Source organism: Calothrix sp. NIES-2100, from assembly GCF_963875285.1.
In the GTDB taxonomy this organism is placed as follows: domain Bacteria; phylum Cyanobacteriota; class Cyanobacteriia; order Cyanobacteriales; family Nostocaceae; genus Aulosira.
This window is the reverse complement of sequence record NZ_CAWNLA010000002.1, coordinates 1-53,730: the sequence shown is the minus strand read 5'-3', so window position 1 is coordinate 53,730 and position 53,730 is coordinate 1. Positions and strand designations below refer to the sequence as shown.

Here is a 53,730-nt window from a genome sequence, read left to right as displayed (position 1 = left end):
TTAACAGACGTAACAGGTTATAACCGCTCCCCGGCATCCTGTTCGCTTTCCTAGGAGACTAATATAACTGGTTATATTTGATTCCGCATCTCTGCAATACCTGTTATATCTGCATAACCAGTTAAATAGTACTTAATGCAGAACCCTTTCACAGCAAGGGTTACAAGATATAGTTATAAAGACCTTATCTAGTTACAAGTTAGTTTCCAGCATACTGTTATCTATAATATATAACCTGTTAGTTTATTTTAATCTGTTAGATTATTCATAAACTGTTATCACCAGCGCATCAAACTTGTTAGATAACTTGTTATGATACTTGTAACACTTTGTAGGCTTCTAACAGATTACAAAATCTTCCGCAATGCGATCGCAGGGCTGGAGAAACAGGCGTTGGAGCGCTGCCAAGGAGTGAGCTTAGAACCAAGAGGGGGCTGGGCTAATTGGCTTGTCCAGACCCCCTTGAAACCAGAAATTCCTGAAGGGGCTTCAATGCTTGACTTTGTTAAAACAAGGCATTTGCGGGGCAAAAGGTAAGCGGATTTGATGGATTTGGCTTGGGGCTTCCATTCATCGTGGGTGGCAGTGGCGATCGCTTCTATCAGTTATGTCTTATCAATTTTTCACGGCATAACCAAATTTGGGTCATTCTTGCGTATGCTAACGGTTATGGTGCGTAGTACTGCTAACGTGGAGGCTTAAGCCGCCAAATTTTCCCCGATGGACTTGTACCAATTCCTTGGTGCGATCGCCTATGCCCAATCCCCCGCCGCCAAATTGAATGCGCTGGTACTTCAAGGGGCGCGATCGCACGCTCGGAGTTTCACCTCTGGCTGACGGAGCGATAGTACAGTAGTAACGGCGATATCCCCAGTGGCGTGGGTGATGTCCCGGCAGTGGCACTGTGGAATTCTCATTCCCGACATCGGGAATCGCAAAACACCAGGGGAGCGACGAACACCCAATAAATTAATCTTCTCTAGCAATGTATTTCTATATATAACTAGATACATTATCTCAGTAGTTATTCAAGTACAGATGATTATTTATTTATAATAAAAACAAATCGTGTGTACTGCCAAAAGCGTTGCTATGCATAGGGTGTACCCAAAAAATTATCAAAAATTTTTCTTTCCAAGTTCTGATAGGAATTTAATCGAAGTAAAGTATTAAATCACACTTTTAATTTACGGAGGGAGATGCATTTGGGCAGTAGAGCTAGCGCGACAGTTTCCCCGCCCAGCGCTACGACAATTCCCCAACTTCACGATGGGGTAATGACAGACTAGTTTCCTCTCTAACCTGTTCATCAATATCCATAACAAGTTACTCTCTCCCAGAGAACAGCTTTCGTGGGAAACTTCAAAGCTTCAAGGGGCATGACTCAACTGCAAATTTTCTCGGAGACGCGAGAGCGATCGCGCCATCGGTTTGATTCCCAATCCCCAATCCCCGGCGAACACCCAAGACATTAATATTTCTCTATCAATGTATTTATATATATAAGTGCTTAGATTATCTCAGTAGTTATAAGAGTACACACGATAATATATTTATAATAAAAACAAATCGTGTGTACTGGCGGAAGCCCTACCATGTATATGGTCTACCAAAAATATTGTCAAAAAACTTTTTTTCAATTCCTGCTGGGGATTAAATCTAATTCAAGTAGTAAATAATACTTGTCATCTCTAGCTAGGAAATACCTGTGGACATGAGTGCGATCGCCTCCACTTCATCCCCTATGCCCAATCCGCCGCCGCCAAATTGAATGCGCTGGTACTTTAGCGCAGCGCGATCGCGCTTTTGAGTTTCACCCCAAGCTTACCGGGGGGTAGCACAGCGACAGCGATGTCCCAGCAGTGGCACTGTCCAATTCTCAATTCCCAACCTTGGGAATCCAATCCCAAAGCACCAGGGGAGCGGCCAACACCCAATAAATTAATCTTCTATAGCAATGTATTTTTATATATAAGTGCTTAGATTATATCAGTAGTTATAAGAGTACACACGATAATATATTTATAATAAAAACAAATCGTGTGTACTGTTGAAAGCCTTACCATATATATCGTCTACCAAAAATATTGTCAAAAAATTTTTTTTCAATTCCTGCTGGGGATTAAATCTAATTCAGGTATTAAATAGTACTTTTTACCCTGACCAGGAAATACCTGTGGACATGAGTGCGATCGCTTCCACATCCTGCTCTTAATTCTTCACCCCACGACCGACCACCAACCGCCGCCAAATTTTCCCCACTGGACTCATGCCCATTCCCAATGGCCTTGTACCAATTCCCCATGCCAATCGCCACCGCTAAAATTTCCCCACTGGCACTTCCGTGCGATTGCGTTCATTGGTTATGTTTTATCAGTTTTGTAGGGCATAACCAGTTTGGGCGCGATGCGATTTCTGCCCGTGTGTAGTCACGCTGACTATATATAGTAATTAATTACCGTGACTACCAAATATGACTATCACCCCCATCCCCATCCCCAATTCTCACCGTGACTACGGGGTGAGGGTTTATGGAGCGATCGCTTTTATTGGTTATGTCTCATCATCTTCTTGCGGCATCACCTTTTGCAAGGCGATTTCAATTTCCGCCAGCGCTTGGTCGATGACTTCTAGTCGCTTGCGGTTGTTCCATTCCCTGTAGGCCTCCTTCACCTCTGGCACTGAACCCAGCCCCGTGTTACTGTCCACCCTGCCTATGTGTTGATGGCAGGTAAAATTACCAGAACCACGATGCCCATACTTTTTTGGATTGCGCTGGAATATCGGCTTGTCTGCCTGCCATTTGGCATAAATATATTCTCCGATAAACCCGTCTGGATAACGCTTTCTCACCACATATTGATGTATCCACACCCCAGGTGGTGACATCGGTTTTTTGACTAACTCTTCTCGTTCTTGCTCAAGCTGTTGCAGCTGTTCAATCAGGTTTTGAATCTTGGTCATGACGGTCATGACAGTTAAATTGGTTATGTTTTATTAGCTTCTCACGGCATAACCATTTTGGCGCGGGTTCTAACGCGATGACTGCGGCAACCTGGCGGAACGCGTCCATCTCCCAATACCCAAAAATCGCCGCCGCCAAGTTTCCCCCGGTGCGATCGCCTCCAAATCTTCCGGCTGGACTTCACCCCACTTTTCCCGCGACTTGGTTATAGGGGAATGGCACGCTTGAAAAGCGGAAACGCTTATCAATTAGGCAGTTTGCAATTGTTTACATAATTCTTGCCGGAGTTTGGTCAATCTAGGATAGGCTTTGGGGCGGCGTTTGGTGACTCGTGGTTCGCAGCGTGCAGAACGGTCGGGGACAACCTTGTGAACAATAATTTTCAGCAAACTACGATAAAGTCGGATGCGTTTTTGAGAGTGAGCAGTTTCTAATTTAGAAATAAAATTCAGTAAATGATGTCGAGTACCTTGAACGCACATTGCGCGTACAAAAAGCATCCTACTACAATTATTGCTAGTAAGGACTCGGAGCAGGTTCTCCCGCACTGTTAGTCCAAATGTCGTTTGGCAGTGAGCGATCTCGGTGACACACCCGATCAAGGTCAGGATACGTGATTGTGTCTACTGCCGCTCGGGTGCCGACTATTAGGCATCGCGTTGCCTTGGCGCTACAATTCTCAAGGAAGTGACCTACCGACACTCCTGCTTGAAAAGTTGCAGCGTCACCAGGACGCAGTACAGTCTTTGTGTCTCCTTCAATCAGCGTGATCTCGCCTTCAAGGACATAGACCATTTCATCCTCAGCACTATGCCAATGCTTGATCGATGAACGAGAGCCTGGTTGCAGGACTTCGATGAAGGCACCGAACTGGGTAAGCCCTCCTGCTTCGCTGATCCAGAGCGTGCGATTTGGCTCGTGCGCGGCGTGGGAAGGGCTTTCTTCTATGACGAGACGATCAGGAGTAATAACAGTCATGCTGACACCTCTAGGAATTCTCTTGAAATATCTATTCCATTATGTGTAGGAGCCAGCAATAAGAAACGCTCCGACCAGCAATAATTGGCATTCTTGCGTATGCTAACGGTTAGCTTGCGTACTACTGCTAAACCTTCGTGCGATCGCAAGAATGCCCAATGACAAATGACCAATGGCTATTGACTGACCGCTGCAAAATTTAAGCGCTGGCGATCGCTACCACCCCACTTCTGTGCAATGGCGATCGCACAACCTATCACATCTTTAATACACCCCATTTCTCAGAAAGTTTTTAAAAACAAGGGGTAGTTTTAGCGTGTGGTTGAATGAGAAATTTCATAGGCGTTTTGTGGCAGTGTCGGGTCAAGGAAAAATCACTGACCAGCGCGGCTGAAATTTCGGATTTGGGGGTGCGATCGCATTGAGTTGGTGATGTGACGTTCTTAGAGTTTCTGCAAGGATTGGTCTCAAACCCTTGCAAATACTTGCTTACAAATTTTTGGACGAGTCTAGTGCTTTTGAGAGAGTCTGCCATAACCGCAAGCCTACATCTCGGATGTAATCTTCGTCATAACCTGAGCTTTTAGCAATCTCTGCATAGGTGTATCCTTGGCAAGACAATCTCAATACTAATTCTTGGATATTGCTTAAATGCTTTGTCTGCAATAGTGTATCTACAACGAGCTTTGCTTGCTCAAACGTCAACTCTGGCGTTTTGTTTGGGATTTGATCGTTACTTAAATACTTTTGCTGTAATACTCGTTGCAAAACTAGCATGGCTTGCTCAAAGGTCAAATTTATTGCTCCTACAGGCTATAAGAAAAATATTATCCTGATTATAATGCCGCATTATTCAAAAGTTAGAGTTTCACTATACTCCTAAACACGCTTCTTGGTGAGCCAGTTTTCCATCAAAACTTGTTTTAACAACTCTAGCAGAGAAGTTATTTCGTCTAAATTAGATTTCAATTTAATAACAGACTCGTCATAAAACTTTTTTCTGTGTAAAGCTTGACGAGCCAATGCTTCATCACCCTTCTGAAGAGAAAGTTGGGCATTCCGTTGCCATTTCTGAGCATCTTCTTGAGCTTCGTTATACTTTGACTCAATGCGTTTTTGACTAGCAATAGCCTCTGCAAGTATCTGGCGAAATTCCTCTAGGCCTACTTGAGAACTTTTAGATTTTTTTCTGAGCTTTTGTATGGTGCGTATTTCTTCTTCGATTTCCAGTTCGATTTCCAGTTTAATAATTTCGCTTTCAAACTTTATTAGCTGTCGCTTTTGGGTTTCTACCTGGACAGTTTGTTCGTCAAGATAAGCTTTCAAATCAAGGACAGCTTTGGCATAATATTCTGGCCGATTTAGTGCTTGACTAACTAACGTTATATTCCCTTCTTGCTGTGCTTTATCGACATCATCCTGCCATTCTTTCGCTTCCTTTTGAGCCTCGTGGTACTGTTTCTCAATGCATTTTTGATTGGCAATAATCTGAGTAACCAACTGTCGGAATTCGATTAATTCTTTCTGCTTATCTAGTAACAATTGCTCTTTTTCGTAAAGCATGGCTTTGATTGTTGCTTCCAGCAATAATATTTAAGTCAGTAAATATGTCAGGTATACCATAGATGCCCAGCAACCCTGATAAAATTAGGAGCCATGACACCAAAAATGGCGAAGTGGGTGATGACACGCAGTAAGAGAGCGCCCTGGTTCTAGAAGAGGAAAAATGCCAATGCCAGAAAAATCAGGACTGTTTACGCCCTTTAGACTAGGTTCGCTTGACCTGACCAACCGTATCATCATGTCTCCCATGACCCGACTGAGGGCTACTACTGACTGTGTACCTACCCCCTTAATGGTCGAATACTACACCCAGAGAGCTTCAGCCGGACTCATTATTACCGAAGGCACGCATCCCTCTCCAATGGGGCGGGGCTACACAACCTGTCCTGGGCTGCACAATGAAGAGCAGGTTGAAGGCTGGCGAAAAGTGACAGATGCAGTTCATGCTGCTGGCGGTCGGATATTTGTGCAACTGATGCACGCAGGACGGGTATCACACTCCTCCCTATTACCTAACAATGCCCTACCGATTGCACCTTCGGCTATCCCAGTGGTGTCCGAAGAAGTTCGCGTTTGGAATGGCAAAGTCCCTTTCGAGACACCCCGAGCTTTAGAGTTGGACGAAATACCCAAAATAGTAGAAGAGTACCGCACAGCAGCAGAACTCTCTATTGAAGCAGGTTTTGATGGTGTGGAACTTCATGCTGCAACTGGATACCTCCCAAACCAGTTTCAAGTCAGTGGCTCCAACCAACGCACGGATGCCTATGGTGGCACATTGGAGAATCGAACTCGCTTCACGCTCGAAGTAGTCAATGCTCTGTGTAGCGTCCGGGGAGCGGAGCGGATTGGGGTCAAGATCGCCCCCGGCTTCACAGTCAACGATACATTCGATGACAATCCTGTCGAAACTTACACCTATGTCGCAAAAGCACTCAGTCCACTGGGTTTGGCATACTTGCACGTCGGGTATGACCGAGGTTACGCCCGAGGAACTGCACCGAACTTCAACCCCATTGATCTCATACGTAGCGTTTACCAAGGAACACTGCTGGCTGTGGGTGGCTTTGATCGACAACGAGGTGATGAAGCAATTACAAGCGAGCGGGCTGATGCCATAGTTTTTGGGCGACTGTTTATCTCTAACCCTGACTTAGTGGAGCGGCTTTGGCTCAATGCCCCGCTGACCGAAGCTGATGTCAGGGGGTTCTATGGTGGTAATGAACTTGGTTACACAGACTATCAAACCCTGTCGCAACTCCATTGAGCAGACGGTCTGCTTATTGTCCTTGTGGTAGATGACATCGATCGCAAATACATGCGAATTCAATCATTATGAACCCAGATTTACCCAAGTTTACCAAAATGCCGTCAGCCAATAATTGAAGTCGGATTTGTCCAAATTATCCTGCTTTTATCACTTTCGGCGGAGAATAATCTGGAACGCTTAGAGCAACTGTGGCAGGCGTGGCGGTGAAGGGGGTAAGGGCGCGCGCCATAATGTCTACCTGAGATGTCGTAGCTAGTTAATAGGTTGCTCTGACAATCTTTGCAAAAGGTTTTGTATTTTGCTAGTTAAAACAATCTCACTCTCGGTAAATTCTTCGCAAATATTATCATCAACTTGATATGTAACTTGTAGACCATGAATAGTCTTCATCTTGGCATTAATCGCATAAATATCAAACTCTGGTGTAAAACATAAGTGACATCTGCCAAGATATCCATGTTCTCGCGATCGTGACAAGACTAATCGATGCAGTGATTGTCCCGCACGAAGACACCGATTATAGCCCTGGTCTTGCATAGAAGTCACCAATTTCACCATCAGTTCAGCTAACTGTTCTCCTAAAAATCCCCTCATTCGGCTGCCATCATAAAATTTTCTAATTGAGTCCCAACTGCTCATGAACTTCTGTTCAACTAGGTTATCAGACTCAAAAAAATTATCAGGTTTATTCATTAAAAATCCTCATCTGCTACAGGTGGGTCAATGGGTGCTATTGATGGGGTACTGGGTGGAGGAGGGGCAAGGGGCGATGAGGGTGATGCTGCTCTTGTCACTTTTCACAATCGGCTACAGGATCGCTGTCTTTGTTTTGCTTCCTTGTTTCGCAAGCTAGACCCTTTGAATTTTTAGCGGCATCATCAAACCATCGATCCGGGGGCTTTTCAGCTAAATAATCCGTAATTATCATACTAAAAACGAACAATAGAGATGGAATCAACAACAAAGCAAGCAGAATATCTTGGACAATCGTTTGTTTTGTGGAAGGTTTATCTTCCTCTGGAGGCTGTTCTGGTTTGCTCACGACTAATACACCACTCTTGACACTATCCTTAGCAATCCCAAAATCAAACCTTCACCTACCAACCTTGTAATATTTTCCCACTGCGCTTACGCGTTCATTCATTGCTGATGTTTCCTGCAAGATTCTGGCGACATCACCTTCTTGGGCGCGATTCGATTTCACTTCCAGTCCCCAGTCAAGTGTACCCACGACAGAAGTTGTGGGATACAAGCCCACAACTGAAGTTTTTTATCTTACTTGCGACAAGCGACTTCCGACTTGCTACTTGTTTTTGTGGGGCGGGATTATAGCGATACAGTTCTCAAAGAGAACATTTTGGATTCCCGCCTGCGGGAATGGCGCGGTTGATTCCCCGCTTTTTCTTGGGGTCATTGTGACACGCCCGATTATGAGGGCGGTTTTAAGAAAATGCAGTAAGAAACGGAATTTATTGACTTGCCCAAAAGCTTTGTTTATAAGGGTTATAGCTTGGAGCGACCGCCTAACTTCCTTGCTTCCTTGCTCGGTCGAGGCAGGGGGAGCTGGGGAAGCTGGGGCGGCTCTTGGAGAAAATTGCGATCGCTACCACTCAACAAGATAAAAGCGAGTTTGTTTTTGCACAGCTTTACGTAATATCAACTCCAAAGCACGCAAGTCCCACAAAAGCCACCATGCACCTTCAGGGCTTTTGTCAACTTTAGGATGGGCTAAAAGATATGAGAAGAGTTTCTCAACAGTATCAAGCTCCGACCGCGCAACGACTCTGCTCAGTCGTAGCTCGAAAATTTTCTTAGCGTACAATTTTCCTTTTCTGGCACGGTGATGCCTTGTATCACCTTCTCAAACATTGCTCTAAAAATATTTTTTATCAACATACACACTTATATCTTTATATAATACTATAAGAGTATTGAGTTGAGTTTTAGTATGGGCAAAGAAGAAGGTGTAAAGCTTTCAGCCCTTGAAGAAGACATCCTAACCCTTATGGGGACTCAGAAAATGTACGGTCTTGAAATGTTGGAGGGGCTGAACGAATATAGACCAATCCCGATTGGATTCGGCAGCTTATACCCCACCTTAAACAGACTTGAAAAAAAAGGATTAATTTCTTGGAAATGGGGTGATGAGCAAGACCAAACAGGTGGGGCAAGGCGCAAGTACTACATAGTCACAGGTATGGGGTCTAATGTACTTAAAGAAGTTCAACAATACCGTAGACTGTTAGCTTTCCGTGCCCAACAAGGTCCACTTGCACCACAAGGGGGTTAATGGATGCGAATATTTGACATCACTAATTACCGGAAGCTGATGTTTTTGCTGGGGCTGGCACTGGGGCTGAAATTCGGGGTAGAAGAGGGGCTGGGGTACGGGCATCTGCTGACACAAGGACAGAGGTTGCTGGTGCTAGTGCTGATACTAGGGCTAGGGTTGGTGCTGGTGCTGGTAATAGGGCTGGGGCTGGGGCTGGGGCTGAAAGAGAAACACTGGCCAATGCCGAGGCGGGGGCTGTGGCTGTGGCGGGGGCTGATACTGGGGGGGGTGCTGGGGATTACAATAGGGCTGGGGCTGGCGCTTGGGCTGATGCTAGGGCTGGTGCTAGGGCTGATGCTGGCGCTGGGGCTGACACTGGGGCTGGGGCTGCTGGAGCGATGGGAGATTTCAAAAGGTTATATGCCCTGGTTACGTAAAGTGCTTCCGCAAGACTGGTGGGGAGAGCTAGAAGCCTTGCGTCATAAATGGCGCAAGCAAGGGCAATCCAAGCTTTGGATTAGAGTTATGACACATATTCACTTACTGGATATGCTCAAGGGTTACGTTCAAATAAAGATAGAGAATGCCAAGTTTTTCAAGATAGTTTTTCGTAGAAAAAACTAACATATAAAACTTATCTGGTGTTTTCCAGACTCTCAGATAAGCACCTCGCTTGAAAACAAAAAGCCCCAGAGATATGTGTAAAAACCTGCAAGATGGTTTGAAAACCCTTATTCTGTATGGTTTTGATAATTTGATACAGTAGGGTCAAAAAAGCCGTGTTCACTAACGAGAAATCAAGCTTTTTGGGGTCATCTTGCAGGAAAAAACACATATCTCGGCTCAATGCCTAATTGATGTACATTGGTTAACCACCCCTTGCCAGTAATTTAGGGGTCGATAGTCAAGTCAAGCCAGGACTAAAGCCAATGGTGCGGCGATCGCAATTGGAAGCCCCGACTACGCAAGAACAGTGCGCGATAATAGCTCCTATAAGCTCTTATAAGCATTGATAAAGCTGGGTTTTGGCAATTAAAGTAAGAAATTAAGTCAATACGTTTCTTACCTCGTAGTTTTTAGTGGCATCTTGGCTCAATACCAAAATCAGCCCTCACCGTATTGGGGGGTTGGATATGAAAACTAAAATTGCACAACAGCTTCGACTTTCCCGATGTCGGGAATGGCGTGGTTGATTCCCCACCCAGATATATACTGTAAAAAATTACTGCATTTTCCAACGGCATTGCATCTGGGGTTAAAGTATATGCAGTAGTTTTTGCAGTAAAAAAAGCAGTAAATTATGACCGTTATTAGCTTTACGAACCTAAAGGGAGGCGTTGGAAAATCCAGCACCGCCGCCCATTTTATCTACTGGCTCTCTGCGGTAAAGAAGAAAAAAGTTTCAGTAGTGGACGCGGACGGACAGGGAAGTACCTCAACATGGCTGGAGTCCTTGGAGTTAAATATCCCCATACAGCGGATCACCGACCCCGACACTTTAGCTGAAGAAATTCCCCGGCTGGAGGAAGATGTAGATTATGTGGTTGTGGACAATGCTGGGAACTTGGGCGAGGCTACCAGATGCACACTACTTACTGCAAAAATCGCAGTAATTCCGGTAACTCCCTCCGGTTTAGATTTAGTGTCCGCCGCCGCCGCAGTAAAAATGGTGCGGCAGATTCAAAAAGCGAGGAACGGTTTACCCAAAGCTGGGATATTCATTAATCGCGGGATAAAAAATACTAAGTTGCTGAAGGAAGCTCAGGAATTGCTAGGACAACTTGAGGGGGTAACTGCATTCAAGCAAATCATTTATCAACGTCAGGCGATCGCCGATGCTTTTCTCCAAAGAACAACTTTGTGGGGAATGAGAGGGACACAGGATGGAGCAGCTGATTATCAAAAGTTATTCAACGAGATTTTGAGGTTAGCGAAATGACCAAAAAAACTCGAAATGCTCTGACTGAATTGGTGTCACAATTTTCCTTCGATGACCTAGCGCCAGAACCAGAAAAAACAAAATCTAAATCTAATTCCAAGCAACAATCTTCACCAAAGGCATCTAAAAAGCAAAGCCAAAAAACTGAAGATAAAGTCAATTTACTGGAGAAAATAAAACAGCAGCAGAAGACAGAAACCACCCGTATCACCTTGGACTTAGACCCTCTAACTTACGAGCAGTTGAACCAGCTAGCCGAATATACGGGTATGACAAAAGCCAAGCTGCTCAGGGCTTTGATTCAGGAGATGGCTAATTTACTGCAAAAATAACAGTAAAAAATGCAGTAATAGTTGCAGTAAAAAAGTTCCTAAATTTATTAACTTGATGGCGGGGTGGGAAGGTTATACGCCAAGATTTAGTAGGTACAATTTTTCTTTTCGGAACGGTGATGTCCCTAATGTCTGACATCAAAATTGATGCAGTGATTTGCGCTCGTAGCGGCAGCATTTTAATAGTTTTTTATTCAACCGAAAAATGTTGGCAGTTCCGAATTATCAGCCACACCGGGGGGATTTTTGGATTAGAACAAATTTATTACACCTACGATGCGGCGCTCAAAGCTGGGCGGGAATGGCTCTTGGATGAAGTAATGGGCGATCGCAACTCCCGGCGCTCTTACTCCCATAGCGATTCCCAAGTCGGGAAAGTAATCGCAAATAGAGCTGTAGTGAAAATCTGAGTTAGCTATTAATTTCATCAAACTTCTGCACCTCATCTCCCCACACATCCCACATTGGGCGCGATTGGCGTGAAAACATCTCCAGTTTCGTCATCCCTGGACATTTGAACTTAAAGGGCATCAAATTCTCACGAACATGAGTGAAGTTCCGACTCCTCAACAAAATTCGGAACTTTTTTGGAATCCAGCTAAACTATACCGTTTAGTTTCTCCTTGGACGCAGCTTCCGTAACACTACCCCAAGTTGGTGGATACCTTGGCGCAAGAAGCTGGTATTCCTAAGAAGATGTCACCGCACCGGATTCGGCATAGTGCGATTACTAAAGCTACTGAGGTGTTTGAGGGAGATTACCAAAAGGTGCAGAAGTTTAGCAGGCACGCGAATTTAATTTGGAGCAGATGTTGCCCATACACATCTATATTAGATTTGCTTTCTGAGTTTTTTTCTTACCAAATTTTTAATCTAATTGCTAAAATTACCTAAAAACCAAACAATGTTCAGTATTAATTTGACAAAACAGGTTTTTCATCTTTTCGCGCCCTTTGCACATCTGCATTCAAATTCGTTTGTTGAGTAAAAATTCTTATGATGGTTGATCAGCATGGTGAGTAAGGGTGTAGATGAAGATGAAGCTTTAAAGACTACGACAGAACAAGCCTCTGAGGGTATAGAGCTACGTAGTGGTGGCTGTGCTGGAATTGACGAGATTGGTTGGAGTCAAAAGTTAGGGAGAAATTTATCAACCGATGAAATCGAAGCAAAAGTAGAGCATTTAAGGCAGCAGCTTCTAGAAAACTCAGATGTTAAAAAAGTTAGGAATACTTTAAAAAAGTGTGATATCACCAAGAATGAGCAATTAATTGCATTGGTGAAGCGCTATAACTTTGATAGTCCTGGGATTACTTTCACTCCTGAGAACTATTACTCGTGGACGAAACTAGCAGATGGAAAATGCACTATCAATGATGTGCGATACCTTGTCCATGAAATCGCAGAAGTTGAGGAATTAAGATGTATTCAACAACAAAATGGTTTTGATTTTATGGCTACCAATTGGGATAACATGACACGCAGAAAGAAACAGGAATGGCGAACAGACTTTAAATATTATTATATGCAAGCCCATAGCAAAGCACTGGAAGCTGAGTATGACTTTCTTGCTAAAAAAGTATCAGATGCTACTAACAGTGAAATTCCATTTTCACGAATTGTAGCAGCAGCGATAGACCCAAGCAGGGATGAGGCTCGTAGATATATGTTAGTAGATGGAATATCTCTGGAAGAACATCCTAATTTTAGTGATTGGCAACTACGGGCAAAAGAAATTGTCAAACTTAATCGAAAACAGCGACTTAGATTAGGATTTACAGTAAATCCCCAACTGAATGATTTGCTAAGAGCAGTTAAACAAATAAAACTTTATTAAATTAATATTTTAAACACTATCTCTGCTACATCATACAGAGAGGAAAACTATGTTAAACGATAATGAATTTCAAGAATTAGTGGAGGATTTGTCAAGTACAGACGTATCCATACGTGTTGCTGCATTAGAAATTTTATGCCAAGAGCCTTTAGAAGATGAACGTGTATTACCGCATTTAGAGGCTTTGTTGAATGACACAACACCATGTGTTGTTATGCTGCCATATCGCTTTGGAGAAATTCGTTGGTTAGCAGCCAAAGCTTTGGTTGCAGAACGTGCAGCACTTGGACACAGTGAACCAGTACGCTTACATGGTGTTATCCAACCGTTTGATACAGAAGAATTTACGTCCTTGGCATTAGCTGCTGGTGTAAAAAGTGGAAGTGGTGTTGATGGAGTACTAAAAGCTTTCGTTATTCTTCGTGAAATGGGGCGATTGCCATTATATGATTTAGAACTTGTACCTAATATAAAAAATAAACAAGATAATAAGATTGATAATTTAATATCTTCTAATGGTACTAAATCTGAAAAAGTAGTTATTCAAACACTGGAATCATCTGCCATTTCTAAGTCTTATACAAATTCTGAATTTAATAGAGACGAAAACACTTACTGCATTGATTTTTCTTCTGATCCTAAAGTTGTTTGGGCAGTAGTTGAAGGCGAACGTTTAACTTATGGGCATCTTTTTAACCCCACCTTTGCTACAGAAACTTCAATAATTGAACCTCTGCCTCATCAGCGCATCGCAGTTTATGAGTATTTATTAAAACAACCACGCCTACGTTTTATGTTAGCTGACGATGCGGGGGCTGGTAAAACAATTATGACGGGGCTGTATATCAGAGAAATGTTGAGCCGTCGGTTAATCAACAGAGTTCTTATTGTCCCGCCAGCAGGTTTGGTAGGTAATTGGGAACGCGAAATGAAAACATTGTTCAGTTTGACATTTCGTGTCGTCAGTGGCAGCGAAGCAAAGTCTAGTAATCCTTTTACTAGTGCTGATAGCGACTTGCTCATTGTTAGTGTTGATACACTAGCTGGAAATTCAATGTTGAAGTGCTTGTCAGAACCAGAAGTTGTTCCTTACGACTTAGTAATTTTTGACGAAGCACATAAGTTGTCTGCGGATCGCGAAGCCGACTTTTATATCCGTAAAAGCAAGCGATACCTGCTTGCCGAAGCTTTGGCTGGCAGTGGTGAGACAGAAGAAGATCACTTGTCACTTCCTTGGCATTGTCATCATCTCTTGTTGCTAACTGCAACTCCCCACATGGGTAAAGAATTTCCTTATTATTGTCTGTGGCGGTTGCTGGAACCAGAAGTTCTTTCCACAATTGAGGCTTTTAATGCTTACCCTGCGGATGCACGGCGAAGACATTTCATCCGTCGCACCAAAGAAGAGATGGTGTATTACGATGAAAGACCAATTTACCCAATGCGAATTTCCGATACTTTAAGCTACGAACTAACGCAGGGAGAAATCAGCGAACAGACACTTTATGACGAAACTACTAACTATATTCAATCGTATTATAACCGTGCCAAAATTTTGAACCGTTCAGCAGCACGATTGGCGATGAGTGTGTTTCAACGGCGCTTGGCTTCTTCCACTTATGCACTAATAAAATCTTTTGAACGACGACGAGACAAACTCAATACATGGATTGCAGATATTGAATCTGGTCGTATTTCAATTGAAGATTTAGGTAGCAAGCAGCGAGAATTAGATAAAAATGCACGGGATGTTTTGGATGAAAAAACTGCTGATGAAGAAGCTATATCAAATGGGAAAGAGGAAAGTGAAGCTGCTCAAGAAGATGTATTAGAAGGGGTAGCAGCAGTATCTATTTCTGAGTTAAAAGCTGAAAAAGTTAAAGTTGAGTATCTCTTAGATTTGGCTATTCAAGTTTATGACATTGGTCAAGAATCAAAATTTGAGAAGCTACGAGAATTTTTAACTTATTCCGAGTACGAGAAACAAAAAATTAAAGGTGAAAAAATCATCATTTTTACAGAACATCGGGATACTCTAACTTTTTTAGTTGACCGACTCGAAGGTATGGGTTTTACAGGGCGGGTGGCGACACTACACGGTGGAATGCCTTATAGCGAACGGGACAAACAGATAGAATTCTTCCGTAAACCAGCCAGTGATGGTGGAGCTACTTATTTGGTAGCAACGGATGCCGCAGGTGAGGGAATTAATTTACAATTTTGCTGGTTGATGATTAATTATGATATTCCTTGGAACCCAGCGCGGCTGGAGCAGCGTATGGGTCGGATTCACCGTTTTGGGCAAAAGCATGACCCTGTAATTATCATTAACTTAGTAGCAGGAAAAACACGGGAAGGTAGAGTACTAAAAACCCTCCTTGATAAGCTGGAGAAAATCCGTAAAGAACTTGGTTCCGATAAAGTATTTGATGTGGTTGGGCGTGTTTTTGAAGGGGTCTCCATTAAACAGTATATGGAAGAAGCCATGACTGAGGAGGAAGCAGTAAAAGTTGTACAACAAATTGAGCAAAGCCTAACCCAAGAAAAAGTAAAAGTACTGCAACAGCAAGAAGAAAAATTGTTTGGCATAATTGGGGATGTTCGAGCAAAACTTCCTCAACTAAATGTCCAACGTCAGCATGAAGAACTACGTCGTCTGCTACCTGGTCATGTTCGGAGATTTGTAGAAAAAGCTGCACCACTTGTAGGAATTAGTATTGAGGGAGATTTAAATGGTTATTTCCACTTTCGAGCAAAGCAACCAGGGTCATTAGACTGGCTATTACCATTTCTTGAAGTTTATTCAGCTGAACAACAGTCTGAGGAAGTAGCTTCTTCAGAAATACGTTTAACTTTTCACAAACCAAAAAATAAAACAGCTGCTATCTTTCTCCACCCAGGCGAACCTATATTCGAGCGATTTCGACAGTATATCTGCGGTAAATTTGCTCAAGATGCATTGAAAGGAGGTATCTTTGTTGATACTAATACAAAGCAACCTTACATATTTCATATATTAATAATTTCTGTGATTAGAGAAGCTGACCTGACACAAAGACAGTTAGCAAGGAAGGAAGTACTGGAGTCTAGGCTTGTTGGATTGAAGTATCTAGCAGATGGCTGTATTGAGGAAGTTGCACCAGAATACCTGACACTGCTCAAAGAAGGTAAAGGGATACCGCCACAAGCTAGTTCTTTAGTAGCAACAGCTAAGGAATCATGCGAACTAGCTAAAGCTTATGCTTTAGATTTTATAGCACAAAAGCAAGTTTTGAACCGACGCGAAGCACTTAAGGAAACATTGCCAGAACGAATTCAATTTTTGAAGCGCGGTTACGACTATCAGGAATCAGAATTACTGCTAAGAAGGCAGAGACTGAGAGAAAAAGCTAATGCAGACGATCCTCGTGCGAAGGGAGAAATAACTAAAATAAAAAACCGCCAACGACAGTTAACTAGTTTGAAAGAACAAGCAATTACTACCCTGCACCGCGAACCCGAATTAATCGTACCAGGAGATGTGACCTGTATAGCTCACGCTTTAGTAATACCATCCGCAGACCCTGAAGATAAAAAGCGCCAGGATAAAGAAATTGAAGCCATTGCTATGCAAAAAGCTAGGGAATACGAAGAATCTCTGGGTGCTACAGTTAGAGACGTTTCCACACCAGAATTAGCGCGATATGCTGATTTAACAGATTATCCAGGTTTTGATTTACTTTCTCAATATCCCGATGGCAAGCAGCTATCCATAGAAGTTAAAGGACGGGCGGGTATTGGAAATGTGGAGTTAACCGAAAATGAGTGGGTAGCGGCTTGTAATTTAAGAGAGCGTTACTGGTTATATGTGGTATTTAATTGTGCCAGCCCCCATCCTCGATTAATACGAATTAAAGACCCGTTTGGCAAATTAATTGTAAAAACTAAAACGAGTGTGTTAATTGATGCACAAGATATTTTCCAAGCTGCGGAGAGTTAATTAGGAGTAAAAATGCCATATACTGTTTGGGGAGCGTTTGATAAATTTCGCAAAGATACAGTTGATTTAGATGCCGATATTACTAAAAAAGCTAGGACTAGTCGGGATTATCTATTTGACCAACTGAATATACTTGCCAGAAATCATAGTGGATTTCCAAGATTAGCTGGTGACTATCTTTCTTTTGGATCATTTGCTAGAAAAGCTAAAATTCAACCCCTTGATGATATAGATACTTTAATTATTTTAAAAGGACAAGGTACAAGAGAAGTTCAATCACCAAGCTCATCTTTTATCCATTGGCTTGAGGTCACTGATAGGCTTTCTCCATTATTTATATTTGCTAATGAATACGGTTATGTAAATTCAACCAAGGTATTAAATCGGATCAAGATTTATCTATCATCTGTCAGCAACTACAAACAGGCAGAAATTAAAAAAACTATGCAAGCAGTGACACTTAATCTTAAATCTTATCCTTGGGTATTTGATATTGTCCCTGCTGTTCCTGTTGTAAATGGGTCTGGTAAAATAGTTTACTATTTAATCCCTGATGGTCTTGGTAATTGGATACGGACTGACCCAAGAATTGACTCCAAGAATATAACTGACGTTAGCGTAAAACATCCTAATAAATTTCTGCCAACCATCCGGTTGTTGAAGTATTGGAATTTTAGAACCCACAAGCCGCGTTTATCTTCTTATTATTTTGAAACATTAGTTATTAAAGTTTTTCAAAATTCTGCACAAATTAACGATTTTCCCCAAGCAATCAAATACTTTTTTGATAATTGTCCGTATTATCTTAGAACATCATGCCCAGATCCTAAAGGCTTAGGCCCTAACTTAGATGCTAGTGTTGACTCAAGTACAAAAGAAAAAGTCGCAAAAGCGATGTCTGAAGCGTCAACATGGGCTGGATATGCTCTAATGTATGAAGCCCAATCAAAACATGATGAGGCTATTTATTGGTGGCAACGTGTTTTTGGCTCACAGTTTCCCTCCTATGGCTAATCAACAAAACAGTTTAAGATATGATCCTCGTACACTTAGCCAGGCTTATTTTGAGTTAGCTAAAAGGTGGTTAATAGCTGCTATTTCCGCTAAATTCTTGGTTTTTATATTCGGTATATTAACTATATTTTTACCGATTATTCCCGGATATGCTCCTTTTATAATCACTATATTTTCTATTACTTCTGATTTATTTGCATGGCGTTCAGACATGATTAAAAGCACATCTGAGGCACTACTTAGAAAACTCGATTACTGGAACTCCTTTGGATGGGCAATGTCAAAAGCAGAAATGTCTGACCTTCTAATGCGAAGCCCAAGCAATCTTTATAAACTAGCTCCTAGTGATATTGTTGGTGAGGAATATTTTGCTAGTAAAGAAGGAGTAGGTGCTAAAAGAGCTATCGAGAATATACAAGAATCAGCATGGTGGAGTAAACATTTATCAGAAAGGATGGGACAATATTGCTTTGCTGCTACTTGTATTCTTATAGCAATTTTATTTGGTGTGTTGGTTTTAAGTGTCCAAACTATTGCTGGTTCTAACACCTTGACTAACATTGGGCGTGTTGTTACGTCATCCCTCATGTTAGTTTTTTCTCTTGGGCTATTCCGTTTTGTTGTAGGTTACTACAGTTTTAGCAGGAAAGCAGGACAAATAGAAGAGAAAATTGAAAATTTAATAAAATTACAAACTATTGATGATACTGAAGCAATTAAAGTAGTGCAAGAATATCATATTGCGCGTGCATCTGCGCCACTAATTCCATCATGGGTTTGGAAACAAATGCGTAATGACCTTAATGAGATGTGGAAAAAGTACCGCCAGTAATCAACTTCCAGTTAATATTTGAAATTTCTACTAACAAAATAAAAAATTATCAATGACTGACAAACCTCGCCTAATTGAAGTAGCATTCCCACTTAAACAAACATCTATCGATTCTGTCCATGAAAAAAATGTCCGACACGGGCATATTTCAACTTTGCACATCTGGCCTGCAAGACGACCTTTAGCAGCTTGTCGTGCAGCTTTGATTGCGACTTTATTACCCGACCCAGGTAATAAAAAAGAACGGAATGAGATACTGGAAAGATTAGCCGGAATAATAGTTGATAAAACTAAGAAGAAAAAGTTATCCGGTGGTAAAATTGAAGAAACATACACTCAAGAAACCGAAGGAGGAGTTCTTCACTGGGGGAGAGAATCTAGCTCTGATTTAGACTGGTTTCGAGAAAAAATTAAAGAGGCTTACGGAGGACGTGCGCCCAAAGTTTTAGACCCCTTTGCAGGTGGTGGTGCGATTCCTTTAGAAGCAATGCGACTGGGTTGTGAAGCAACGGCTATTGATATAAACCCAGTGGCTTGGTTTATTTTGAAATGTACTTTGGAATATCCCCAAAAGTTAGCAGGGAAGAAAATTCGTCTGCCTGATTTTGTGTTGAAAGACAGAGACTTTATGGAGTCTTTCTTTAAGGCGCACGGTTTAAAAGGTGCTTCTTTGAAAAAGCAATTAGAACAACTAGGGCTTGATAAAGATGAAAATTGGATTCCCGGTTTAAATATTGAAGCCGCTACATTAGAAGCTGATTTAGCATGGCACGTTCGTGCTTGGGGTTGGTGGGTACTTCAGCAAGCACGTAGAGATTTAGCTAAATTTTATCCTACTTACGCTGATTTTGAACCCCTCAAAGAGTCAGATAAAAAGTGGAATAAACGCGAAATGAGGCGCGTACCTACATTAGAAGATGGAAATTTAGATTTAAAAACGCTTAACCAAGAATTTAGCGAAGAATATCTCAAAGATTCTTATAAACCACGTTGGATTTCTAAACCAACAGTAGCTTATTTATGGGCACGAACTGTTAAATGTAAAAGTTGCCGAGCAACAATTCCACTATTAAAAACTCGTTGGCTTTGTAAGAAAGATAAAAAGCGAGTTGTGCTGACAATGGAACCCAATGGAGCGAAAACAGGCGTAGTTTTTGGTATAGAAAAATCTGTGCCAATAGTTGGGGGGAATGCGGCACAAAAAAAGGCGTATGATAAGAAAATTGGTGCAGGTACGATGTCGAAATCTGGGGCTAGTTGTCCTTGTTGTCCTTCGATTATGACGATGGGGGATATTCGTTTAGAGGGGAAAGCTGGGCGACTCGGTGCGGTGATGACTGCCGTAATTTTCGATGGAAAAGACGGTAAGGAATATCGTTTACCAACGGTCGAAGAAATACAATTAGCTGCTGAGGCAGAAAATGAATTAGAGAAGGTTTTTGCTGAAATTCCTTTTGGGTTGCCAAACGAAGAAACACCTCTTCCTGCTGGTTCAAAGCAAAACTCCTGTTCCCTGCGAATATATGGACTTTTGCAATGGAAGGACTTATTTTCTAACCGTCAGCTATTGGCACTTGGAACATTTGCTCAACATACCCGTGCTGTCCGAAAAGTTATGAAAGACAAGGGTTATCCTACACAATGGGCAGAGGCTGTGGGAGGATACTTAGCTCTGGCAAACGATAGGCTTGCTGATTATTCTAGTTCTATATGCAGTTGGCATAATAACAAAGAGCAATTGCGAAATACATTTGGAAGATTTGCACTTCCTATCGTTTGGGATTTTACGGAAGTCGTGCCCGGATCAGAATCTTCTGGGGGCTATTTGGGTGCAATTGATTGGATTTCACGTTTTATCAATCATTGCTTAAACTTTACAATTAAAGCTGATTGTCCAAAAGTAATTCAGCGCAGTTCTACACAAGCTATTGCAACTAACGAGTTTGATATTATTCTTACTGATCCGCCCTATTATGATGCAATTTCATATTCAGACATAATAGATTTTTTTTATGTCTGGTTACGACGGACAATAAATGGTTTCTCGTCAGAATTTGATGCAACTTTTCAAGAACCTCTTGCTCCTAAATGGAATCATGAAGAAAATGATGGGGAACTAATTGATAATCCTACTCGTTTTGATGGTGACAAGAAAAAAGCCAAAGCTGCTTATGAAGACGGAATGTTTCGTGTCTTCCAAAACTGCCACAAAGCACTTAAACCAGAAGGAAGATTAGTTATTGTCTTTGCCCACAAAAACCCCGATGCATGGGAAACGCTAGTCTCCGCCATCATCCGTGCTGGTTTTATCGTAGACGCAAGCTGGCCCATTCAAACAGAAATGGGCAATCGTACCCGCGCTTTATCATCAGCCGCCCTCTCCTCCTCGCTTTGGATTGTCTGCAAAAAACGCCCCGCTACAGCCCGGCCCGGCTGGGATAACCGCGTTTTTGAAGAAATGCACCATAATATTACTGAGCAACTCCGTGAATTCTGGGATGCAGGCATTCGCGGCCCAGACTTTGTATGGGCCGCCACAGGGCCCGCAATGGAAGCTTACAGTAAATATCCCGCCGTTAAAAAAGCTAATGAACCTGGACAACTATTAAGTGTCAACGAATTTCTTAGCCAAGTACGTCGCTTAGTTTTAGATTTTGTGGTTGGGCGAGTATTGTCTAAAGTCGGTGGTGCAGAAGATGTAAGTGGGCTTGACGATATTACAACCTACTACCTCCTTCACCGTAACGACTTCAAGATGGGAGATGCCCCAATAGGTGCGTGTATACTTTATGCTGTCTCCTGTGGTCTTTCAGACAAAGCCTTAACTGACAATTTAGATATATTAATGCGAACTGGTGGTAAATCGAAAGCCGCAGATGAGGAAGAAGATGAAGAAGAGTTAGCAGAAGCCAGTGAGGATGCAGACACGGAAATAGAAGAAGGCACAGGTAGTACAGTTAAGCTTAAACCCTGGCAGCAACGCAAACGGAAAACAATGGGTTACGAAGCTGCTGGCGGTCTTCCCATTCCCTTGATTGACCAAGCACACCGCCTGATGCACCTCTGGAAAGCAGGTGATGTGATCAAAGTAGACGAATATTTAGACGCAAAAGGATTGCGCCGTAATGCCTTATTCCACCAACTTCTACAAGCTTTAATTGAACTAGCAGATGTAGGCAGTGACGAACGCGCTTTGATGGAAAGCATCAGCAATCACATTGCTGCTAAAAGTGGTACAGACCAACTTTCTCTTCTTTAAATTAATACATGAATATGATTTATTCACCGTAATTACCGTAGGCTTAATCCTGCATTTACTTTCTGTTTAGACTCTATTTATCAGTTTGAGGATAAAGTTTGGAGTGAGGCAACCGCTATTACTCTATCAATTCTTCATACTTAAAATAATGCTAAATAATAAAAAAATTACTAAGCTGGTACTGAGGGTATTGGAAATTCTTTTGTTCTAGCCTTGTTCTCTCTTTCCACTCCCTACCTCTCCTTAATTCCCGATAAGCCAATACTTAACAGCATTATGAGTACATGGAAGCCGTGGCATCAAATCGTAGAACTGCGTGATGATCTGAAGTCAGGAGAACTTTCCCTGGCGATTTTTGCGGCTGACCTGTATGACGTAATCATGGGCAAAGCCAAGCCAATTTATCAAGATCCAGCAGAATTTTTTGCCCTTACTTACCCAACTTTCGCCCTGCGGGAATTAGCTAAAGATGTGCTTTTACGTCTTGCAGGAACCAGTGAAAAAGCCATCCGTCAGTTAGAACTGACCTATGGTGGCGGTAAAACTCACACTTTAATTACCCTGTTTCATTTAGTCAACGACCCCGCCAACCTCCCTAACCTCCCCGCAGTTGAAGAATTTACGAGCCACATCGGTATTACCCCACCTCAAGCGCGAGTCGCCACCCTCACTTTCGATAAGCTAGATGTGGAAAAGGGTATGGAAGTCCGCAGTCCTGATGGAGAGTTGCGTTGGTTGAAAAATCCTTGGAGTGTCCTGGCTTTTCAACTTGCGGGTGTTAATGGTTTAAAACTACTGAATGCCGAAGGTACAGATGCGGAACGGGAAAGCGCCCCCGCTGAGAACCTGCTGACTGATTTGCTAAAAATGCCCCAGCAGCAAGGACTTTCTACATTAATTCTCATTGATGAGGTGCTAATCTACGCCCATGAAAAAGTAGGACTGGATGATAAGTGGCGATCTCGCTTAACTAACTTTTTCCAATACTTGACCCAAGCAGCTACTAAAGTCAGCCAATGTGCAATTGTTGCCTCTTTATTAGCTTCCGACCCCAGCAAAAATGATCCATTTGGCAGGGAATTAACTCAAGACATCGCCGCAATTTTTCAACGCCAACAGGAAGAACGAGTGCAACCAGTAGGCAAGGACGACGTAGCAGAAGTACTGCGACGGCGGTTATTTACACCTGATTCCATACGCGATCGCACTAAATTTTCTCCTCAAATTGTCGCTGCTCTCAAAGGTATTGCCAATCTCGACGAACAAACTAATAAAGAAAAAAATTTAGCAGAACAGCGATTTTTACAAAGTTACCCTTTTCACCCAGATTTAACTGAAATTTTTTATACTAAATGGACGCAACTCAATGGTTTCCAGCGGACTCGCGGTGTATTGAGAACCTTTACCCTTGCCTTACGGAATGCAGAAGCTTGGGATAAAGCACCTCTAGTGGGAACGAATGTTTTCATTGGTGACCCATCCCAAGCCTCACTTTCAGAAGCTGCAAGGGAACTTACTAACATTGCCACTACAGAAGAATACGAAGGCAAACGTCAAGATTGGAACAATATTATTGAGGGAGAATTAGCCAAAGCACGCACAATTCAATTAGAAACCGTTGGTATTAAACATCGTGAAATTGAACAAGCAGTATTTGCTACTTTCTTACATTCGCAGCCAATCGGTCAAAAAGCACTTACAAGAGATTTACTTTTATTATTAGGACATACGAACCCTGATAAAATTGAGTTAGAAAAAGCACTACGCCGTTGGGTAGATGTATCGTGGTTCTTGGACGAAGAGGCGCTGCAAGATACAGATCCTGCAACCGGACAAAAAGGACTCCCAAAATCTTGGCGTTTGGGGTCAAAACCGAATCTCAAACAAATGCATGATGATGCTTGCAATAATCGCATCTCTGATGATTTAGTAGAAGCCAAACTGCTAGACGAAATTCGCAAACTCAAAAGTTTAACCACAGGTGCTTCTGCTGCTGGGGCGAAAGTCCATAACCTACCAAGATTTCCCAAAGACATCGAAGATGACGGTGACTTTCACTATGGAGTACTTGACCCTCAAGCCGCTTCCACTTCTGGCAATCCTAGCGCCTATGCTAGCAAGTTTATTAACGAAACCAATCCGGGCGCTCCGCGTGCTAAAAATCGTAACGCTATTGTATTGGCTGTTCCTGATCGCAACGGCTTAGATGCAGCGCGATCGCGGATTCGAGATTACCTTGGTTGGGAAGAAGTCAAAGACCTGTTAAAAAACCAAGAAGTAGATGCTAACCGCCAGCAGAGATTGGAACTTTATCTAACTGAATCTAAAAAGAAGATTCCAGAAGCTGTTGAACAAGCGTACTGTATCGTTGTTACCGTTGGTGCTAATAACGATATTCAAGCATTTAAAATTAATGTTGGCGGTGAACCTCTATTTAACTTAATTAAAGCAGAACCCAAATCCCGCATTCAGGAAACTGCTATTACAGCGGAAGCTATTATCCCCGGTGGTGCTTATGATTTGTGGCGAGAGGATGAACCATCCCGGCGGGTGAATGATTTGGTAGGAGCATTTGCTCAACGTCCTAATCTACCAAAGATGCTCAACAGTAAATCCATTTTGGATACATTACTTAATGGTTGTGCCGAAGGAATATTTGTGCTTCGCGTCATGCGACCTGACCGCACTTTCAGAACATTTTGGCGATCGCGACCTGATGAAAACGCACTTAAAGACTCTAGTTTAGAAGCAGTCTTGCCAGAACACGCTACTTTAAGTGATCTTTCTGCTGCAATCCTATCTCCAGGAGAACTTCCCCAACTTTGGGTCAGTGATAATAGCCTCACATTGCAACAAATTTATGATTATTTCTCTGGCAACTATATTGTGCAAATTCCCCGCGATGGATACGAAGAACCGCTACCAATTCCTCGTGTAGAATCTCTTACCATTAATACTGCCATTGCCGAAGCAGTACAGCAAGGCAGTCTGTGCCTTACTACTAGCGAAGCCTGTTTCTTTGCTGAAAGTATTCCTAATGGGGTGTTAACTGAAAATGCTCAACTACAACCACCTCTTGCACCGCTTTCTATCAACGATGTATTACCGGAAAATTTACCAGATGCCTGGGAGAATTCTACAACCACAGCCTTAGCTATTACCCAAGCCCTGACTCAAAAAATAGGACAACCTCTTCCGTGGAAAATTGTGCGTGATGCTATTGAGGGCGCGTTCCGGGCGCATCGTTTCGAGTTGACACCTGATTCTCAGGCTTGGCCTTGTGAATATAGTGGAGCCGCTGCCGTCAAATTCCTGCTGTCTCAACCAACTCAACCAACTTCAGTTACACCATTACCCAGCGAACAACCAGTTACACGGCCAAGTGCTTCTGAAAATTTATCATCTACCTACCAAACTAATGCGTCGGTAGTGCAGTCAGCAAGTAATAAACGGATAGCAGCAGCATACCTCGAAACTCACGAACTACAGGATTTAGTAGATAAAATAGCCGACATCAAAAATGCTGCTGCGGGAGTTGATTTGAAATTTAAAGTGCAGATTGAATTAGGCGGAGATTCGCAACCATCAGATGATGCGATCGCCCAAATTAATCAATTACTTCAGGACATTTCTGATAGTTTAGAATTTCGATAATAGATTTAGCAAATGTAGAGATCATCGCGGTCGGTTAGCAGGACTATATCGCTATAATCCCGCCCCCTCAGTGTAACCAGACCCTGACAAATTTTGGGTCTGGTTACAGGTAGATAACAAGTTGCTCAGAATTGGTCATTGGGTCATCTTACCGCATTGCCATTCCCATCTCCCCCGAAAAAAATCGCTCTCGTTTATTTTTAGGATAAGCAAATCTAGCCCATCTAAAACCCAATCACCGAAACCGCCTTCCGCTTCTGCTCCGGCGTGACCTCAAGATAACGCTGCAAAGTCCCCAGGTCGCTGTGACCGGAGATTTCTTGAATAGTTCTCAAAGGTATCCCCGCGCTGGACATCTGTGTGAGAGCAGTTCTTCTAAACGAATGGGTGCTAACTCCCTCAACCCCAATCCGCTTACAGGCATAGCGCTACAGAAAATTTGATTGTAAACATCTGCCTGTATTTGGTCTAAAAGGCGATCGCGCTTTATGCCGGCTAGTTGCTTTCCTCCAGACCTCTCTGGGGTGATGTCGCCAAACTACCAATTCCCGACATCTCTTCAGACAGGCGACAGCGTTTACAACGAACTATCTAAAATTAGCATCAAAAATTTATTTTGATAATTTCATAGTTTTATATGTTTATATAGTACTATAAAAAGTACAAACGATGAATTGTCATATCTTGATATGAGTGAAAAAAAGCATGAAGCAGATGGAGTAAAGCTTTCAGCCTTAGAAGAGGATATTCTCACTCTGCTACGAGGATTAGAGATGTATGGGCTGGAAATATTGGATGGATTAAATGACGCTAGACCCATTCCAATTGGATTCGGAAGTTTGTACCCTACATTGAACAGACTTGAGAAGAAGGGATTAGTTAGTTGGAAATGGGGTGACGAGCAAGATGAAACAGGTGGAGCTAGGCGTAAATACTACAAAGTAACGGGTTTAGGAGCAAACGTGCTAAGGGAAGTTCAAGAATACCGCGAGAAATTAGCTAATCGTGGTGCAGCACAAGGTCAACCTGGCCTGCAAGGAACTTAAACAGATGGAACAATCAGACGAAGTTGATTTTGACAAATTCATACAGGAACTGCTGGAACCGCTGGAACTGCCGGAGATGGAGCAGCCGAAACTGCCGGAGCTAAAGCCGCAGAAACTGCTGTTGAGCCTAACGTTGAGTATGGGGCTGTTACAGATGTTGTTCCTGGTTCTAGGGCTGGGGTTGGTTCTAGGGCTGGGGTTAGGGCAGGGATTAGGACTGTTTCTGGTACTGTGGCTAGAGTTCTGTCTGGGGTTATGGGTATTCGCCCCAAGGGAGGGGATCGTGGGCCCGCGGCTTCGGGCCTTGGGGTTGTTGCTAGAGTTGGTTCTGCTTTTGGTTATAGGGCTGGGGTTGGTGCTGGGGTTGGTGGTAGCGCATGATCTGTTGCTGGGTTTGGGTTTGGGTTTGGGTTTGGGTTTGGTGCTGGTGCTGGTGCTGGTGGTAGTTCTGGCGTGGAAACGGATTAATCGACAGCGACTAGCAGAACAGCAAGAAAATCATATACTGAAAGGCTTTCTAGCTAGTCTACTTCGCGAGGAGTGGCGGGCTGACTTGAATGATTGGCGTTATCAACAACTTGTTCGGAAGAAAAAATCTAAACTATTGGTCAACATGATGACTGGCTTGAAATTGTTGGAGATGTTCAAAGCCTACCTTCAAATTCAGGTAGAAAATATGTGGCCCTACAAAAGAAACCAAGGTTAAAGAATCCAATAAGTCAGATTGATCGAAATGGGTTGGAAACCTTAAGGGTTCCATCTCCCAAAACCCCTGAAAAAGGCTGATATAACTGGGTTAGCAGGTTAAGCAACTGGCATTAATGCTCAACTACAGGAATAACGTAGATTGACAGTCTCTAAATTAGAACACTTGCTTGAGAGCTTACTAAATAACCAGGCTGGTTTCAAAAATCACAACGAAAGGATGAACAAGCTATGCAAGACAAAAACTCATTTGCTATTACACCCCATTTGCAAGATAAACCAATGAACCAACTTGTAACAACAGCAAGAACACAGAGTATTGTAGTCTCTTATGATATCTCAAAACAATGGTATGAAGAGCGCTCTCGACAAGCTAAATGGAGCTTTAACACTGCTATTACTCTAGCAATAGTAGCTGGAAGTTTTGGTGTTTTAACTGCTGTCTCATTGTCGAAAGGAAACATAACGGCATCTGTAGCAACAGCAACAATATCTCTTGTTTCCGGCGTTGCTACCAGACGCTCTTTTGATTTGTTCAAAGAGGCCAACCAAAGATTAGATGAGGCAGCAAAAACACTTTTAGAAGAGTAGTCAATTACAATAGGGAGTCTGCCAGGATACCAGATACAATTCGTTTACTCGAACGGGGCGAAAGTCCCTGTCACATGGTTGCTATCGCCAAAATCTAACTGAATAATGAAGCGTTTTCTAGATCCTTTTAATTCTGCTAAATAGAGCTATTGGGCATTGAGCCGACATCCCTGAAAGATTCTGCAATTTGGCACCCATTGAACTGAAGTTCTAACAAGTGGCAACGGCCATTCTCAATACCACAAACATTATCCAGCTGTGGGTGTCGGTTCGCGGACTAATTGAAAAATTTTTAACGAAATTATAAGGGTTCTAGCTCTTTATGTCGCAGACTAAATGAAAATTTGTCGCTGAGTATATGAAAAATTCCCGGCCTTATTCGCGGACTAATTGAAATTTTCTACCAAATTGGGGATAAAGGGCGCAAAATTCATAAGGGACAAAGCTTTGGTGTAATTCTCTTTTAGAGAGTGATCGCCATTTATTACGAAAGAATCAGGGTTACACAAACATAATTTTCAATTAGTCCGCGAATATTTTCACTTTGTCCGCGAACCGACAAAAAAAGAGCTGTACATTTAAAATAAAGTCTTAAAGTTTCATCAGGTGAAAGGCTTGAAGTACCGTACTTATGGTTGGGTGTAGGAAATAATAAAGTCGTGAAGTTTGAGAGGTGGAATCTCCAAGCGATCGCAGATGGAAATAATAAAGTCTTAAACTGTCACACAGGCGAAAACCCCTATACACCGCCCATTTGTGGGCTTTAACCTATTAGAGGGTAAGGTGTGAATGTGCCAGTTACTTTAAGACTTTATTTTACAGCCATTTTCAGGTAAATATACCACGCTCTCAGGGCACAGCACTGCTGTGCCCCTACGATAGATGTGGTGCAAATACGTGAAAACTGCTGTAAACTTTAGGACTTTATTTTAAATTTCAGGCGTTTATTTTAAATGTACAAGAGCGTTCTCTCCGATTCCCACTCAGCTGTAAAATTTCTATACCCTGTATATACATTGATAGTGACATGACAGGAACCCAACGGGAATCAATCAACTTCAAACTCCCCAAAACTTTAGCCGCCGCCCTACGTAAAGCGGCGCGTGAACGCAAGACCACCGCCACTTCTTTGGTGATCCAAGGCCTGCATCACATTTTAGGGGATGTACCGGGTACAGAAGTAAGTGTAGAAATTCGATTGGCTCAACTGGAAGAAGAATTTTTTAGTTTCCAAGAAAGTGTTGTTGGTACTTCCAACAATCACCAAGAAACCAGATTAACCAACGTCGAAGCTAAACTCGAAGATTTATCTCAGAGACTGGCGCGTTTTGAAGGGGCATTAATACAGATGCAAAGTAGTATCAATGCATCAAGGTCACGCAATAAATCAAGCTACCCCTATCAGAACTCAGCGCCACCTAAACTAGAACCCAAGAATCTTGAACAATTAGCAATGCGACTTAATACCAGCGCATCGACGCTTCAAGAAAAACATACAACTTTGAGCCAAAAAGATTTTGAACTGTGGACAAAGGAACGCGACTTAAGTGATTATTCCTGGCGGTTTAATCAGAAAGATAAGCTTTATCATCCAGTCAAGTAAGTATTGTTTTTCAAAAATAAAACTTAGACTTTAGGCAAATGCAAAGCGCTACTATCTCCAGGTCGGATGTGAATGTAACCTGATGTTGTAGCAATATCCGCGTGACCCATCGTTTGCTGAATTAAAGGAACTGGCGTACCCCGCTCCGCATTGTGAGTAGCGTGAGAATGCCGCAACCAATGACAACTAACCTTCTCCTCCAGCCCCGCCCGTTCTGCTGCATTCTTAATTATGGGGTCAACATTTTGACGAAGCAGCGGCTTCATGCCTTTGCCCTTACGACTAGGGAAGACATAAGCATCTTTGGGCGCATCCCCCCTGTAGTTCATTAGTTCGACCCACAGATATTCTGGCAGCAGAATATGACGAGACTTATTCCCCTTCCCCACAACAGTAATTTGCCCGGTGCGATCGCGTGGTGTAAAGTCTCGCCACCTTAGCCCTACCAACTCCGACACCCGTAAGCCAGCAACATATAAAAGTTTTAATATCAACAAGTCCCTAATTTGTTGAGCTTTATAACGATATTTAGCCCGTTCGGTCAGCCGAATCATCAACGCGATATCAGTAAGAGTCAGAACTTTCTCATGCAATCGCTGGTCAATTTTCTTTAACTTGATAGCAGCACCAGGATTTTCCTTGATGTAACCAGTCTTGTAAGCAAACGACAACAAACTTTTGACTGCTGCCATGTAAGTTGTAATCGTAGGCGCTGCCAATCCCCGATTATGCAAATACTCAGAGAATTCCACCATATCCTCAACAGTTGTGTGGGCTAGAGCTTTTCCCACCCCTGCCAAAAATCCGGTGAACTGCGCCGCATATCGCAGATAACATTTTTGAGTAGAAACTGGCTTATCGTGCAACCACAACTGAATTAACCGCTGTTGGGCATTAACAGGGGCTAATTTCGATAGTTGCTTGCCTCTGGGTTTTACTGCTACTACTGGTGTCATAGTTTATCGAAAACTCAAACAGACAAAACGCCAATTTTATCTGTTTCATACTCATACAGCTGCACTGCAACACCAGAACGATTTAGGCGCAATTCTTTACCAAAATCCTCACATCCTGTCACAAGTAGGGGAAATGGTCTGACTTTGAGTGTATTCACCCGGAGCTAATGTACGATGCAAGCCTTCTACTGCTAATAACAGCAACTAGGGGGCGATCGCAACTAAGGCGTGATCGCCTATAAAGTCCAAGGAAGCGATCACACCGGGGGCGGGGCGAGAGTGGGTAGGTAAGGGGAGTTGAGTGAGTGCGCTCCCTACGCAATCGCAATTTAACATCTTGGCAACGCATTACAAGTACAAAGTCACTCCCGCTTACGCCACCGATTCCCGCCTGCGGGAAAGTACAAAGTCACTCCCGCTTACGCCACCGATTCCCGCCTGCGGGAATAGTGCGAAGTGTCGCACACTTGGCAGAACCTTTATGGCACAAGGAGTTGAGCCATTACAAGGTAGAAGAAAAAATATCTAACTTTATTGCGTTTTTTTGAAAAACTCCATATCAGTTGAATTGCGAGCGCGATTTTGTTCTTTTCGTAGACAAGCAATTGCTACCTTGAATCAGCAATCAGCATTTTTTCACATCAGTTCTAGTGAAATCAAAATATAAACACTCAAAACTACCAACAATCAATTTTGAAATCCCCCTGATAAAGAGAGCGCGATTTTTCAAATATTTATGATTATATCTATTTATGGTTAACTAAAAAATCCTGAGAATATTCTGATGATAACTCTAAAAATTTGGGAGAATAATTAGTATAATATTTAGCCATAAAACTCACATTTTTCAAGGAGAATAAATGCCAACATCCGCAGAAAAACTATATAAATCTCAGATGCATAATGTACTATTTACGAAATTAATTAAGGAGCATTAAATAATGAAAATCACAGAACTTTTACAAGATATTGGCGCACCGATCGCATTCTTCCCCGACCTAGTTCCCATAGCCGGTTCGCATCACGCCGCCATATTCTTATGTCAGCTTATCTATTGGCATGGCAAACAATCAAACCCCGAAGGGTGGATTTACAAGACTCAAGAACAGTGGAGCCTGGAGACCGAATTAACCGATGAGCAACAAAAAAATGCGCGGAATGTTTTGGTAAGTCGCGGGTTGATTCAGGAGCGTCACATAGGACTTCCCCGGCGACTAGAATATCGCTTTCAAGAAAACTTTTTTAACCAACTCTGGGACTGCTGGCAGGTCGCTTGCAAAATTAAAAAGGAATTCAAAGACCATCTCGACCAGTTCGGAATTATTGTCTCTCGCGGCTTTGGCGCAGATGACATCAAGCTAAAACTCGAAAATTACCGCAAAAGTTTCCACCAATGTCAACAGATCGCTCTTGGTTTCTTTGAGAAATGTAAAAAAGCTGCTGTCTCACCTATTACAAAAGTTAATGAATTAGCCCAAGTTTTAAAAAGAGTGGCTGAAACCCTTGAAAAATCCATAATCCGGCAAACCCGGATTATTGTATCCGAGGATGCCGGAAACAAGAATCCGGGTTTGCCGGAAACAAGCATCCAAGGTTGCCGGAAACAAGCATCCGAGGATGCCGGAAACAAGAATCTGGGTTTGCCGGAAACAAGCATCCGGGTTTGCCGGAAACAAGAATCCGAGGATGGCGGAAACAAGCATCCGAGAAACCCGGATTTGCCGGGGTCTGTAATCATTGATGTGCAAGCGTTTCAGGCTCCCTCAGAGAGTACGGCAGAAACTACAGCAGAGACTACTTCAAAGACTACTTCAAAGATTACGGCAGAGAGTGTGTTGCCACACACACACACACAAGCGGGCTTCAAAGGGTTAAAAAATGGTGAAGACCAGGACGCGGGAGAACAGGGATTAGAGTTACAGCAAGATCCGCAAGGAGAACAGAAAGTCAAGTTACAGAAAGATCCGCAAGAGATCCCAAGGCCAGAAAAAGAATATCGAGCAGAGCCGACAATCCCTCATGAAGACAAATTTTCCGCCGCCGCCGCCGCGCCAAATTTTGAAGAAACGCCGCAGTGGGTGGTAGAACTTGAGGAAAAAGTCCGGCGAGGAATGCCAATAAAGCGTGAGAAATTAATTGCGCTAGCGAATTATCGTCTAGGGGATTTGATAGGGCTTTATCGCCATTCTGGAGAGATATTTAATCCGGCGATTGGGGATATAAGTGAGGACTTTGTAAAATTTGTGCAGTGGTACTCATTTAAGGGCAACCCGGATGTGGCGTATGTGCTGGCTTCAATCCTGAAATTTGAAAAAGAGCCGGAGAATTGGCCAATGTTGCAGACTTGGGTGCGGGAATGGCAGTCGGTGATTGCAAATTCGGATTCATTTAAGGACATGATGTCGAACCGTGTAGCCAGTCTGGGCAAGAAAGCGAGTGGACGGGATTTTGAAATTGTGAATGATTTAGCACTGCGGGAGGCGTTTGGGTTATGAGTCTGAATTTGGATGAGAAAATTTTTGTGGAGCAATTCAAAATCCTGGCAAAGCATTACAAATATGAAATTCATCCCACGATCGCCAAAATTTACTATAAATATTTGAGTGAGAACTTTAGTAACGAAGAGTTCTTGCAAGTGGTAGAAATGGCACTAATTCAAATCCCCACGCGGATGGGACTACCATCTGCCCAAGAACTGGTGGATTTAATGAAAGGTAGTCGTACCGCACAGGGGTTGCTTGAATGGCAAGCAATACGTCAAGCTGCTGCTGCTAACGATCCAAATATGCTGGCCTATTTGAGTAAACGCGCACACATTGCACTTTCGGCAATTGGCGGACTGGAGACTGTAGCCTTGACTGAAACTCGCAAGCTGGAGTGGGTGCAAAAAGATTTCCTTGCTGTCTACACCCAGTCCGGTAATGTAGACGCAAGAATGCTCAAACCCGCATCACCGAAAGTTGAACCACGCTCAAAACCTGTGGACGACTCACCACCCATCACCGACGAGCAGTGGGAAGAACTGAGGCGGCGGATTAAAAAAATTGGCAGCAACGACGACAATATTAGCTAATTCCCGAGTTCGGGAACTGGTGTGGATTGAAAATCAGCAGGGCGTGATTATGTTCAAGAAAAAAATTTCTAAACTGGCAAGCCTTCAGGGAATTATGAACCCAACACAACTTAGCAAAGAGTCCGGTATTCCCCGCCGGACTTGCTATGACTTATATACATCATCCCACACACCATCAAGCAAAACCTTGTACAGGTTGAAGCTCTTCTTTCAATATTCGCTCGATGAGTTGTTGGAGGATGATTAGGCAAGGGTAAAAAATAGAACTTTCCCCTGTTTAAATTCACGCCCCATCATTGCCTTTCCTTCTTCATTTGACTTATTTTAGATTTTGTTAGCTGCCCTACAGATTTATTGTTTGGGTACGTTGTGAGTGTTTATTAGGCTTTCTGGGATACATATTCTTGCGCTCTTGCAATAAACCATTTCAAAAATTCGGGGAAAGTTTCTCTTTTAACAACTTCAGCCACATTGAATTGATAAAGAATCCCATATCTGGAAAAATAAATACCCAAGCGTTTTAGCTCAACTGTATTTGAGGAAGAAAGTCTATCAATGTGGGACAAAACATAATAACCCATCAGTTGATTAAAATCTCGTCTTTCTAAACTTAGGTTTTTTATGGTTTTGAAGTCTACCAACAAATCATTATCAAAAATTAAATCACCATCGGCTTTACCCACTAACTTCGCTGATAGCCAAGTGGGATTAAGAATTACCTTGCCTCTTGATTTAAAAATCTCAGAATTTACTATTCCAATTAAATTTTTTAAGTCTTCAACGTCTTGCTGGTTAGCGAACTGTAAATCTCTGTTCGTATAACCACATCTTTGAATTTCATCCAAGCTAGCTAATGATAAAACTACTTGGAATAACTCATCTGTAAATTCCCCAGTCTTCAAGAAAATCCGATACAACTTTTTAGCCTGCTCAACTACTAAATGACCAGGCTCATAATTTTTGTTCTCTATTTTCAACTTCTGCACTACTTCTTCAGCAACCCACATTCTTTCCTCGGCTTGAGGGTTTAGATATTTCAAATAAAAACGTAACAAGTAATCAAATGCTGCTCCCACTAACTGGGGATTTCCATTGAAAATTGGTGGAGCTAGTATTTGCTGTTTTATCTGAAATTGCGGCTTAGGAAATTCCGAATTGAATTTAGCCTTTACATCGGAGATTTCGAGAAACTTACTAAGACTCATAATTCTGTGTAGGAGTAATCAACTAAGGTTCTACCAAGGAATATTTAATTAGCCAAAGTTTTAGCTCAAGTCTGAGCATTCCCAAAAGTTCTGGTCAAAACAACCAAGTTCTAAAACGGAATGTCGTCTATACTTTCAAACTTTGTCTTAGTTTTAGCTTGAGTAGATTCTGATGGCGCATATAGATCCGACAAATCGGTACATAGCTTATATTTTTCTTTAGTTCCTAACAAAGTTACAGGACGTGTAGCACTCAAAAATTTACCTAAATATCCAGAGCAATTAGGGCAGTTTACTGTTTGCTGAGGGTCTCCTTCTTCTAATCTGTTACCAGGGCTATCTGTACAAATAATTTGGATATAGGCATCACAATTTTTACAATGTGCATAGCCAAGGCCAAATGCACCACCACTCCGCATTTCCAACCATCCACGTTTGACATCCTCTTTTATTTGAGCCAAATACTGTAGTTCAGCTTCCTGATTAAATGTCATAGTCTCCAACCTTTTTGTCTTTGGGTTTGAAATGGTATAGTTGTGTATATACAATCTATACCGTCAAATGAAAAAACAAGCCAACTTCAAACTTCCTGAAGAGCTAATCACAGCCCTTCAGGACAAAGCAGCAGAAGAACGCACTACTGCGACAGATTTAGTGATCCAAGCCTTAAACTCTTTCTTGGGAAATCCAGAAGAAGGTTCAAGTATAGGAAACACAAGTATAGGGAACAATATATATGATATAGCAGATTGTGTAGAAGGCTTGAAAGCAAGATTAGACAAACTTGAAGCTAATAAAAGTTTCTATTTCATGCATAACTCAGCGAGCGAGTCCAATAACATAGATATACGTATAGAGAGCGATAGCGTAATCCCCTACTCAGAAGCGGTAGTTTTTTTAGAGAGCAAGGTTGAAGAAATTGAAGCTCAAAACAAAAATTTAGAGAGCAAGCTTGAAGAACTTGAAGCTCAAAACAAAAATTTACTTGACCGAGTTGCCGCACTAGAAGCTTTGATACAGGAATACCGTTATCAGAGCCTACCACACAGCATTGAGCGAGATTTTAAAAGTTAGCACAACCAATATTGTTTTGGATTCTTGATTTTTCCATGACAAACAGTTATCCTCATGCTGCTAACCACTGCCTAATAAGCTGTTTCTTTGACTCTGGTACCCTTCGGCTTGCGACAATAAAAGCCGAACTGTAGGGTACGATCGCCCGTAAATCGGCCAACATTTCCGCATCCTCGCAGTAGTCGAGCAACACAGCTAAATCTTGTACGCATTCTTCCCTCAGCCAGTCGGCTTCTGTAAACTGTTGACCATTGACCATTGGCTGTTGACCATTGGCTGTTGACTGTTGACCATTGACTGTTGACTGTTGACCATTGACTGTTGACTGCTCCGCCTCTTTTTTTAGTTGTAGTTCCCGCTTCAAGTCAAGGGCAGCTAGTACATTTGCTCTGTCCTGATCTAAAATCATTTCTGAATCAAGTTTGTAATATTTGGTATTGTTGGTTTTTCTGTGCTGCTTTAGCCTGATGCCAACCTTACCCAAAATGCGATTGATAAATGTAATAATCTCAGTATCTTTGTTGACCGTGATATTGAAAGCAGTTTTGAGTAATTTTTTCTGGGGTAAAACCGATTTTTTGAACCACTCTTTAAGAGTGGAATCATTACCGTGATATTCACTCTCAAAATCGTCTAATGGTATAGCGTCGAAAATTCCTATTTTATTAATAGCCTCTACCTTTGTGCTGAAAGTGCGTACATCTGGAAGATAGGGAACTCCCTCGCAGAACTGCTTTAACTTATACTTCCAATGCTTTCTATCCGCTTCTTTGGTAGCGTCAACATTCTGAGACATCCAAAACAACTTAATAGCATTCAAGTAGCGTCTATTGTCTTTATAAACTGCCTTGAATAATAAATCTGGAGTTAATTCTAGTCCGGGTAACTCATCTTTTAAAAATGCTTTGCTGGCTTGATACTGTTCTTCATTTGTGGGGTTAGGTTTACGGCTTATCTCTTTTGCAACTTCTAAGGGAATATCAACAGCATTGGCTGTCATTGTGGCGAAATTGAGTTTAATCTCTGTCTTCTCTTCCTGAACAGAGTCACCTGCATTAGTCTTTTCTTCAGATGCAATATCTTTCAGGTTATGCCCCTCTTCAATCAATTCTTGCCTAAGTTGAACAGATAGCTGAGATAATGCAAAGTTGCGTCTAGCCCTAAGCTTACAAAATAAATCTACGTGTGGATTATTCCAGGTTCCACCTTTACCCATCATTTTAGTAAATTGCTCTATCAGCTTAGGTAGTACGTCAACATCATTATTAGATTCTGCTTGTTCCCTAGCCAAATGCAGAGCCAGATCACTTATTTGTGAACTTGTCTCATTATATGAGAACATTTGGTTTTTGATTGCATCTGGTAAAAAGGCATTGCAATCATCAGTATTTGATGTTTTACCTCTGTCGGCACACCACACAATTCTAGGTACTGGTTGCCTTGGTCGTGCTAACATCTGCCTAAATTGCGATGGTTCTAAGTTACCAAAACATAAGCCAAATACATACTTGAAGTAGGGAACGTCCAGAGAACATCCTACACCCAAAGACGGCGTATAAATTAGAATTTTTGGCTGATATTCCTGAATCCTTTCATTAGCACGTTTAACAAAGTCTTTGCCGAAATCGGTTTGAGTGATTTTTGAATCAATCCGAATTAACCCGTTAATACTTGAGGCTAAATGAGGATACTTTTTGATTAGAAAATTAGCTAATGCTTCAGCCTCAGATTGATTATCTAATGCCACTGCTATGGGTTCACAGTTCTTATCGCTTAACCAATCTTCGATGAGAGAAAGTACTGTATCTCGCTTGCCAGTATAAAAGTCGATATCCCATTTATCGCTATCAGGTCTAATGTAATTGTGCTTGACGAGAAAAGGCTTGTGTCCAGGCGCGATCGCTGTTATGTAGTCGTAAGAAATGTTAGTTAAATCGGCATCAGCCCCAATCACTAAGCCATTGTTATCAAGACATTCTCTGATTTTAGTTTCAAGGGTATAAAGAATTTTTGCTCGTCTATCCTTGCAAGTACTTGATGTTGCGACGTGACTTAGACCTAGTTCAATCTCATCAATTACTACTACTGTGTTAGACCAGTCTCGATCAAACAGCTTCGCTAAAGAATCCCAACATAAGCCAATTCCATCAGCAGTTTCTAAAAAAGTAGCCGTTTTAATTACTTCGCCCTCATAATTAAATTGTTCTGATTCAGTCAGATCGCCGTCTTCAATCCAGGTAATTTCCCATTCGATAGCTTGCGCTCGACCGAGTGCTATTCTTGGGGTAATAGATATAAATTTAAGTCCAGTTTTCTCTTGATAAACTCGCTCAAATACTGGCTGATTTTCTCCAGTTATTGATAATTGAAAAGGATGATAAACTTCCTGACAATATCCACCGCAAAGCTTATTTTTGATACGTTTGATAGTGACTGATTTACCTGCACCTTTAGGGGCTTTAATCAGCACGATTCCCTGATGAGGAATAATATCTACTAGGTTATCTGGCAGATATTTCTCATGGGGATTGCAAACATAATCAGCGTTATAAGTGAGCGTGTGTAATTGCTTTTGAACTGCTAAAACTTTGTCTTTCGAGTTAGTTGGGGTTTTACCGCCTCTTGCTACATCGGCAGCTAAATTAATCTCTTCATGAAGTGCGTCAACGTCTCCTAAACCAGCTTTCACCCAATCGGCAATATCGCCGCCGTCAAGACAATCAGCCCATAGTCTAGTAGGATCAATAGCGATAAACGGTAAACCAGCCAAAGCAGCAGCTGTGCGACACTTTTCTAACTTGCTGTAACCTGGCTTATCGTGATCCGGCCAGTAAACAACTCCGGCAATGCCAGCATCTTTGAAAAGCTGGAAGTATTCAAGCAGTAGGGCATCACTCCAGCTACCACCTTGAAAAGTCGTAGCCAGCAAACCAAAAACACTTCGGGCGATATCTACACACTTTTCACCCTCAACACCCAACACCCATTGATTCTCACCATGTTGGGCAATTTCATCAAATCGGTATGGTTGCCAGGGTTTATCACCTTTGGCGTTAACTTCCTTGCCATTAGCGTCCAGGTGAAAGGGAAGTGTAAGTTTGCTACCATCTGCCCTCTCAATTCTTTTTACCCATTGACTAGGCGAGTAAGGGTATTTAACCTCAATACTTTTCTTGACCTTTACTCGTGCCTCTTCCTTAACGGCATCAGGCAACTTTCCCAGTTGAATATCTCCATCGGGAATTGCTGCCTTAGAAATTACAGCTTTGGGTTTTTGGTTGTAGATTTTGGGAGCAAAGCTTTTCTCAATCCCGGATTCTGCTAAGGCCTGATTTAATGGCCTAATACTTTCTCTGATGTCTCTAGGAGTGCATTCTTGTCCCCAACAATGATATTTGCCGTTAGACGGGTCAATCGTTAGTGTACCCTCACATACAGGGCATACATAGCGGTTTTTGCCCTTTTTTGGGGTCAATTGTTCTGCAAAGTTGCGGATGTCGAATTTTTCAAGGGTGCGGTCAATCATCATGCACCCCACAAGCCACGACTTCCCCTAAGATAAACAAGGCTAAATCGTCTGCAAGCCCAAACTCATCAAGGGCTTCAAGCGATTCTGTTAACCGCTTGTCTCGCACTGCCTGAATCAATCTTTTGTAGTTTCGTTTACTCCGGCAATGCTTGCCATAGTTCGATAGTTCCGAACTTCGATATTGTTGAAATTTAGAGAGATTCTGTGATAAGATATCGCTATCAACTGAATATTTTTGATAGCGCCGTTTCTGCCTGGGGACGGCGTTTGTCATTTTTGAGGCACTCCGTAAGGTTGGAGCATCCCCCAAGATTTTGCTTGTGCAGCTTAAATGAAGTAGCCTAGATAGTAGAAATTAACTTATAACTAACCTGCTGATCAGGTTTCAAGAGCGAGCGCCTGGAAAGCGCTCACCTAGCTAGGCTTCTGTGATAAATCACAGTTACTGCAAACAACTCTTGGGAACTGCATCGGCTTTTTTTTTGATGAGGTAATCGCGGTCACACCGCCCTTTTTGAACGCTAGCAGTTTTGTCTCCCTAATTCAACATAAAGATTCATTTGTCCCATTTACTTTTTTTTCATCAAAAGAAGCATTAAGCAAAAAGTAAGAAACGGATTTCTTAACAATCAGTTACGTGTAAGCAGGGTAAGAGTTCTAGGAGCCAATGCTGCTCACCGCTCTGCGCGGTCGCACCTACGCCGGGGGATTGTTACCACCGTTACGACCATTACCACTTTGCTGTAGAAGATACTCCCAGATCCGCCTGATTTCGGTTTGAAATGCTTGGCGATCGCGTTCGGCTTGTTCTCTATCCTGCTGGGTTAACTCGATGTTATACAGGGTAATTTCTCTCAAGTAATCAACATCTTGAGTTAGATGGGCGATCGCAGTCGTGTTAGCAGCTTGCTGGGTGGCCACAGTAGCCAAAATTGCTTCTATGCGGTCTAGTCGGTTTGGTGTGTCCTGTGGTGTGTTGGTCATTTCCCCGCCTCAATCATCTTGGCTAATGATTCATGGTCAAAGCAGTCCAAATAGCTTACCAGTTCTCGAAACTGCTGATATTTTTCTTCAGCATAGCTATCTGGTGTAAAACCAAGAACTTCGCAAAACTTTATATAGTCAGCATTCCAAGCAAAAGTATTAAGGGCAGTCGCAAAGCTTTTGACTGCCTCTAAAGTTTCAGGATTAGGTGATTCAGTCATGCAACCCCCTTGCCTTGATCAGGTGAGGGGGGTTTTTGCAGTAGTTTCCGAGCCTCCAAAGCTTCCTCAATTAAAATTGCTGCCATTTGGCTCTGAGAGCGTCTTTCTGTCCCTGCCAAATTTTTGACAGTTTCATAAACCTCATCAGGCAGCACTACGTTAACCCTTCCACTCATGGTGTTATCTGTGTTCATTCCTCTACCTCATGATACGCTTTGTGCTTTCAAAATGGTTTAACACATATTGCGTTAAATGCGTCACTAGAGCTATAGTGACACATAATGACACAGATAACACAGATGTCACAGCGAATCGAATCGCAACAACTTAAACCACTATCTGAAGAATCGCATTATGACCAATCAAACGCTTTCTGTGATTGAAGTAGAAGCCACAGAAGTAACTGAGGAAACGGGTATCGAAACGGGTATCGAACCGCAAATCGAAGCTGAATCGAAGCGTGAGAGCCTGTTTGATACCTGGGTACTATCAGCTGTGGCACGGGAACTGGCCGGACTAGACAAGTCTGGATTTCAACGCTCTATCTCTGGCTTAATCGACAGCTACAAAATCCCTGTAGACCTTTTACGGCGTGGTGAGGGGAAAAATACACAGTATTCTGGCTACGCTGTGAAACTGGTCAAGGCTGTAAGAAGTGCGGATAAAACTAGCATTGAAAGCCTCTTAAAATTCTCCCCAAAGCCAACACAACAGGCTAATTGTTCTGCCCTAGCAACTGTCAATAAAAACAATCAACTGGCGCGTCAAAACGATGTCAAAACCGTTGAGAATTTTACCCAAGCCAAGCAAAACTTAAACGCTGGAATGCAGAATTGGCGTATGCTAGGCGCTTCTTTAGCTGCCAAAGTGAGCAAGGAAATCAAGGCGGGCTTTGCGGAACAATTCAACTCTGAGATGCAAGATTTAGGCGTACAAGCTCAAGATGTTTTCAATTTGGAATAGATGACCAATTTCCAAAAAACAATACTCCAGATTGAGAAAAGCCAAAAACTCTCATACCTGCTAGCAGCAATCACAATCTCACTCTCAATGCTGTTTTGGCTTGCTGATATCCAGGTTAAAAGCGATCGCCCCTCCGACCAAGAAGTAAGCGATCGCCCTTAGTCCACGCTCAAATAAGGAAATGAACTCATGAAATCATATCTCAGCCTTGCCCTTGCCTTCGTAAAATCCCGTTCTGGAGAATTTACCCAAAAATGATAGACCAGATTCCCGCTACCAAAAACAAAGATTTAACAACAATTCAACGCTGCTTACTGGAGGCTGAATTGTTGCTAACAGAGGCTAATACTTTGGCTCAAAACCTCAAAAAATCTAACCCAAACTTAGATGAGTTTGCTACTAACGTGGCGGATTCTTTGCATTATTGCACCGAAGCACTCAACCATGAGTGAGGGGGAGTAAATGTCAATTGATGATGAAAGTCAATTAAGTGCTGAAAGTATCCAAAATGCTGCTGATTGCTTTGATATCAACGCTCACATGGTTGATAAGTACAACCGATTAGAACGCAAGATAGCAGAACTGAAAATTAAGTTTGAAGCACACAAAATTAGTAGAGGGGTAAAACTTAATGCCTATTAGAAAAGCGCCAACAACCGCCAACATCCCATCAAAGAACCCTACCTTTAGTGAAGGTCAAAAATCAGTAACTACCCCCATAATTACCGACTTTAAAACTAAGCCAGATGTTGACACTCGAATACATGGTCTAGTTGGCTATAACAGCAGTGACAATTCTGTTACAGTCAGCATCCCAGGATTTGAGCGCTTAACACTCGACTCTTTTGCTGAAAATGTTCATAGTCCTGATTTAACCCCCATTGGAGACATTAAAAATCCTGACATCAAAAACCAAGCATCTGTAGCAGAGTTTGAGAATGCTAAAGCTAAGTATGAAGGTGGTATTCGCTATAACGAGTTAATAGCTTGGGCTAACAAATACGCTGGTTCTCAGTTCAAAGCACTGGCAGAAAAAGCAAAAGCATTTGCATCTGGCTTAGTAAGTCAAAGTGAGATTGAGAAAGTTTACCAGCAATTTCTAGAACTTCAAAAGCAAAAATCTATAACTCTAGAGAAAGGTGTGAATTACATTGCCCAATCTCACAGAACAGCTACAACCCAAGCAGCATTACCCTACACCATAGCAGAGAACGACGCAAATCTAAAGAAGCAACAATTTAAGGCTGCTAAAGGATATCAGGAAGCATTAAAGGCTGAAGAAGATTTTGATGCTTTTCTCAAAGAACTAGGTAACAAGAGCGTTAAATAATTCTGGCAAATTGGGTAGTTAGTAATAGCTACCCTTATCAAATTTACAGGGTGAGTATGGTAACCAAGAGAATTAGTTTAGTAACTGCGACTGGGTTAGGTTTAATTGGTGGTTTACTATTGGGAACAGCTAACAAGAATTTAGCTTACACTATAGGTTTTAGTGCTGGAGGAGCATTGTTTGGAGGCGGTCTGGTAGCTTTTATCTACGACACAAGACTGAATAAAGTAAGAAATGAATTAGAGGATTATCTAAGTGAATTAGAAAAAGAAAATTCACAACTCCAAGCACTTTTAAAAGCTGCTGAAAATTTGAAAAAAGATATTGAAACAGCCAAAATTACGGCTATTCAAAATGCTAACGAATTAAGCAAAGAACTTAACAGGGTTAAAGATTTACTTCAGCGAGAAATCAACCAAGGTAAAGCGCTAAGTGATGAAAATAAGCGGTTACTTATCAGAATTAATGAGTTGCAGAGTGAGTGTGCAGAATTGTCCAAACTGTGTCAAGAAAAAGACGCTACGTTGATTGATTATGAAAAGCAATTCGATGACCAGCTAGCCCAAGAATTTGAAAATAAAAAACAGGAATTGATTAAGCAGGAAGTAGCCAAAGAGTTTGAGCTAACCCAACAAGCTTTTAATGCTATCGATGAGATGAAAGCATTAATGGAGGAGTTCTACGAAGCACACCAGACACAGCGAGAATATTTCCTGAAGACTCATGACAGATATCTAGAGTACAAAGAAAGCCTCAAAGCCAAAAATCAACAGGCTTACGATGAACTGGCAGAGCTTAAGGACGGACTAGAGTTGCGAGTCAGGATGTTGCAACAAACTATTGATGAAGGTTTGATATCACCACAACACGTAAATTATGGCTTGAATCCGATAGGTAACAAGGCGAACGCTTTAATAGATTGGATCTGGAATAATCACCAGATACCACTAAAAGGGTTAGGGTTTAGCGAAGCGGAAGAACTAACCATACTAGGGTTTGAGTTTCCCCGGTCGGTTGATGGTCAGGAATTAGCGCAAAAAATTATAGAAGCTAAACAACATCTCGCAACACTTCTATGGGTACATGAGATTGCTTCAGTAATCTATGACAAAGTAACCGAACGCTTGATAGTGAAATACAGACAGGACAAGCCTAAACCACTCAACGACGATGAGATTTACAAACTTGGCTTGATTAGAGCGTCCCAGTTCGGCGATCGCATCTTCCTACACACCGACCACAAATCCAAGGGTAAGCCCACACTCAGAATTATGTCGGCAACTGGAGGCGGTAAGGGCATTGCTACTAAGAACATCGTCGCCTACTTCCTGACTTTGGATAACTGGGAAATTTGGGTAAGCGATCCGTTGCATGGTAGTGAGGAAGATTACTGGCATTGTCCAAAGGTGGCCACATCTCCGGGTGAGTCTAGTAAAGCTTACTCCGAATTTGTCAAAGTTCATAAGGACAGGCAAGCCAAACGACCAGCAATGACTGACAAGTTTGTATTGGGCATCTTTGACGAATTTGACAAGCAACATGACGACGATGATAAGAAATCGGCAACTGAAATCATGACCGCTATCAGGCATACTAAGCAGCGACAGATTTTAATCGGTCAATCTGGTGAGGTTGGAGAAAATCGCTGGACTTGGGATGCAATGAAAAATTGCTCACTGCTGTTTATTGAGGACGCGATCGCCACTGCCATCAAACACGATAAAGATTTAGGTTGGTCATTGACTAAAAAGCGAGAGATTCAACGGAAGTATGAGAAGTTCGCAGAGTGGGCAGCAGCTAAAAATGAATCTCAAAATCTTTCTAGTGAGAACGCTTACCGTATAGGTTTAATTATTGTTGGCGATAGGTACGAGTTTTTAGAAATTCCTTCTGCGCATAAAGGAATTTTGCGGAATGGGGCAGGGATTATCAGAGAATCTTTTACCCAAAACCTTGAAGCATCTAATAGAAATTTGGAAGTAGTTCAACAGGCAAGCATAGTAAATTCAAGCCCAGAAATCGAATGCCCACATTGCCACTCTGGAGACTTTACTCGAAACAAGTCTGTAAAAAATCCACTCATGTATAGATACAAATGCAAAAGCTGTCACAAAACTTTCATAGCCCCTAACAACAAAATAACCAGCAGTAATTAGTCAAAAACCGTGGCGGTTTTGTTGTCGGTTTTAGCCGACACCATGCGAACTAATGGCGGACGTGAGGGCTGAAACCTTTGGCAATTCGTTGTCGTATGCGACCGACATTTACCCTATAGGGGGCTAGGCGGTTTTGGCGATTGAGATTGTAGAGACATAACCCAATCAGGTTTTTCAACAAGTATTTGGTGTAAAATTTGTGGAAAATACATGATAATGCAGGGGCGCAAAACCTTAGCGTGAGCGAGTTTCAGGACTTACATTTCATGAGAATATAGTGCAAATATATTTTCACTACAAACCACTTACCAACAGAAATTTCATAACCTCTATCTGTGGTGAACTGCAATGAAGGCAATCTTGAACTTGACGTTTAATTAAAGACTTGCGCCAGTTGTTGAATAACAATTCGGTCTTAAGGTTAAATCTATTCCCAAAATATGTCGGCAGATATTGGTGATATTAGTGGAGTAGTTTTTCAAATTATACATGGGAATGTAGAGGCTACAAAGCTTACTCTCAAAGAGTTTGAGGAGTTGCTTGTTGTGGGAATATATTTGGATTTTCTTCTCAACAAACCAGTGATATACGCTTACCGAACTGGAGGACTAATGAAAACAACGGAAGATTTAAGGAATCGGATTCGAGAACTCAGTAAGCAAGCAGTCATATTTAGTAAAAAAGCAACGGAATTATGTTTAACAGACCGGGAACAAGCTAAATATTACAGACAGCAAGCCAGAGATGCTGTAAAAAGATGTGAAGTATTGAGACAAGAAATTAAACGCCAAGCCGCTTAACTTGGCTGGTTAAACGTTCTAACTTATAGCGACTTGTATCAAGGGTGCGATCGCACTTTGAAATTAAATGCGTTTGCTTTGACCGCGCCAATTTTAGATTTTAGATTTTAGATTTTAGATTATTTCGGTTCATGCACAGCCGTGGGTGGAACAAATCCAAAATCGTCAATTTAAAATCCCCAAGCTCCATCCCGGAATCGGTGCAGTCAATCCAAAATCGTAAATCCAAAATCCTTGCATTGATTGACTGTACATGGGAATGTAGTAGCTATAACTTTTACACAGAGAGCGTTTTCGGGCTTGGATGTAGTGAAAATGTTGAGCAAATATATTTTCACTACACCTGGGGACTTCCCCCAGATGGCACAGCGATCGCCCAATACCCAATGCTTATTACCTGCACTAGAGTCTTTTAACTCTTAGAGATTATTCAAATCATACTAGGGAATCTAGTCGCGCAAAAGCTTACCCACAGGGAGTTTGAGGAGTTGCTTTTGTAAAAAAGTATCTCGATTTTCTGCTCACAAAACACCAGTCATATAGCTCAAGATTAGGGAAAGAACGGATGGAGCAGTAGAAGTCTGGTGAGAGTTTTCAGCCGCCTAACTTTCCCAAGATTGGGAAACCTGCTTTTTGGTAATTGTGGCTGTAATAACTTGTTATTATAAATACATAACAAGTTATGTATAATAATAACAGTTTAGGCGGAAGGCAATTAGATGTCCAAAGCAGTTCAAGACCAAGTAAATCAACTGTTTGAAGCCACGAAGAATTTACAAAGCTTAGAAGACATAAGGCCTCACTGCGAGGCATTTAATGAGTGGATCAACACTAAGACTAACTACAGTAAAGCCAGTCTGGGCACTGTGTTAAGCAGGGTGGGATTCTACAAAAAATTTAAATCATTGCCATTAGAGCAAGGGAAAAACGCAGATTCCGTACCCAAGCACGACGCACAGGGCAATGTCATCGGTTACGAGTTGAAACACTATGCGTTATTGCTATGTGGACTGGATGACAAAGGCTGGGATGAACGCAATAAAACCTCAAGGGTAAGCGATCGCTTAGAAAGTAAAGGGCAAGAAATTGACCCAGATATTTACCTGAAGGTAACCGGAGAGTTATTAGAAAGCAATGATATCCACAAAGTTGCAGTGGGTTTAATTGCCGCCACTGGGCGTAGACCCCATGAAATTATTGCCCGTGCCAAATTTAGTCAAATCAAAGGCGAGAATTACCAAGTTAAGTTTAGTGGTCAAGGCAAAAAACGGGGTGAGAATCCGGTGTTTGATATTGCGACTCTTTACCCTGCAAGCTACATCACAGAACGCCTTAATTGGTTTCGGCAACAGGCATCTACCAAAAAATTATTGGCAGAGATAGCGCAAGAACATCCAAAAGATACCGAAGCTCAAAACCGTGCTGTTGACAGCAAACGCAATGGTTCACTAAATCGAGTTGTTCGAGATTATTTTGGTGGTGAAAATCCGGCATTACCTCTGCGCCAAGGCGAAGAACAGGGCAATTGTAAAGCACTCCGAGCCGCGTACTTGGCATTAGCAACAGAGCGAGATTGCCAGGGTTCAATTGGCTCGAAAATGCTCCACGCTGCAAGATTGGCTGGTCATTTTGTTAAAGAAACCCCTACCGACCGAGATTTGCAAAACTTGTTAGCTACGTTGGGTTACGCCGATTACTACACTACAAAACCCGTCAGCTTTGCCTCTATTCCATCAAAAGAAAAGTTGGCCAATGTGCGAGTGTCTGTGAGCCATTTAGAAAATATAAAACAACTTCAAGCATCGTGGAATCTACCAAACCAGCAATCAGTTATTGGCAAGCTGATTGACTCTTACCAAAGCCGCGTAGACATTGCCAAACAATTACAAGACGCACAGCAACAAGTCGCACAACTAAAAGCGCAATTGAAGCAGTTAGAAGAAGCTAATAACCAGTTACAAGAAACTAATAACCAACTACAACAGGAGAAAGCCGCAATGGAAACCACTGCTCCCGAACCCCAAACAGTAACTCTCAACGTTACAGAATTAGAATCTTGGCTAGAGAAGAAAGTTGTTGAGGTGGTAAGTAAGTTATCTGGTAGTGCGGTGATACCTGCTACTGCACCTGCTAAGGTTACACCACCCAAAGAAGAAATTGACTGGCAAGCTAAAACTGATGCTGAGGTATGGAGTAGTAAAGCACCGGGGGCAGCTGTAGAAAAAATCCGTAGGTCTTATCAGGCAATATGTTTGTACAACGATAGTTTGGCAACTGGGAATGGCGATCGCCTAGCAATTACTAACCAAGCACTGAGAGATTTATCGGGGTGTAACGGGTTGTTGGTAAGGGATTGGATTGACCAGCATAAGGATGAGGTGATTAGCCACAACGCTAAATTCGGTATGGAGAACAAGAAAGACCCTTCTAACCCTGCCAGCTATGCTAACAAAGGTAAGGACACAGATAAAATTCTGTCACTAATCAATGAAGAGTTGCTCAGTGGTGAAGGTTATCGTAAAGCTAAATCTGAGTAGCGATCGCCATCGTCCTCACCCCTACTCCATTAATAAAGAAAGTAAGTAAAAAACTAAGAAACATCCCATGTATAAAATTTTGAAGTACTTAGGGTGTTTGGGTTTTGGAAAGGTGCGACCAAACAGCTTTAGTTGCTCGGTCACACTTTTGTACTAAAGTTAGTTTGATTGGTTACTTAGCTAGAGGTTGTTGAATAGGTATTGGTGAATTTCTAATAGAACAATCAACATGATTCTGATTTCGATTGTTCTGGATACCACTAATACTCATGCCACCACCAAAAGCAACAGCAATACTTAAAGCTGTAGCAATAGTACGACCAGGGAGGCGCAAGTTAATAGACACCCCAGAGTTTTCTTCCTGGGGGTTGCTGTTATGATGCAAATTTGACATAATAGTTTAATCAGCCCTCATTTGGTTGATTGAAAATTTACTTTCCTTGAGTCTTGTCAGCAAAACTCTACTCAGGAAATAGCTTATTTAGATATATAGAAAGACCCCTTAGCGTGACCTCGGAAATCACAAAAGGGGTCTTTCGCTATCTGTACTCAGCATAACGAATGTAATATTAAATTGTCAATATTTATAGGTAACCATATTTATCATAACATAGTTTTATGAAGTAAGCACAAACCTTTTGTGAAGTAAGTATGAAGATTGCATAGATTATGGAATTTGAGACGCTCAAATGCTTATCAACAAGGAGGTTCTAAAAAAATGTTGGGTTACGAGTATCGTTAGTTAAAACACAAACTCTACGGTGTGGAAATTACGTGTTGCCAAAACCTTGAGATTATGTGGTTAAATGCAGTTTCTGTGATGGCTGCTTTGACTATAGTTGTTTTGAGCATAAATTGACCGATACCACAATACTTTAGCCAATTTACGAGGGTTCAACGCCTGTGCCTTTTTGCAAACCGTAATTACCGTCAAACTTTAACTAACAATGTAGAAAACCCTAGTTTATACCCTGAAGTTGCTGTATGGAATCGTGAAAATTCAAGAAGCGATCGCTCCATTTCCCTCACTTTTATTCCCAGAACCAGTACCAGCCGATTCCGAAGCGTGAATCGGCTTAATTTTGCGATTTTAGGAGGCTCTAGCATTTTGGTTGTGTCTTTGTAGTTTAATTTCGTTGTAGGGCATTGTGACGCGAGTTACTGGAGTAGAGAACTGGGCAGTTTTCAGGGTAAGAGTAGCAGTAGCAGGCAGCTAGCAGGAGATTAATTACTTCAGCCAAAGGGTAAATTATTTAGTCACAGATATACCCTAATCTATATATAAATAGCCCCATGTGTGACTAAACCTTAAGGCTTACCATTCAAGGATTCCAGGGATTTCCAGCCTTTGGTCACACCTCCCCTAAAAAATCCGAAAAACAGGCAATGTGTGACTAAAATTTTTGAGTAAAAATGCTTAGTGTGACTAACCCAGGTGCGAAAAAAAAATGGCAGCAATTTCTTTTGGGAAGCATAGAAAAATTCCGTAAGTTGTAGCCAAAAATCAACAGACTTTTGATGGTAATTGTCGCTAGCGATCGCCCTTCAGGGAAACATAGAGAAGTCCTGCAAGGCATAGCCAAAAGTCAGCAAACTTTTGATGACCGTGGATTAATGAATATTAGTCATTGGAGGCGGGCACCTGGGAACTCGCGCCAAAATGGTTATGCCGTGAGAAGCTAATAAAACATAACCAATTTAACTGTCATGACCGTCATGACCAACATTGAAAGTATCATCGAAAACTTGCGACAGCTTGAGCAAGAACGAGAAGAGTTAGTCAAAAAACCGATGTCACCACCTGGGGTGTGGATACATCAATATGAAGTCAGAAAGCGCTATCCAGACGGATTCATCGGTATATACATCTATGCAAAATGGCAAGCAGACAAGCCGATTTTTAAGCGCAATCCAAAGAAGTATGGGCATCGGGGTTCTGGTAATTTTACCTGTCACCAGCACATAGGCAGGGTGGACAGTAACACGGGGTTGGGTTCAGTGCCGGAGGTTGAAGCAGCTTACCAGCAATGGGAAAACCGCAAGCGGCTAGAAGCCATCGACCAAGCGCTGACGGAAATTGAAAGCGCATTGCAAAAGGTGATGCCGCAAGAAGATGATGAGACATAACCAATAAAAGCGATCGCCCCATAAACTCTCACACCGTAGTCACGGTGAGAATTGAGGATGGGGGTGATAGTCATAGGATGGTAGCCACAGTAGTTAATTACTATATATATAGTCAGCGTGACTACGGTATCATGGGGATACAAAATTGGGGCGTGACTACGGCGTGGGCTGAAGGGAAGAATGTTGTGTATTAGTCATTGAGTGGAGTTGAGATTGTGGTCACAGAAGGGCGTGATCGCCCAATGAACCCTCACCCCGTAGTCACGGTGAGAATTGAGGATGGGGGTGATAGTCATAATTGGTAGTCACGGTAGTTAATTACTATATATATAGTCAGCGTGACTACGCACGGGCAGAAATCGAATCGCGCCCAAACTGGTTATGCCTTACAAAAATTTAAAAACATAACCAATGAACGCAATCGCACTTAAGGAAGTGCCAGTGGGGAAAATTTAGCGGTGGCGATTGGCATGGGGAATTGGTACAAGGCCATTGGGAATGGGCATGAGTCCAGTGGGGAAAATTTGGCGGCGGTTGGTGGTCGGTCGTGGGGTGAAGTTCAGTGAGCAGGATGTGGAGGCGATCGCACTCATGTCCACAGGTATTTTCTAGTCAGGGATAAACAGTACTATTTAATACCTTACTCAGATTTAATCCGCAGCAAGAATTGAAAAAAATATTTTTGACAATATTTTTGGTAGACGCTATATATGGTAAGGCTTTCGATAGTACACACGATTTGTTTTTATTATAAATATATTATCGTGTGTACTCTTATAACTACTGAGATAATCTAAGCACTTATATATAAAAATACATTGCTAGAGAAGATTAATTTATTGGGTGTTCGCCGGGGGATTGGGGATTGGGAATCAAATCGATGGCGCAAGAGCGATCGCGTTCATCGCGAAAATTTGCAGTTGAGTCATGCCCCTTGAAGCTTTGAAGTTTCCCACGGAAGCTGTTCTTTGGAAGAGAGTAACTAGTTATGGATATAGATGAACAGGTTAGAGAGAAAACTTATTTCTCATCACCCCATCGAGAAGTTGGGGCATTTTGGCAGCGCTGGGCGGGGAAACTGTCGCCCTAGCTCTACTGCCCACATACATCTCCCCACCGTAACTTAAAAATGTGATTTAATACTTTACTCTGATTAAATTCCTATCAGAACTTGGAAAGAAATATTTTTGATAATTTTTTGGGTATACCCTATGCATAGCAACGCTTTTGGCAGTACACACGATTTGTTTTTATTATAAATAAATAATCGTCTGTACTTGAATAACTACTGAGATAATGTAATTACTTATATATAACAATACATTGCTATAGAAGATTAATTTATTGGGTGTTCGCCGCTCCTCTGCTGTTTTGCAATTCCCGATGTCGGGAATGAGAATTCCACAGTGCCACTGCCGGGACATCACCCACGTCACCGGGGACATCGCTGTCGCTGTGCTAGCCCCTGGTAAGCTAGGGGTGAAAATCAAAAGAGCGATCGCGCCCCTTGAAGTGCAGCGCACTCAGGCGGCGGCGGCGGTTGGGCATTGGTGCTGGGGAGTGGAGGCGATCGCACTCATGTCCACAGGTATTTTCTAGCCAGGAATGACAAGTACTATTTAATACCTTAATCAGATTTAATTCCCATCAGGAATCTGAACAAATATTTTTGACGAAAATTTTTGTAGACCCTATGTATGGCAATAATTTCGCCAGTACACACGATTTGTTTTTATTATAAATAAATAATCGTGTGTACTTGAATAACTACTGAGATAATATAACCACTTATATATAAAAATACATTGCTAGAGAAATATTAATGTCTTGGGTGTTCGCCGGGATAGCAGCGAAAAATCCGGCACGGGGATTGGGAATCAAACCGATGGCGCTTTTGCGATCGCGTCTTTGAAAAAATTTGCAGTTGAGTAATGCCCACAGTGGGGAAAGCTGTTCTCATAGAGAGAATAACTTGTTATGGATATTGATGAACAGGTTAGAGAGAAAAATTGTCTCTCATTACCCCATCGAGAAGTTGGGGAATTTTGGCAATCGCCCTTCGGTAAAGTACCAGCGCACTCAATTTGGCGGCGGATTGGGCATTGGGCTTGTGGCGGGGTGGAGTGGAGTGGAGGCGATTGCGGTGAGGTAAAGTGCCAGTGCTGAAATTTGGCGGTCGGTCATTGGGCTTGAGGAGGCGATCGCCAGCACGTTAGCGGTAGTAAGCACCCTAACCATTAGCATACGCAAGAATGCCCCAAATTTGGTTATGCCGTGAAAAACCAATAAGACATAACCAATAGAAGCGATCGCCACTGCCACCCACTATGAATGGAATCCCCAAGCCAAATCCATCAAATCCGCTTATATTTTGCCTCGTAAACCCCTTGTTTCCACAAAGTCAAGCCATCAGCCCACAACGCGAATTTCTAGCTTCAAGGGGGCTGTGGACAAGCCAATTAGTTCAGCCGACTGAAGGTCTAAGCTCACTCCAGCCCTGCGATCGCATTGCGGAAGATTTGGCAATCTGTTAGAACCTGATAAGTTGTTACAATATAATCTAACAAGTTATTTAACAGGTTTAATATTATTGGTTATAACAGTTTAGAGATAATCTAACAGAATTACAATAAACTAACAAGTTATATGAGGCGAATAACAGTATGCTTGTAGCTAACTTGTAACTAGATAAGGTCTTTATAACTACATCTTGTAACCCTTGCTGTATAAGGGTTATGTATTTAGCACGATGTAACTTGTTATGCATATATAACAGGTATTGCAGAGATGCAGCGTTAGTATAACCAGTTATATTAATCTTGTGAGGAAAGCGAACAGGATGTGGGAAGCGGGGATAACCTGTTACGTCTGTTAATTTAAATTAACAGACGTAACAGGTTATCCCCGCTTCCCACATCCTGTTCGCTTTCCTCACA

52 protein-coding genes and 2 pseudogenes are annotated in these 53,730 nt (G+C 42.1%); 34 read left to right on the top strand and 20 right to left on the bottom strand.

All coding sequences use genetic code 11. From position 1 onward, the window contains the following. Nucleotides 1-660: 660 nt before the first annotated feature. From AACU32_RS40615 to AACU32_RS40605, 3 genes are all read right to left on the bottom strand, one after another. Nucleotides 661-903, bottom strand: coding sequence for a hypothetical protein (locus AACU32_RS40615; protein ID WP_339378760.1), 243 nt, complete (start codon nucleotides 901-903; stop codon nucleotides 661-663). A gap of 1,237 nt (nucleotides 904-2,140) precedes the next feature. Further along, complete coding sequence (locus AACU32_RS40610; RefSeq protein ID WP_339378759.1) at nucleotides 2,141-2,305, bottom strand: hypothetical protein; 165 nt, start codon at nucleotides 2,303-2,305, stop codon at nucleotides 2,141-2,143. Nucleotides 2,306-2,553: 248 nt separating this feature from the next. Then, complete coding sequence (locus tag AACU32_RS40605; protein ID WP_096608424.1) at nucleotides 2,554-2,973, bottom strand: hypothetical protein; 420 nt, start codon at nucleotides 2,971-2,973, stop codon at nucleotides 2,554-2,556. A 68-nt stretch (nucleotides 2,974-3,041) separates the two neighbouring features. On the opposite strand from AACU32_RS40605, the gene AACU32_RS40600 reads away from it, so the two are divergent. Then, nucleotides 3,042-3,176 (top strand): hypothetical protein, encoded by a 135-nt coding sequence (locus AACU32_RS40600; RefSeq protein WP_339378758.1) that lies wholly within the window; start codon nucleotides 3,042-3,044, stop codon nucleotides 3,174-3,176. Between the two features lie 37 nt (nucleotides 3,177-3,213). Here AACU32_RS40600 and AACU32_RS40595 read toward each other — a convergent pair whose 3' ends face one another. The 4 genes from AACU32_RS40595 to AACU32_RS40580 form a co-directional block, all read right to left on the bottom strand. Then, nucleotides 3,214-3,465, bottom strand: a complete 252-nt coding sequence (locus AACU32_RS40595; protein ID WP_096608423.1) for a hypothetical protein — start codon at nucleotides 3,463-3,465, stop codon at nucleotides 3,214-3,216. A gap of 16 nt (nucleotides 3,466-3,481) precedes the next feature. Next, entirely contained in the window at nucleotides 3,482-3,943 is a 462-nt protein-coding gene (locus AACU32_RS40590) for a cupin domain-containing protein (RefSeq protein WP_096608422.1), read from the bottom strand. Between the two features lie 489 nt (nucleotides 3,944-4,432). Continuing rightward, nucleotides 4,433-4,738, bottom strand: a complete 306-nt coding sequence (locus AACU32_RS40585; RefSeq protein ID WP_339378757.1) for a hypothetical protein — start codon at nucleotides 4,736-4,738, stop codon at nucleotides 4,433-4,435. Between the two features lie 84 nt (nucleotides 4,739-4,822). Next, on the bottom strand, nucleotides 4,823-5,506 hold the full coding sequence (locus AACU32_RS40580; RefSeq protein ID WP_096608420.1) for a PspA/IM30 family protein: 684 nt from the start codon (nucleotides 5,504-5,506) through the stop codon (nucleotides 4,823-4,825). A gap of 169 nt (nucleotides 5,507-5,675) precedes the next feature. Here AACU32_RS40580 and AACU32_RS40575 point away from each other — a divergent pair, with 169 nt between their 5' ends. Then, the gene (locus AACU32_RS40575) at nucleotides 5,676-6,773 is read left to right on the top strand and encodes an alkene reductase (RefSeq protein WP_339378756.1); all 1,098 of its coding nucleotides are present in this window, start codon (nucleotides 5,676-5,678) and stop codon (nucleotides 6,771-6,773) included. 255 nt (nucleotides 6,774-7,028) lie between these two features. Here the strand turns inward: AACU32_RS40575 and AACU32_RS40570 are convergent, their stop codons facing one another. After that, nucleotides 7,029-7,469, bottom strand: a complete 441-nt coding sequence (locus AACU32_RS40570; protein ID WP_096608418.1) for a hypothetical protein — start codon at nucleotides 7,467-7,469, stop codon at nucleotides 7,029-7,031. Between the two features lie 97 nt (nucleotides 7,470-7,566). Beyond that, nucleotides 7,567-7,818 (bottom strand): hypothetical protein, encoded by a 252-nt coding sequence (locus tag AACU32_RS40565; protein WP_096608417.1) that lies wholly within the window; start codon nucleotides 7,816-7,818, stop codon nucleotides 7,567-7,569. A 906-nt stretch (nucleotides 7,819-8,724) separates the two neighbouring features. On the opposite strand from AACU32_RS40565, the gene AACU32_RS40560 reads away from it, so the two are divergent. The 11 genes from AACU32_RS40560 (at nucleotide 8,725) to AACU32_RS40510 (ending at nucleotide 25,894) form a co-directional block, all read left to right on the top strand. Further along, nucleotides 8,725-9,066: a PadR family transcriptional regulator gene (locus AACU32_RS40560; protein ID WP_096608415.1), complete on the top strand. Its 342-nt coding sequence runs from the start codon at nucleotides 8,725-8,727 to the stop codon at nucleotides 9,064-9,066. Between the two features lie 3 nt (nucleotides 9,067-9,069). Next, complete coding sequence (locus AACU32_RS40555) at nucleotides 9,070-9,672, top strand: hypothetical protein (protein WP_339378755.1); 603 nt, start codon at nucleotides 9,070-9,072, stop codon at nucleotides 9,670-9,672. 676 nt (nucleotides 9,673-10,348) lie between these two features. Next, complete coding sequence (locus AACU32_RS40550) at nucleotides 10,349-10,987, top strand: AAA family ATPase (RefSeq protein WP_096608414.1); 639 nt, start codon at nucleotides 10,349-10,351, stop codon at nucleotides 10,985-10,987. Further along, a complete protein-coding gene (locus tag AACU32_RS40545; RefSeq protein WP_096608413.1) occupies nucleotides 10,984-11,319 on the top strand; it encodes a hypothetical protein in 336 nt (111 codons plus the stop codon). The genes AACU32_RS40550 and AACU32_RS40545 overlap by 4 nt, the downstream gene beginning before the upstream one ends. A gap of 128 nt (nucleotides 11,320-11,447) precedes the next feature. After that, nucleotides 11,448-11,729, top strand: a complete 282-nt coding sequence (locus AACU32_RS40540; RefSeq protein ID WP_339378754.1) for a hypothetical protein — start codon at nucleotides 11,448-11,450, stop codon at nucleotides 11,727-11,729. 602 nt (nucleotides 11,730-12,331) lie between these two features. Next, a complete protein-coding gene (locus AACU32_RS40535) occupies nucleotides 12,332-13,156 on the top strand; it encodes a hypothetical protein (protein ID WP_096608412.1) in 825 nt (274 codons plus the stop codon). A gap of 49 nt (nucleotides 13,157-13,205) precedes the next feature. Next, nucleotides 13,206-17,135, top strand: coding sequence for a helicase-related protein (locus AACU32_RS40530; protein WP_096608411.1), 3,930 nt, complete (start codon nucleotides 13,206-13,208; stop codon nucleotides 17,133-17,135). Nucleotides 17,136-17,147: 12 nt separating this feature from the next. Further along, the gene (locus tag AACU32_RS40525; protein WP_096608410.1) at nucleotides 17,148-18,149 is read left to right on the top strand and encodes a hypothetical protein; all 1,002 of its coding nucleotides are present in this window, start codon (nucleotides 17,148-17,150) and stop codon (nucleotides 18,147-18,149) included. Next, nucleotides 18,142-18,981, top strand: coding sequence for a hypothetical protein (locus tag AACU32_RS40520; RefSeq protein WP_096608409.1), 840 nt, complete (start codon nucleotides 18,142-18,144; stop codon nucleotides 18,979-18,981). Before AACU32_RS40525 ends, AACU32_RS40520 begins: the two co-directional genes overlap by 8 nt. Before the next feature lie 52 nt (nucleotides 18,982-19,033). Then, nucleotides 19,034-22,240, top strand: coding sequence for a DUF1156 domain-containing protein (locus AACU32_RS40515; RefSeq protein ID WP_096608408.1), 3,207 nt, complete (start codon nucleotides 19,034-19,036; stop codon nucleotides 22,238-22,240). Between the two features lie 276 nt (nucleotides 22,241-22,516). Beyond that, nucleotides 22,517-25,894, top strand: a complete 3,378-nt coding sequence (locus tag AACU32_RS40510; protein ID WP_096608407.1) for a DUF499 domain-containing protein — start codon at nucleotides 22,517-22,519, stop codon at nucleotides 25,892-25,894. Between the two features lie 224 nt (nucleotides 25,895-26,118). On the opposite strand, the pseudogene AACU32_RS40505 reads toward AACU32_RS40510, so the two are convergent. Beyond that, nucleotides 26,119-26,322, bottom strand: a pseudogene (locus tag AACU32_RS40505) (tyrosine-type recombinase/integrase); the annotation flags it as partial. Between the two features lie 261 nt (nucleotides 26,323-26,583). Here AACU32_RS40505 and AACU32_RS40500 point away from each other — a divergent pair. From AACU32_RS40500 to AACU32_RS40485, 4 genes are all read left to right on the top strand, one after another. Beyond that, on the top strand, nucleotides 26,584-26,940 hold the full coding sequence (locus AACU32_RS40500; RefSeq protein ID WP_096608406.1) for a PadR family transcriptional regulator: 357 nt from the start codon (nucleotides 26,584-26,586) through the stop codon (nucleotides 26,938-26,940). After that, nucleotides 26,900-27,646, top strand: a complete 747-nt coding sequence (locus tag AACU32_RS40495) for a hypothetical protein (RefSeq protein ID WP_339378753.1) — start codon at nucleotides 26,900-26,902, stop codon at nucleotides 27,644-27,646. Before AACU32_RS40500 ends, AACU32_RS40495 begins: the two co-directional genes overlap by 41 nt. 230 nt (nucleotides 27,647-27,876) lie before the next feature. Next, nucleotides 27,877-28,236 (top strand): TRADD-N-associated membrane domain-containing protein, encoded by a 360-nt coding sequence (locus tag AACU32_RS40490; RefSeq protein WP_045873540.1) that lies wholly within the window; start codon nucleotides 27,877-27,879, stop codon nucleotides 28,234-28,236. Nucleotides 28,237-29,263: 1,027 nt separating this feature from the next. Beyond that, the gene (locus tag AACU32_RS40485) at nucleotides 29,264-29,839 is read left to right on the top strand and encodes a hypothetical protein (protein WP_096608404.1); all 576 of its coding nucleotides are present in this window, start codon (nucleotides 29,264-29,266) and stop codon (nucleotides 29,837-29,839) included. A 23-nt stretch (nucleotides 29,840-29,862) separates the two neighbouring features. Here AACU32_RS40485 and AACU32_RS40480 read toward each other — a convergent pair whose 3' ends face one another. Together AACU32_RS40480 and AACU32_RS40475 are read right to left on the bottom strand one after the other, a co-directional pair. Then, the gene (locus AACU32_RS40480; protein ID WP_096608403.1) at nucleotides 29,863-30,795 is read right to left on the bottom strand and encodes a tyrosine-type recombinase/integrase; all 933 of its coding nucleotides are present in this window, start codon (nucleotides 30,793-30,795) and stop codon (nucleotides 29,863-29,865) included. Between the two features lie 14 nt (nucleotides 30,796-30,809). Beyond that, entirely contained in the window at nucleotides 30,810-30,953 is a 144-nt protein-coding gene (locus AACU32_RS40475; RefSeq protein WP_339378752.1) for a hypothetical protein, read from the bottom strand. Nucleotides 30,954-31,132: 179 nt separating this feature from the next. On the opposite strand from AACU32_RS40475, the gene AACU32_RS40470 reads away from it, so the two are divergent. The 4 genes from AACU32_RS40470 (at nucleotide 31,133) to AACU32_RS40455 (ending at nucleotide 34,115) form a co-directional block, all read left to right on the top strand. Continuing rightward, nucleotides 31,133-31,324, top strand: coding sequence for a hypothetical protein (locus tag AACU32_RS40470; RefSeq protein WP_339378751.1), 192 nt, complete (start codon nucleotides 31,133-31,135; stop codon nucleotides 31,322-31,324). Between the two features lie 412 nt (nucleotides 31,325-31,736). Then, nucleotides 31,737-33,290, top strand: a complete 1,554-nt coding sequence (locus AACU32_RS40465; protein WP_096608402.1) for a hypothetical protein — start codon at nucleotides 31,737-31,739, stop codon at nucleotides 33,288-33,290. Next, on the top strand, nucleotides 33,287-33,868 hold the full coding sequence (locus tag AACU32_RS40460) for a hypothetical protein (protein ID WP_096608401.1): 582 nt from the start codon (nucleotides 33,287-33,289) through the stop codon (nucleotides 33,866-33,868). The genes AACU32_RS40465 and AACU32_RS40460 overlap by 4 nt, the downstream gene beginning before the upstream one ends. After that, complete coding sequence (locus AACU32_RS40455) at nucleotides 33,840-34,115, top strand: hypothetical protein (protein ID WP_339378750.1); 276 nt, start codon at nucleotides 33,840-33,842, stop codon at nucleotides 34,113-34,115. The genes AACU32_RS40460 and AACU32_RS40455 overlap by 29 nt, the downstream gene beginning before the upstream one ends. Before the next feature lie 133 nt (nucleotides 34,116-34,248). Here the strand turns inward: AACU32_RS40455 and AACU32_RS40450 are convergent, their stop codons facing one another. Beyond that, a complete protein-coding gene (locus AACU32_RS40450) occupies nucleotides 34,249-35,073 on the bottom strand; it encodes a hypothetical protein (RefSeq protein WP_096608400.1) in 825 nt (274 codons plus the stop codon). A 110-nt stretch (nucleotides 35,074-35,183) separates the two neighbouring features. Next, nucleotides 35,184-35,567, bottom strand: coding sequence for a hypothetical protein (locus AACU32_RS40445; protein WP_096608399.1), 384 nt, complete (start codon nucleotides 35,565-35,567; stop codon nucleotides 35,184-35,186). A gap of 67 nt (nucleotides 35,568-35,634) precedes the next feature. Between AACU32_RS40445 and AACU32_RS40440 the strand changes: the two genes are divergently transcribed. Continuing rightward, complete coding sequence (locus AACU32_RS40440) at nucleotides 35,635-36,147, top strand: hypothetical protein (RefSeq protein ID WP_096608398.1); 513 nt, start codon at nucleotides 35,635-35,637, stop codon at nucleotides 36,145-36,147. Nucleotides 36,148-36,199: 52 nt separating this feature from the next. Here AACU32_RS40440 and AACU32_RS40435 read toward each other — a convergent pair whose 3' ends face one another. The 5 genes from AACU32_RS40435 to AACU32_RS40415 form a co-directional block, all read right to left on the bottom strand. After that, complete coding sequence (locus AACU32_RS40435) at nucleotides 36,200-39,676, bottom strand: plasmid replication protein, CyRepA1 family (RefSeq protein WP_339378749.1); 3,477 nt, start codon at nucleotides 39,674-39,676, stop codon at nucleotides 36,200-36,202. After that, nucleotides 39,666-39,950 (bottom strand): hypothetical protein, encoded by a 285-nt coding sequence (locus tag AACU32_RS40430; protein WP_096608396.1) that lies wholly within the window; start codon nucleotides 39,948-39,950, stop codon nucleotides 39,666-39,668. Before AACU32_RS40430 ends, AACU32_RS40435 begins: the two co-directional genes overlap by 11 nt. Before the next feature lie 422 nt (nucleotides 39,951-40,372). Then, a complete protein-coding gene (locus tag AACU32_RS40425; RefSeq protein ID WP_096608395.1) occupies nucleotides 40,373-40,660 on the bottom strand; it encodes a hypothetical protein in 288 nt (95 codons plus the stop codon). Further along, nucleotides 40,657-40,881, bottom strand: a complete 225-nt coding sequence (locus AACU32_RS40420) for a hypothetical protein (RefSeq protein ID WP_096608394.1) — start codon at nucleotides 40,879-40,881, stop codon at nucleotides 40,657-40,659. Before AACU32_RS40420 ends, AACU32_RS40425 begins: the two co-directional genes overlap by 4 nt. Further along, the gene (locus AACU32_RS40415) at nucleotides 40,878-41,075 is read right to left on the bottom strand and encodes a ribbon-helix-helix domain-containing protein (protein ID WP_096608393.1); all 198 of its coding nucleotides are present in this window, start codon (nucleotides 41,073-41,075) and stop codon (nucleotides 40,878-40,880) included. Before AACU32_RS40415 ends, AACU32_RS40420 begins: the two co-directional genes overlap by 4 nt. A 160-nt stretch (nucleotides 41,076-41,235) precedes the next feature. On the opposite strand from AACU32_RS40415, the gene AACU32_RS40410 reads away from it, so the two are divergent. The 8 genes and pseudogenes from AACU32_RS40410 (at nucleotide 41,236) to AACU32_RS40375 (ending at nucleotide 48,667) form a co-directional block, all read left to right on the top strand. Next, complete coding sequence (locus tag AACU32_RS40410; RefSeq protein WP_096608392.1) at nucleotides 41,236-41,844, top strand: hypothetical protein; 609 nt, start codon at nucleotides 41,236-41,238, stop codon at nucleotides 41,842-41,844. Next, nucleotides 41,845-42,006: a hypothetical protein gene (locus tag AACU32_RS40405; protein ID WP_190637345.1), complete on the top strand. Its 162-nt coding sequence runs from the start codon at nucleotides 41,845-41,847 to the stop codon at nucleotides 42,004-42,006. Nucleotides 42,007-42,098: 92 nt separating this feature from the next. Next, nucleotides 42,099-42,296 (top strand): hypothetical protein, encoded by a 198-nt coding sequence (locus AACU32_RS40400; RefSeq protein ID WP_096608391.1) that lies wholly within the window; start codon nucleotides 42,099-42,101, stop codon nucleotides 42,294-42,296. 10 nt (nucleotides 42,297-42,306) lie between these two features. Beyond that, the gene (locus AACU32_RS40395) at nucleotides 42,307-42,486 is read left to right on the top strand and encodes a hypothetical protein (protein ID WP_096608390.1); all 180 of its coding nucleotides are present in this window, start codon (nucleotides 42,307-42,309) and stop codon (nucleotides 42,484-42,486) included. Beyond that, the gene (locus tag AACU32_RS40390; RefSeq protein WP_096608389.1) at nucleotides 42,476-43,174 is read left to right on the top strand and encodes a hypothetical protein; all 699 of its coding nucleotides are present in this window, start codon (nucleotides 42,476-42,478) and stop codon (nucleotides 43,172-43,174) included. Before AACU32_RS40395 ends, AACU32_RS40390 begins: the two co-directional genes overlap by 11 nt. A gap of 1,997 nt (nucleotides 43,175-45,171) precedes the next feature. Beyond that, nucleotides 45,172-45,312, top strand: a pseudogene (locus tag AACU32_RS40855) (IS1/IS1595 family N-terminal zinc-binding domain-containing protein); the annotation flags it as partial. 458 nt (nucleotides 45,313-45,770) lie between these two features. Continuing rightward, nucleotides 45,771-46,130 carry a hypothetical protein gene (locus tag AACU32_RS40380; RefSeq protein ID WP_339378748.1) on the top strand — a complete coding sequence of 120 codons (360 nt, stop codon included), beginning with the start codon at nucleotides 45,771-45,773 and terminating at the stop codon, nucleotides 46,128-46,130. 719 nt (nucleotides 46,131-46,849) lie between these two features. Continuing rightward, on the top strand, nucleotides 46,850-48,667 hold the full coding sequence (locus AACU32_RS40375) for a protelomerase family protein (protein WP_096608387.1): 1,818 nt from the start codon (nucleotides 46,850-46,852) through the stop codon (nucleotides 48,665-48,667). Between the two features lie 172 nt (nucleotides 48,668-48,839). Here the strand turns inward: AACU32_RS40375 and AACU32_RS40370 are convergent, their stop codons facing one another. Next, nucleotides 48,840-49,061 (bottom strand): hypothetical protein, encoded by a 222-nt coding sequence (locus AACU32_RS40370; RefSeq protein ID WP_096608386.1) that lies wholly within the window; start codon nucleotides 49,059-49,061, stop codon nucleotides 48,840-48,842. A gap of 1,121 nt (nucleotides 49,062-50,182) precedes the next feature. Between AACU32_RS40370 and AACU32_RS40365 the strand changes: the two genes are divergently transcribed. The 4 genes from AACU32_RS40365 (at nucleotide 50,183) to AACU32_RS40350 (ending at nucleotide 52,960) form a co-directional block, all read left to right on the top strand. Beyond that, nucleotides 50,183-50,350, top strand: coding sequence for a hypothetical protein (locus AACU32_RS40365; protein WP_339378747.1), 168 nt, complete (start codon nucleotides 50,183-50,185; stop codon nucleotides 50,348-50,350). A gap of 24 nt (nucleotides 50,351-50,374) precedes the next feature. Beyond that, nucleotides 50,375-50,794, top strand: a complete 420-nt coding sequence (locus AACU32_RS40360) for a hypothetical protein (RefSeq protein ID WP_339378746.1) — start codon at nucleotides 50,375-50,377, stop codon at nucleotides 50,792-50,794. A gap of 1,392 nt (nucleotides 50,795-52,186) precedes the next feature. Continuing rightward, nucleotides 52,187-52,393: a hypothetical protein gene (locus tag AACU32_RS40355; RefSeq protein ID WP_339378745.1), complete on the top strand. Its 207-nt coding sequence runs from the start codon at nucleotides 52,187-52,189 to the stop codon at nucleotides 52,391-52,393. Between the two features lie 378 nt (nucleotides 52,394-52,771). Then, nucleotides 52,772-52,960 carry a hypothetical protein gene (locus tag AACU32_RS40350; protein WP_339378744.1) on the top strand — a complete coding sequence of 63 codons (189 nt, stop codon included), beginning with the start codon at nucleotides 52,772-52,774 and terminating at the stop codon, nucleotides 52,958-52,960. Nucleotides 52,961-53,730 lie beyond the last annotated feature (770 nt).

What these genes read in the sequence shown, in the direction of transcription:
- AACU32_RS40610 (WP_339378759.1), bottom strand. Translation starts at nt 2,305, where the DNA reads ATGGGGAATTGGTACAAGGCCATTGGGAATGGGCATGAGTCCAGTGGG.
- AACU32_RS40605 (WP_096608424.1), bottom strand. Translation starts at nt 2,973, where the DNA reads ATGACCGTCATGACCAAGATTCAAAACCTGATTGAACAGCTGCAACAG.
- AACU32_RS40600 (WP_339378758.1), top strand. Translation starts at nt 3,042, where the DNA reads ATGACTGCGGCAACCTGGCGGAACGCGTCCATCTCCCAATACCCAAAA.
- AACU32_RS40595 (WP_096608423.1), bottom strand. Translation starts at nt 3,465, where the DNA reads ATGCTTTTTGTACGCGCAATGTGCGTTCAAGGTACTCGACATCATTTA.
- AACU32_RS40590 (WP_096608422.1), bottom strand. Translation starts at nt 3,943, where the DNA reads ATGACTGTTATTACTCCTGATCGTCTCGTCATAGAAGAAAGCCCTTCC.
- AACU32_RS40580 (WP_096608420.1), bottom strand. Translation starts at nt 5,506, where the DNA reads ATGCTTTACGAAAAAGAGCAATTGTTACTAGATAAGCAGAAAGAATTA.
- AACU32_RS40575 (WP_339378756.1), top strand. Translation starts at nt 5,676, where the DNA reads ATGCCAGAAAAATCAGGACTGTTTACGCCCTTTAGACTAGGTTCGCTT.
- AACU32_RS40570 (WP_096608418.1), bottom strand. Translation starts at nt 7,469, where the DNA reads ATGAATAAACCTGATAATTTTTTTGAGTCTGATAACCTAGTTGAACAG.
- AACU32_RS40560 (WP_096608415.1), top strand. Translation starts at nt 8,725, where the DNA reads ATGGGCAAAGAAGAAGGTGTAAAGCTTTCAGCCCTTGAAGAAGACATC.
- AACU32_RS40555 (WP_339378755.1), top strand. Translation starts at nt 9,070, where the DNA reads ATGCGAATATTTGACATCACTAATTACCGGAAGCTGATGTTTTTGCTG.
- AACU32_RS40550 (WP_096608414.1), top strand. Translation starts at nt 10,349, where the DNA reads ATGACCGTTATTAGCTTTACGAACCTAAAGGGAGGCGTTGGAAAATCC.
- AACU32_RS40545 (WP_096608413.1), top strand. Translation starts at nt 10,984, where the DNA reads ATGACCAAAAAAACTCGAAATGCTCTGACTGAATTGGTGTCACAATTT.
- AACU32_RS40540 (WP_339378754.1), top strand. Translation starts at nt 11,448, where the DNA reads ATGTCTGACATCAAAATTGATGCAGTGATTTGCGCTCGTAGCGGCAGC.
- AACU32_RS40535 (WP_096608412.1), top strand. Translation starts at nt 12,332, where the DNA reads ATGGTGAGTAAGGGTGTAGATGAAGATGAAGCTTTAAAGACTACGACA.
- AACU32_RS40530 (WP_096608411.1), top strand. Translation starts at nt 13,206, where the DNA reads ATGTTAAACGATAATGAATTTCAAGAATTAGTGGAGGATTTGTCAAGT.
- AACU32_RS40525 (WP_096608410.1), top strand. Translation starts at nt 17,148, where the DNA reads ATGCCATATACTGTTTGGGGAGCGTTTGATAAATTTCGCAAAGATACA.
- AACU32_RS40520 (WP_096608409.1), top strand. Translation starts at nt 18,142, where the DNA reads ATGGCTAATCAACAAAACAGTTTAAGATATGATCCTCGTACACTTAGC.
- AACU32_RS40515 (WP_096608408.1), top strand. Translation starts at nt 19,034, where the DNA reads ATGACTGACAAACCTCGCCTAATTGAAGTAGCATTCCCACTTAAACAA.
- AACU32_RS40510 (WP_096608407.1), top strand. Translation starts at nt 22,517, where the DNA reads ATGAGTACATGGAAGCCGTGGCATCAAATCGTAGAACTGCGTGATGAT.
- AACU32_RS40500 (WP_096608406.1), top strand. Translation starts at nt 26,584, where the DNA reads ATGAGTGAAAAAAAGCATGAAGCAGATGGAGTAAAGCTTTCAGCCTTA.
- AACU32_RS40490 (WP_045873540.1), top strand. Translation starts at nt 27,877, where the DNA reads ATGCAAGACAAAAACTCATTTGCTATTACACCCCATTTGCAAGATAAA.
- AACU32_RS40485 (WP_096608404.1), top strand. Translation starts at nt 29,264, where the DNA reads ATGACAGGAACCCAACGGGAATCAATCAACTTCAAACTCCCCAAAACT.
- AACU32_RS40480 (WP_096608403.1), bottom strand. Translation starts at nt 30,795, where the DNA reads ATGACACCAGTAGTAGCAGTAAAACCCAGAGGCAAGCAACTATCGAAA.
- AACU32_RS40465 (WP_096608402.1), top strand. Translation starts at nt 31,737, where the DNA reads ATGAAAATCACAGAACTTTTACAAGATATTGGCGCACCGATCGCATTC.
- AACU32_RS40460 (WP_096608401.1), top strand. Translation starts at nt 33,287, where the DNA reads ATGAGTCTGAATTTGGATGAGAAAATTTTTGTGGAGCAATTCAAAATC.
- AACU32_RS40450 (WP_096608400.1), bottom strand. Translation starts at nt 35,073, where the DNA reads ATGAGTCTTAGTAAGTTTCTCGAAATCTCCGATGTAAAGGCTAAATTC.
- AACU32_RS40445 (WP_096608399.1), bottom strand. Translation starts at nt 35,567, where the DNA reads ATGACATTTAATCAGGAAGCTGAACTACAGTATTTGGCTCAAATAAAA.
- AACU32_RS40440 (WP_096608398.1), top strand. Translation starts at nt 35,635, where the DNA reads ATGAAAAAACAAGCCAACTTCAAACTTCCTGAAGAGCTAATCACAGCC.
- AACU32_RS40435 (WP_339378749.1), bottom strand. Translation starts at nt 39,676, where the DNA reads ATGATGATTGACCGCACCCTTGAAAAATTCGACATCCGCAACTTTGCA.
- AACU32_RS40430 (WP_096608396.1), bottom strand. Translation starts at nt 39,950, where the DNA reads ATGACAAACGCCGTCCCCAGGCAGAAACGGCGCTATCAAAAATATTCA.
- AACU32_RS40425 (WP_096608395.1), bottom strand. Translation starts at nt 40,660, where the DNA reads ATGACCAACACACCACAGGACACACCAAACCGACTAGACCGCATAGAA.
- AACU32_RS40420 (WP_096608394.1), bottom strand. Translation starts at nt 40,881, where the DNA reads ATGACTGAATCACCTAATCCTGAAACTTTAGAGGCAGTCAAAAGCTTT.
- AACU32_RS40415 (WP_096608393.1), bottom strand. Translation starts at nt 41,075, where the DNA reads ATGAACACAGATAACACCATGAGTGGAAGGGTTAACGTAGTGCTGCCT.
- AACU32_RS40410 (WP_096608392.1), top strand. Translation starts at nt 41,236, where the DNA reads ATGACCAATCAAACGCTTTCTGTGATTGAAGTAGAAGCCACAGAAGTA.
- AACU32_RS40405 (WP_190637345.1), top strand. Translation starts at nt 41,845, where the DNA reads ATGACCAATTTCCAAAAAACAATACTCCAGATTGAGAAAAGCCAAAAA.
- AACU32_RS40400 (WP_096608391.1), top strand. Translation starts at nt 42,099, where the DNA reads ATGATAGACCAGATTCCCGCTACCAAAAACAAAGATTTAACAACAATT.
- AACU32_RS40395 (WP_096608390.1), top strand. Translation starts at nt 42,307, where the DNA reads ATGTCAATTGATGATGAAAGTCAATTAAGTGCTGAAAGTATCCAAAAT.
- AACU32_RS40390 (WP_096608389.1), top strand. Translation starts at nt 42,476, where the DNA reads ATGCCTATTAGAAAAGCGCCAACAACCGCCAACATCCCATCAAAGAAC.
- AACU32_RS40380 (WP_339378748.1), top strand. Translation starts at nt 45,771, where the DNA reads ATGTCGGCAGATATTGGTGATATTAGTGGAGTAGTTTTTCAAATTATA.
- AACU32_RS40375 (WP_096608387.1), top strand. Translation starts at nt 46,850, where the DNA reads ATGTCCAAAGCAGTTCAAGACCAAGTAAATCAACTGTTTGAAGCCACG.
- AACU32_RS40370 (WP_096608386.1), bottom strand. Translation starts at nt 49,061, where the DNA reads ATGTCAAATTTGCATCATAACAGCAACCCCCAGGAAGAAAACTCTGGG.
- AACU32_RS40360 (WP_339378746.1), top strand. Translation starts at nt 50,375, where the DNA reads ATGACCGTCATGACCAACATTGAAAGTATCATCGAAAACTTGCGACAG.
- AACU32_RS40355 (WP_339378745.1), top strand. Translation starts at nt 52,187, where the DNA reads ATGAGAATTCCACAGTGCCACTGCCGGGACATCACCCACGTCACCGGG.
- AACU32_RS40350 (WP_339378744.1), top strand. Translation starts at nt 52,772, where the DNA reads ATGGATATTGATGAACAGGTTAGAGAGAAAAATTGTCTCTCATTACCC.